At 32.9% G+C, this 57,671-nt stretch carries 42 protein-coding genes (2 of these 42 running past the window's edge); 36 read left to right on the plus strand and 6 right to left on the minus strand.

All coding sequences use genetic code 11. The features are described 5' to 3' along the window. Together CLU83_RS04890 and CLU83_RS04895 are read left to right on the plus strand one after the other, a co-directional pair. Window positions 1-468, plus strand: the 3' end of a protein-coding gene (locus CLU83_RS04890) for an FAD-dependent oxidoreductase (RefSeq protein WP_100430575.1). The gene continues 1,293 nt to the left of window position 1, outside the view; only the last 468 of its 1,761 coding nucleotides appear in the window; its start codon lies off the left edge, out of view; the stop codon is at window positions 466-468. Window positions 469-579: 111 nt separating this feature from the next. After that, a complete protein-coding gene (locus CLU83_RS04895; RefSeq protein ID WP_100430576.1) occupies window positions 580-2,112 on the plus strand; it encodes a peroxidase, FMP-type in 1,533 nt (510 codons plus the stop codon). 872 nt (window positions 2,113-2,984) lie between these two features. On the opposite strand, the gene CLU83_RS04900 is transcribed toward CLU83_RS04895, so the two are convergent. Further along, a complete protein-coding gene (locus tag CLU83_RS04900; RefSeq protein WP_100430577.1) occupies window positions 2,985-3,272 on the minus strand; it encodes a helix-turn-helix domain-containing protein in 288 nt (95 codons plus the stop codon). Between the two features lie 693 nt (window positions 3,273-3,965). Here CLU83_RS04900 and CLU83_RS04905 point away from each other — a divergent pair. The 22 genes from CLU83_RS04905 to CLU83_RS05010 all read left to right on the plus strand — a co-directional run bounded on the left by CLU83_RS04905 (window position 3,966) and on the right by CLU83_RS05010 (window position 43,095). Beyond that, window positions 3,966-6,728: a substrate-binding domain-containing protein gene (locus tag CLU83_RS04905; RefSeq protein WP_232726984.1), complete on the plus strand. Its 2,763-nt coding sequence runs from the start codon at window positions 3,966-3,968 to the stop codon at window positions 6,726-6,728. A 191-nt stretch (window positions 6,729-6,919) separates the two neighbouring features. Next, window positions 6,920-9,457, plus strand: a complete 2,538-nt coding sequence (locus tag CLU83_RS04910) for a GH32 C-terminal domain-containing protein (RefSeq protein WP_198512253.1) — start codon at window positions 6,920-6,922, stop codon at window positions 9,455-9,457. An 879-nt stretch (window positions 9,458-10,336) separates the two neighbouring features. Continuing rightward, window positions 10,337-11,656: a sugar porter family MFS transporter gene (locus CLU83_RS04915; RefSeq protein ID WP_100430579.1), complete on the plus strand. Its 1,320-nt coding sequence runs from the start codon at window positions 10,337-10,339 to the stop codon at window positions 11,654-11,656. 5 nt (window positions 11,657-11,661) lie between these two features. Further along, window positions 11,662-13,260 (plus strand): glycoside hydrolase family 32 protein, encoded by a 1,599-nt coding sequence (locus CLU83_RS04920; protein WP_100430580.1) that lies wholly within the window; start codon window positions 11,662-11,664, stop codon window positions 13,258-13,260. Between the two features lie 80 nt (window positions 13,261-13,340). After that, window positions 13,341-16,424 carry a TonB-dependent receptor gene (locus tag CLU83_RS04925; RefSeq protein WP_100430581.1) on the plus strand — a complete coding sequence of 1,028 codons (3,084 nt, stop codon included), beginning with the start codon at window positions 13,341-13,343 and terminating at the stop codon, window positions 16,422-16,424. A gap of 11 nt (window positions 16,425-16,435) precedes the next feature. Continuing rightward, window positions 16,436-18,139 (plus strand): RagB/SusD family nutrient uptake outer membrane protein, encoded by a 1,704-nt coding sequence (locus CLU83_RS04930; protein ID WP_100430582.1) that lies wholly within the window; start codon window positions 16,436-16,438, stop codon window positions 18,137-18,139. Between the two features lie 35 nt (window positions 18,140-18,174). Further along, entirely contained in the window at window positions 18,175-20,007 is a 1,833-nt protein-coding gene (locus CLU83_RS04935) for a DUF4960 domain-containing protein (RefSeq protein ID WP_100430583.1), read from the plus strand. Window positions 20,008-20,116: 109 nt separating this feature from the next. Further along, on the plus strand, window positions 20,117-21,262 hold the full coding sequence (locus CLU83_RS04940; RefSeq protein WP_157801998.1) for a DUF4960 domain-containing protein: 1,146 nt from the start codon (window positions 20,117-20,119) through the stop codon (window positions 21,260-21,262). Between the two features lie 76 nt (window positions 21,263-21,338). After that, window positions 21,339-22,253, plus strand: a complete 915-nt coding sequence (locus CLU83_RS04945) for a carbohydrate kinase family protein (RefSeq protein WP_100430585.1) — start codon at window positions 21,339-21,341, stop codon at window positions 22,251-22,253. Between the two features lie 81 nt (window positions 22,254-22,334). Further along, entirely contained in the window at window positions 22,335-23,807 is a 1,473-nt protein-coding gene (locus tag CLU83_RS04950) for a glycoside hydrolase family 32 protein (RefSeq protein ID WP_100430586.1), read from the plus strand. Between the two features lie 803 nt (window positions 23,808-24,610). Next, on the plus strand, window positions 24,611-25,636 hold the full coding sequence (locus CLU83_RS04955) for a YncE family protein (RefSeq protein ID WP_100430587.1): 1,026 nt from the start codon (window positions 24,611-24,613) through the stop codon (window positions 25,634-25,636). A 22-nt stretch (window positions 25,637-25,658) separates the two neighbouring features. After that, window positions 25,659-26,897, plus strand: coding sequence for a TolC family protein (locus tag CLU83_RS04960; protein ID WP_100430588.1), 1,239 nt, complete (start codon window positions 25,659-25,661; stop codon window positions 26,895-26,897). 1 nt (window position 26,898) lies between these two features. Then, window positions 26,899-27,816, plus strand: a complete 918-nt coding sequence (locus tag CLU83_RS04965; RefSeq protein WP_157802000.1) for an HlyD family efflux transporter periplasmic adaptor subunit — start codon at window positions 26,899-26,901, stop codon at window positions 27,814-27,816. Between the two features lie 66 nt (window positions 27,817-27,882). Further along, a complete protein-coding gene (locus CLU83_RS04970) occupies window positions 27,883-30,942 on the plus strand; it encodes an efflux RND transporter permease subunit (RefSeq protein ID WP_100430590.1) in 3,060 nt (1,019 codons plus the stop codon). Window positions 30,943-30,995: 53 nt separating this feature from the next. Continuing rightward, window positions 30,996-31,577 carry a PAP2 family protein gene (locus CLU83_RS04975; protein WP_369828751.1) on the plus strand — a complete coding sequence of 194 codons (582 nt, stop codon included), beginning with the start codon at window positions 30,996-30,998 and terminating at the stop codon, window positions 31,575-31,577. 211 nt (window positions 31,578-31,788) lie between these two features. Continuing rightward, on the plus strand, window positions 31,789-32,538 hold the full coding sequence (locus tag CLU83_RS04980) for a phosphatase PAP2 family protein (RefSeq protein ID WP_100430591.1): 750 nt from the start codon (window positions 31,789-31,791) through the stop codon (window positions 32,536-32,538). A gap of 622 nt (window positions 32,539-33,160) precedes the next feature. Next, on the plus strand, window positions 33,161-34,096 hold the full coding sequence (locus CLU83_RS04985) for an FHA domain-containing protein (RefSeq protein WP_100430592.1): 936 nt from the start codon (window positions 33,161-33,163) through the stop codon (window positions 34,094-34,096). 31 nt (window positions 34,097-34,127) lie between these two features. Further along, window positions 34,128-37,205, plus strand: a complete 3,078-nt coding sequence (locus tag CLU83_RS04990; RefSeq protein ID WP_100430593.1) for a TOMM system kinase/cyclase fusion protein — start codon at window positions 34,128-34,130, stop codon at window positions 37,203-37,205. A gap of 59 nt (window positions 37,206-37,264) precedes the next feature. Further along, entirely contained in the window at window positions 37,265-38,803 is a 1,539-nt protein-coding gene (locus CLU83_RS04995) for a VCBS repeat-containing protein (protein WP_100430594.1), read from the plus strand. A 137-nt stretch (window positions 38,804-38,940) separates the two neighbouring features. Further along, on the plus strand, window positions 38,941-40,461 hold the full coding sequence (locus tag CLU83_RS05000; RefSeq protein WP_100430595.1) for a BBE domain-containing protein: 1,521 nt from the start codon (window positions 38,941-38,943) through the stop codon (window positions 40,459-40,461). Between the two features lie 619 nt (window positions 40,462-41,080). Beyond that, window positions 41,081-41,761: a hypothetical protein gene (locus CLU83_RS05005; protein ID WP_100430596.1), complete on the plus strand. Its 681-nt coding sequence runs from the start codon at window positions 41,081-41,083 to the stop codon at window positions 41,759-41,761. 458 nt (window positions 41,762-42,219) lie between these two features. Beyond that, the gene (locus CLU83_RS05010) at window positions 42,220-43,095 is read left to right on the plus strand and encodes a glycosyl hydrolase family 18 protein (RefSeq protein ID WP_100430597.1); all 876 of its coding nucleotides are present in this window, start codon (window positions 42,220-42,222) and stop codon (window positions 43,093-43,095) included. A 399-nt stretch (window positions 43,096-43,494) separates the two neighbouring features. On the opposite strand, the gene CLU83_RS05015 is transcribed toward CLU83_RS05010, so the two are convergent. Then, a complete protein-coding gene (locus CLU83_RS05015; protein WP_100430598.1) occupies window positions 43,495-44,130 on the minus strand; it encodes an ISAs1 family transposase in 636 nt (211 codons plus the stop codon). Here CLU83_RS05015 and CLU83_RS05020 point away from each other — a divergent pair. Next, window positions 44,119-44,319, plus strand: a complete 201-nt coding sequence (locus tag CLU83_RS05020) for a hypothetical protein (RefSeq protein ID WP_157802002.1) — start codon at window positions 44,119-44,121, stop codon at window positions 44,317-44,319. The genes CLU83_RS05015 and CLU83_RS05020 overlap by 12 nt on opposite strands. A 194-nt stretch (window positions 44,320-44,513) precedes the next feature. On the opposite strand, the gene CLU83_RS05025 is transcribed toward CLU83_RS05020, so the two are convergent. Continuing rightward, a complete protein-coding gene (locus CLU83_RS05025) occupies window positions 44,514-45,503 on the minus strand; it encodes a GlxA family transcriptional regulator (protein ID WP_100430600.1) in 990 nt (329 codons plus the stop codon). A gap of 153 nt (window positions 45,504-45,656) precedes the next feature. Here CLU83_RS05025 and CLU83_RS05030 point away from each other — a divergent pair, with 153 nt between their 5' ends. The 6 genes from CLU83_RS05030 (at window position 45,657) to CLU83_RS05055 (ending at window position 48,771) form a co-directional block, all read left to right on the plus strand. Further along, window positions 45,657-45,971, plus strand: a complete 315-nt coding sequence (locus CLU83_RS05030) for an EthD family reductase (RefSeq protein WP_100430601.1) — start codon at window positions 45,657-45,659, stop codon at window positions 45,969-45,971. 57 nt (window positions 45,972-46,028) lie between these two features. Further along, window positions 46,029-46,508 carry a DinB family protein gene (locus tag CLU83_RS05035; protein WP_100430602.1) on the plus strand — a complete coding sequence of 160 codons (480 nt, stop codon included), beginning with the start codon at window positions 46,029-46,031 and terminating at the stop codon, window positions 46,506-46,508. A 7-nt stretch (window positions 46,509-46,515) separates the two neighbouring features. Beyond that, a complete protein-coding gene (locus CLU83_RS05040; RefSeq protein WP_100430603.1) occupies window positions 46,516-46,959 on the plus strand; it encodes an SRPBCC domain-containing protein in 444 nt (147 codons plus the stop codon). A gap of 283 nt (window positions 46,960-47,242) precedes the next feature. Further along, window positions 47,243-47,557: a PH domain-containing protein gene (locus CLU83_RS05045; protein WP_157802004.1), complete on the plus strand. Its 315-nt coding sequence runs from the start codon at window positions 47,243-47,245 to the stop codon at window positions 47,555-47,557. A gap of 227 nt (window positions 47,558-47,784) precedes the next feature. Next, window positions 47,785-48,261: an HIT family protein gene (locus CLU83_RS05050; protein ID WP_100430605.1), complete on the plus strand. Its 477-nt coding sequence runs from the start codon at window positions 47,785-47,787 to the stop codon at window positions 48,259-48,261. A 306-nt stretch (window positions 48,262-48,567) separates the two neighbouring features. After that, window positions 48,568-48,771, plus strand: coding sequence for a hypothetical protein (locus CLU83_RS05055; RefSeq protein ID WP_100430606.1), 204 nt, complete (start codon window positions 48,568-48,570; stop codon window positions 48,769-48,771). A 381-nt stretch (window positions 48,772-49,152) separates the two neighbouring features. Here the strand turns inward: CLU83_RS05055 and mnmE are convergent, their stop codons facing one another. Beyond that, on the minus strand, window positions 49,153-50,565 hold the full coding sequence (mnmE, locus tag CLU83_RS05060; RefSeq protein WP_100430607.1) for a tRNA uridine-5-carboxymethylaminomethyl(34) synthesis GTPase MnmE: 1,413 nt from the start codon (window positions 50,563-50,565) through the stop codon (window positions 49,153-49,155). A 181-nt stretch (window positions 50,566-50,746) separates the two neighbouring features. Here mnmE and CLU83_RS05065 point away from each other — a divergent pair, with 181 nt between their 5' ends. From CLU83_RS05065 to CLU83_RS05085, 5 genes are all read left to right on the plus strand, one after another. Then, complete coding sequence (locus CLU83_RS05065; protein WP_100430608.1) at window positions 50,747-51,574, plus strand: universal stress protein; 828 nt, start codon at window positions 50,747-50,749, stop codon at window positions 51,572-51,574. A gap of 51 nt (window positions 51,575-51,625) precedes the next feature. Next, window positions 51,626-52,459, plus strand: a complete 834-nt coding sequence (locus CLU83_RS05070) for a universal stress protein (RefSeq protein ID WP_100430609.1) — start codon at window positions 51,626-51,628, stop codon at window positions 52,457-52,459. 142 nt (window positions 52,460-52,601) lie between these two features. After that, a complete protein-coding gene (locus CLU83_RS05075) occupies window positions 52,602-54,374 on the plus strand; it encodes a DNA mismatch repair protein (RefSeq protein ID WP_100433622.1) in 1,773 nt (590 codons plus the stop codon). 306 nt (window positions 54,375-54,680) lie between these two features. Beyond that, window positions 54,681-55,457: a membrane metalloprotease gene (locus CLU83_RS05080; RefSeq protein ID WP_100430610.1), complete on the plus strand. Its 777-nt coding sequence runs from the start codon at window positions 54,681-54,683 to the stop codon at window positions 55,455-55,457. 47 nt (window positions 55,458-55,504) lie between these two features. Further along, window positions 55,505-56,086, plus strand: coding sequence for a porin family protein (locus tag CLU83_RS05085; RefSeq protein WP_100430611.1), 582 nt, complete (start codon window positions 55,505-55,507; stop codon window positions 56,084-56,086). 144 nt (window positions 56,087-56,230) lie between these two features. Here the strand turns inward: CLU83_RS05085 and dnaN are convergent, their stop codons facing one another. Together dnaN and gldG are read right to left on the minus strand one after the other, a co-directional pair. Beyond that, a complete protein-coding gene (gene dnaN, locus CLU83_RS05090) occupies window positions 56,231-57,349 on the minus strand; it encodes a DNA polymerase III subunit beta (protein WP_100430612.1) in 1,119 nt (372 codons plus the stop codon). A 106-nt stretch (window positions 57,350-57,455) separates the two neighbouring features. Continuing rightward, window positions 57,456-57,671 carry the end of a gliding motility-associated ABC transporter substrate-binding protein GldG gene (gldG, locus tag CLU83_RS05095; RefSeq protein WP_100430613.1) on the minus strand. The gene runs 1,470 nt beyond the window's last position, so 216 of the gene's 1,686 nt are visible here — the last part of the coding sequence; its start codon lies off the right edge, out of view; it ends in the stop codon at window positions 57,456-57,458.

Raw genomic sequence — 57,671 nt, forward strand, 5'->3', positions numbered from 1 at the left:
GGAAGTTATGGAGATATGGAAACAGAAACCTTTTGGAAAGCACTTTCTGATGATAAAGTACTTTTTGAAGTAAAAGCTGCTAAATCAGCATCATTGAAAGAACTTCATCAACTGAATGATGTTCAGACGACTAAAATGATGGTGAACGAGTTAATGAACCAGCTTCGGGAACTGCACGGACCAGATGTAACGATACCAGAACCTTATGTAACTTATTTTAAAGATTGGACGAATGAACCTTTTGGCGCAGGATATCATGCCTGGAAAGCAGGATTTTCTGTTGAAAATGTAATGCCATACATGAGAAAACCAGTAGCTGATGAGCAAATCCATATTTGCGGAGAAGCCTATTCTGATCAGCAAGGCTGGGTTGAAGGGGCTTTCTGTGAAGCAGAAAAAATGTTACAGGAATATTTTGGTCTCGATCGCCCAATCTGGCTGTCTCCAGATTATTATTTGGGATGGTAAGGCTAACTTTTATAAAAGGGGAATGTATGTTATTTTAACAGGCAAACTGTTGGAGAATGCAAGCCCCAGTCTTTGAATACACAGATTATTAATTTAAAAAAGATATAGATTATGCTACAACGTAAAAACCCTGCAGACGAGATAAATTTATCTCAGGCAGCCGAGAATTTAGATGTAAATAAAAAAGAAATATTATTTGCTACTGCTCAGGACAGCAAAGACATATTACACAATTTGATGTCGGATTATCAAAAAGTTCAAATTGAAACTCCAATGAGAGCATTTCATGAAAATGATCTTCAGAAAATTGTAAACAATGTAGATTATGGTGTTCTAAAAGTATTAGAAGGAACCTGGGTTAGCTATAATAGTAACCAAAATAAAAGTAAAATGATTGGAAGTGGCATACATACGACCATTATGCCTTCGCCGGGTACAAATGCAGGAAGTATTCCGGGAAAATATAGTTTTGAATGTGAAGAGTATATCGAAAAACTAACATTTGATTTAGTGCCGGGAGGAGTTCGTAATCGAGGCGGAGCAAACGAACAATTTTGCGGAGCTGTTAAATACGAGCAAAGTATTAAAAGTGTAAATCGGGTAACAGACCAGGAATCTTTGGTATACACTCCAATTCACGAGGAAAACGGTATGTATTTATGGCTTAGTGATATATTTAATTATGCTGCTAATGACAAAACAATTAAAGAAGATCGCGGTGTGATTCCTGTATCGCCATTAAACAAGAATAAGGATTTATATAAAAGCGGCTATCAGGATGAAACGCTGTTTTTGATTGTAAATGATGAGGGGAACAAAGAATACGTAACTCTTGAAAATTTAAATGGAAGACAATATTCTGAAATTATTGCAGCAAAAGAACTTAAAGCCGGAGCGGGTCAAACAGGACCTTATTTTATACCAGATTACTCTATTTCACGAAGCGGTGTAATTCCGCATGGAAGTACTATAACTTTATTAGGAGACCTGACCCGAGGTAAGAATGGTTATTTAATTGAAAAAGAGCCAAAATTCCCGGAAGGCAATGCTGCCTGGAAATACGATCATCTTTCAATTTCAAGAACTATGGGCGGAGCCGGTGCAAGTGAAGCCGATCCTATAAATCTTGACGAACCTGCGCCTGACTGGGTATTCCAAAAACTGGATTATCTTACTGATCCTGATGAAAATAAAATCTATACACAGCGAATATTGGCTCATCCTTTATATCCTTATTCCGTAAGACCTGATTTACGCCTTCGTGATTCCAACAAAGGAAAAGACATAAAAAATCATGTACTCATTCAGATGTCATCCAAAAATAAAACAGGAGCGCAAGGAGGAATATTAAATGTTCCGTTTGTAAATCGTTTTGTTCCTACTGTTGAAATGAATATGAGAATGTGGGTTGAAACAGTTGTAGAAGAAGGAAAAGAAATTCTTCAGCTGCAATACGAACAAATTATATTCTTCGAATTTGATTTTGGAGATGATGGAGGTACTACAAGCTGGCCGCATATTCAAGTAAATACACTTCGAAAAATTGAAGATGTTTCTGATGATCAGAGACACTTAATTGAAGAGCAGTTTTTTAGCGCTAATAAAAATGGATCTGCTTCAGGATGTCCTTATCATAAAGAGTAAAAATTTTGAAAAAATGATACTGAAGAAGCATAAAGTAAAAAACAAAAATGTTCATATCTAAAAAAAATGACAGGAAAAGGTATTTAAACAGATATGCTTAATAAAGCCCAATTTTTAAGAATTGGGCTTTATAATTAGTGTCTCGGCGAGAACTCAAATGCATTAGTAATTTGTTTAATTAATCTTGTTAAAATTTACGATTAACATTAGAAAACTGGTGTTTATACTTGGATTGTGTGTTGATTAAAAAAAATTAGCTTAGATCCTTGTAATATTGGCTAATAACCTTTAAGAGAATTGTTTTAGAGCGCTTTAAGTTCAATTAATTAAATCATTTTTTGAATTAAAAGTTTAAAAATTCATTCATGATCAGTTCCTGATAATGGAGCTGGCAGCAAGTGTAGCATATAATTAGTACCAAATATACTAATTTGTTTTAATAATTCCGAATTTAAAATTTAATAGGGTTAATAGCTGATTATTATACTAATCGAAATTTTTAAATAATTTTTAAATAATTTTTCGATAGCAGTTTTGAATGTTTTGAAATCTTCATAGTATTTGTTTTTCATTACTTTCCGATGCAGAAAATGACTTCCCTTACTTTAATAGGGTTTTAAACTTTAGTGGTACAATTATGGTACAATTTAAAGCAAACTATCGCAAAACAAAACAAAGTATCCTTATTGAGATAACATAACTCATGGGAGTTGTTTATACAAAAATAGTTATAAACTTTGAATATTGATTATAGCACTGACATAAAAAAATAAGTAATGTATGATTAGAGTATTTAGACATGAAGGTTAAAAAGCAAAAGGTCAAAAATCTAAGTATTAGATTTTTGACCTTTTTTCAATATCATTTTGGATTTATAAATAAGTTTTTATCCGACCGGACTTAATCCATTTCATTAATTCATGTCTGTAAAAATAAATGCGTTTACCTTGCTTATTAAAAGGGATTTCTCTTTTACATACTTTGCTATAGATTGTGGATACCGATAGATTTAAAAGTTTTGATGTTTCTTTAATATTTAGAAGTTCATCTTTATCCTCTCCTGTAACAGAAATTTTTAAAATGAGTTTTTCCAAATGCTCTAATTTTTTATGAAGTTTGTTCATCATTATTGGTATTTGGTCAAAAGTAAATGGCTTCATGGTGATTGGTTATTTAAATCTCATGTAAAAGTATTTATTACCAACTTTGGAGACAAAAGATTTCCTTAAAAGTGGGAGTTTGGCTTTTAATTTCTAATGATTACTGGTTACAGGACTATAAGAAATCTAATCCATAAGGAGAAATGTTGGCTCGAACTGTTCAGTCTATTAGCCCTATCCGAACAAATGTCGAACTATTTTATTGAAGATTTGGGACGCTTACTTAATATTCCTGTAAATATTTAGGATTAAATATCATAAGTATTTATGGTACTTATAACTCGCCAAGTCGTATTAGGAGTTTTAAAAGCAAATAATGATCATGGCTTTTAAAGTCTTCCGATGGAGAATTTGTTCCATGCAGGTACTTATTCCTTAAGTCTAGTCCTTTTTATTAAGGTAGAAATTTAAACATTGCTACTCTTGTTCTGTAAACAGTGTATTTTGAACAGATACTAGGCTTTCATTGATCACTTAATGAATTACTAATTCTCTTGGATAATTAAAGAAAACCATATAGGATTCTTATATTTATTCTAAAAATAATTACTTTTGTTTGAACTTCGATTTAGCTTATTAAATTACCTATTAAAAATAATTTCACAATATTATTGACTGCTTTTTTATTGAGTGAAAAATTTTAAAGAATTTTTTCATGAAAAGATGAGTCATATTTAGCGAAAATGAATTCTTATGGTAATCAAAATTGATTCTGTAAATACCACAAATTTTATGTCAAGAAAATTATATATATTATTAGTCTTAATAACATTGTGTTCCTGTGACTCAAAAGAAGATAATCAAAAAAAAATTATCATCGGATTTTCACAAAGTATCTCTGAAGAAGATAGTTGGAGAAAATCTATGGATAATACAATGATGGTCGAGGCTTCACTTCATCCAGAAATAGACTTAACTATTTCTAATGCAAATGGCAGTACAAAAAAGCAGATTAACGATATTGAAAAAATGATGGAAAATCATTTGGATGTTTTAATAGTAGCTCCATATGGTTCCGATTCTATAGTTCCAGTAATTGAAAAAGCCAGTAAAAATGGAATACCGGTAATCATAATGGATAGAAAAGTTAATACATCCAATTATACAGCATTTTTAGGGGCGGATAATGTTGAAGTTGGTCATATTGCAGGAAAATATATTGTTTCTATGTCTAATGCCCGTGCCAATATTCTTGAAATTAAGGCAACGACAGATATTTCACCTAGCGTTGAGAGAAGTTTAGGGTTTAAACAAATTATCGACCGATATCCGAACATTAAAAAAATAAGTATCAGTGCTCCTAATTTGGAAGCATTAAACAATAATTTAAGTAAGGTATTGGACAGTATGCCAAAAATAGATTTTGTTTTTGCTTTTAATGATAATATTGCACTTCAAGCATGGGAGGTAGCTAAGAAAAAAAGCAGGGAAAAAAATATAAAATTTATTGGAATAGACGGACTGAATGATCCAAATGGAGGAATACAGGCTGTTAAAGATGGTAAGCTAACGGCAACCATATTGTATCCAACAGGAGGCAGCGAGGCAATTAAGCTTGCAGTTAAGCTCGCCAATAAAGAAATAGTTTCTAAAAACAATATACTCAATACGACTTTAATTGATTCTCTGAATGCTGATATCATGAGTAATCAATTTGATAAAATTTCGGTTCAGCAATCCGATATTGAATTGCAGCAAAATAAAATTAAAGAACAAGAAAAAAAATATTCTACTCAAAGAAATCTTCTGATAGTCATTATTTTTTTTAGTTTATTAATTTTTGGGCTAGCTGTCTTTAGTTTATATTCTGGTATAAAACTGCGCAGTAAAAAGAAAGAATTAGAAAAAACGAATATTAAAATTGTAAATCAAAAAGATGAAATTGAATTATATGCTAATAAGTTAAAAATTAGTAATGAAGCTAAAATTAAGTTTTTTACGGGACTTTCTCATGAGTTTAAGACACCGTTAACCTTGATATTGAGTTCAATAGAATCCCTGCATGATGAGTTTAAAAATAAAAGTAATACGGTTAAAAAAGATTTAGATTTAATGTATAATAATTCTAAAAGATTGCTTCGGTTGATTAATCAGCTGCTTGATTTTAGAAAAGGTGAAAATCAAAACTTTGCTATAAAAGTTTCAAAAATAAATTTGTGGAGTTTTTCAAAAAAAATAATTAAAGAGTTTGAAAGAGAAGCCTTGAGAAGAAATATAAAATTTGATTTTACATCAAACAATAAAGGCTTAGAAGTATATATAGATCAAAATTTAATAGACAAGGTATATTATAATTTATTGTCCAATAGTTTTAAGTTTACTCCTGATAATGGTAAAATTGAGGTGACAATTGTAGAGGAGAAAGAGCTTGGGATTGTGAAAATACATTTTAAAGATTCTGGAATTGGAATACCTGAAAAGGATTTGGAAAATGTTTTTATCCCTTTTTTCAAAGGGTCAAATAATTATAAAAACGGTTCAGGTGTGGGACTAAATTTATCTAAAAGCTTTATGGATTTGCATCAAGGTTCAATTGAAGTTAAATCCAATAAAGGAACACATTTTACTTTAACCTTAAAATTAGGCCATAATCATTTTAATGGAGAAGAAATAATTGAAAATTCGAATGACCAAAATTTTGAAAATGATTATGAATATAATTACTTAGATAAAACATTAAATGAAGTAAGCTCCCCCTTGTTTGATGAAAATAAACAAACGATCTTAATCATAGAAGACAATGTAGAAGTTTTGGATTTTATTTCATCAAAGCTAAGTGAAAATTATAATATTTTTAAGTGCAATGGAATAGATTCAATTGAACTCGTATTAGCAACTATTCCAGATGTTATTATATGCGATTTAAATTTGCCTGAAAAAAATGGTTTTGAAATTTGTGAAATCATAAAAGCAAATTTTCTTACTTCGCATATTCCGACAATTATATTAACTGCTTCGGATGATTATGAAACCAATATTAAAGCTTTGGAAGTTGGGGCAGATTTATTTTTGACTAAACCTTTTAATTTACAGGTATTAAGGCAAGCAATAAAAGGTTTGTTATTTAATAGGGAAAAATTAAGATACTTTTATACGAATGTAAAAGTAGAAACTGAACTTAAAGGGTTTGATTTAATTGAAAAAAAATTTCTAGCAAAAATTAACCAGTTTATAGATAAAAATATTGATGATTCTTCATTCTCGGTTGAAGATCTTGCTGCTTTACTCAATATATCCAGGGTCCAATTGTATCGAAAAGTAAAAGCAGTATTGGGTATTGGTATTGGGGATTACATCAATAATTATAGGTTGGAGAAAGCAAAAGTAATGTTGAAAACGACATCTTTGAATATTTCTGAAATTGCTTATTCTTGTGGTTTTGCTTCTCCAAATTATTTTTCTACCAATTTTAAGAGCAAATATTCAATTTCTCCTAAGGACTTTAGGAATATTTAATAAAAATGAGGTGTTACATTTTTAGAATAAATACAATTAAGATGTTTTTTGGGGGATGATTGTATTTGTTTTTTCTTTGTTAAATCTTTGTTTTTCAGTGTTTTTCATTTTTATTTAAATAAAACTTCCAATGTAACATAACTTAACTATAACGTTATATTGCTTTTGTAGTTTTACTGAAAATAATGAAAATGAAAAAGTATATAATTGTATTGTTTGCAAGCTTAGCAGTTTTTAGCTGTAAAACACAAAAAGATCCTGCACCGGACCCTACTCCAGTACCACCACCAAATCCAAATGCAGCTAAAGAAATACTTTCTTTTGGTTTTAATGAGAGTTCGGGACAATCATTAGACGAAAGCATAACTAAATCTAGCTTTGTTATAAACGGTCCCATGAATTCTGCCGAGAGAATTGTTGGCATAGAAGGAAACGCATTAAGAGTAAATGGGTTTTATGGCTGGGCAACCGGCAATGCAAAAATTGCTTATCCCACTAGCCAAGCATGCGTGACAGGTTGGATTGCGCCTTCCGCTTTTCCTGTTCAAAGAAAAGATTTGGATCCAATTACAGAAAATACTAATGCGGCTATTTTTTCAAATGTAAATACGACTAATAGTTCTGGTGTGGCATTAGGAATCAATCATCACGGCAGAGTTATTGGCCAATTTAAAGTTGGAACTGAAGTGGTTCAAATTCTTTCGGATCAAGAGATAGAATTAAAAAAATGGAGCTTTTTGACCTTAAATATAAATGCAGGTCAAGGAATTGCAACTTTATTTCTCAATGGTGTTAAAATAAAAGACATTACATTTAAAGGAGGCAGTCTTGCTTGGGATAATAATGCCACGATATATATTGGCAAGGAGTCAAAAAATAAAACAGTAGCGGGTTTTGATACTAACGGTCTGACAGGAGCTATAGATAAAGTTTCGGTTTGGGATAAAAATCTGACCGCTGCCGAAATTTTAGCGCAATTTAACGCAATGACTCCAGCCGATCCAATTTTAAAAATACCAACAGAACGATTTGCAAATGATATCCATAGGCCAAAGTATCATTTAATGCCTTCGTCTGCTTGGACTAATGAATCTCATGGTTTGATTTATATTGATAATAAATACCATATTTTCAGTCAAAGAAATTTTAATGGACCCTATTTGGAACATATCAATTGGGGACATTATGTAAGTGATGATCTTGTGAGCTGGGATGAGAAAACTCAAGTATTATGGCCACAGCCAGGATTTGATGAAGTAGGGATTTGGTCTGGTCATGCCGTAATTAAAAATGGAGAGCCATTTATTTTTTATACAGGAGTCAATAAATCTAGAGCTGCAATCGGACTTGCTACTTCGACTGCGCCTTACGATGTTTGGAAAAAGAACGCTAGTCCAGTTATAACCAATGCACCAACTTCATTTGCAAATGCAGATTTTAGGGATCCATTTGTATTTCAAAATGGTTCAGAGTGGTATATGATGATTGGGACTGGACTTAGAAACGGTACTTCAAGAGGCGGATTGTTTTTATACAAATCAACAGGCGGAGATTTTACACAATGGTCTTTACAAGGCACTATGCTGGAAGGAAACCCTGCGGTAGACGGAACTGGGGATTTTTGGGAAATGCCTGTTTATTATAATTTTGGCTCCAAATCAATTGTGTTAATCAATAAGCTTCCAAATGCAAATGCTCTATATTGGTCTGGCAGTTTTAATGGTTCTCAATTTGTAAGAGATAATGCAGTTCCAGAGCGACTAGATGTCATAAATCAGCTGTTGTCTCCTTCTATCGGTCAAGATGCCAGCGGTAATTTAACTGCAATTGGCATTATTCCTGATGGTGTAACCTCAGCCAAGCAAAAAGCTCAAGGCTGGGCTCATGTTTTTAGTCTGCCAAGAGTATGGACCCTTGTAAACGGTAAGATTAAACAAGTACCTCATCCTAATTTGCTGAAGTTAAGAGGGGGTGTTACTAATTTTTCTAATGTAAGTTTTAGTCAGGCTACTTCAAATGTATTAAATGGAGCTTCTGGTTCACAATATGAAATTACTGCAACAATGGATCCCGGCACTGCTGCTAAAGTTGGTTTTTCACTTAATAAAAATGCTGGCACAGGCGAGCAGACATTAATCTATTATGATTATTCTACCAGCAGTTTTGTTGTAGACAGAAGCAAATCATCCATACTGACAGATGTTCCGCTTTCCAATCAATCAACAAAATTTGTTTTGCCAGCAGGGAATGTGAATTGGAGGATTTTTGTTGATGCATCTGTAATTGAGGTGTTTGTAAATGAGGAATTGGCTTTTGCAACACGTTCATTTCCATCAACAGCAAATAATACAATAGATTTATATGCACAAGGCGGCACGGCTAATGCAATTGATTTGAAAATTTATAACATAAATGGCGGTGGCACAGCATCAGTCTCGAAGGGTGTAAAAGATAAAACAGAAATTATGCATCCTATTGTTTATCCAAATCCATCTAATGCTAATTTCAATATGAAATTCAATAAAAATGGAGATGCATTAGTTTTTGCTTATGTTTTTGATATAAATGGTTTTCCTTTAAAAAAAATAGAATCAATATTGAATTCTGAAAATCTAGTTATTACTTGGGATGGTTATTCAGAAAACGGTATTAAGGCAAATGAAGGCGTCTATATAATAAAGGGGTTTTATAATGAAGAAATGTTTGATGCCAAATTGATTGTAAATTAGGCGTTGAAACATTTAATTTAAAAATTGATACGTTTCTGAAAATTATTCGGCAATGTTAAAAGGGTAATCCATTTGGATTGCCCTTTTGTCGTTTATATTCAATAGAAAGAGATTTATCTACTTCAAGGCATTTTATTGATCTCCAATACAGTTTAAAACCAGTGATTTGAAATGTTTAAGTCAATTTTTTATGACTATATGTGACTAGTATCCAGCTTAAAAAACTGACTGCAGATTAAAAAGAGTCACGCAGATTTCTTTATGACTTAATAAAAGCTGTGGCAAGAAAATACATGGTACACTTTTCGGATTGTCAGATTATTTTTAATACTTAGAAATTCTTTGGCGACAATTCATCCACTTTTCTAGAACTTAAATGTATTTAATTCTTCATAATAAATGACTGCAAAAAGGTTTAGGTTACTGATGAGGTTGTAAAACCTTTTTTTAATAAGTACTTCTGCATTGGATTGCGTACTATAATGTTTCTTACATGAAAAAAGTTTAAAATATAAATAATTTCTGTCTAAATTATATAATAGCATCATGATATTGGAACGGCTTTTTATGATAAATAAGCTCAAATATTGATATTGTTGCTTTAAATCGATAAAAAAGAATGATTTAAAAACAAGATTAATAATTAAAGTATTAAAAAAATATTGAATATTAATTTTTGTATAATATACTATGATTTCATATTGAAATTTAATGTAACATAATTGAAATAAATGAAAAACTAATGTTAGAATTTAGTTTTTAATTAGTTGTAAATCAATAAGTTGTGGTAGTGTATTTTTTTCAAACGTTATAGTAACATTTTGAAATGTTTAATTTTAGGTTAATATATAGTTTTGGAAGTATTAAAAATTTATAATGATGAATAAAAAAATAATGAGTTGGTCAATCATTGCGGCATTCGCAGGGTTCCTGTTTGGGTTCGATACAGTAGTAATTTCTGGAGCAGATAAAACGTTACAGGCGTTATGGCATTCTACAGATTTTTTTCACGGCTCGGTAGTAATGGCTATGGCTTTATGGGGTACTGTTATTGGTGCTATTTTTGGAGGAATTCCAACAAATAAATTAGGAAGAAAAAAGACTTTGTTACTTATAGGATTACTTTTTGCTACTTCTGCACTAGGGACATCATTGGCTAACAGTCCATGGGTTTTTGCATTTTTTAGATTTGTTGGAGGTTTAGGAATTGGAGCTTCAACAATTGCAGCGCCGGGTTATATCTCTGAAATTGCTCCGGCTAAAGATAGAGGGCGTTTAGTTGGTTTTTACCAATTCAATATTGTACTAGGAATTCTTTGCGCTTTTTTATCTAATTATTTATTAAGTGATATTGGAGAGAACTCTTGGAGATGGATGTTGGGGATACAAGTTTTTCCTTCACTAATTTATTCGTTTTTGGTGTTCGGTATTCCGGAAAGTCCAAGATGGTTATTATCTGAGTCAAAAATAGAAGAAGCTAAAGAAGTTCTACAGAAAGTGTTTTCAAAAGATGAAATTAATCAATTCATTGAAGAGGTAAATAATGATAACATTGCAACTCCAAGTAATGAAAATATTTTCATGAAAAAATACAGAGTGCCTCTAATGTTAGCTTTCTTAATGGCTTCATTTAACCAATTGTCAGGTATAAATGCATTTTTATATTATGCGCCAAGGATTTTTGGAGAAGCAGGTTTAGGGGCTGATGTTGCCTTGTTAAGCAGTATAGGTATTGGGTTCATAAATTTAATTTTCACAATGGTTGGAGTTTTTCTAATAGACAGACTGGGACGCAAAATCTTAATGTATATTGGTTCCATTGGATATATCATTTCGTTGAGCCTTGTTTCTATGGCTTTCTTTTTCCATTGGACAGGAATTTTTGTTCCTATATTCTTGTTTTTATTTATTGCATCGCATGCCATTGGGCAAGGAGCTGTAATCTGGGTGTTTATATCTGAAATTTTTCCAAATCATCTAAGATCATCAGGCCAATCATTTGGCAGTACCACACATTGGGTTTTAGCTGCTATTATTCCTTCTTTAATTCCTTTCCTGTTTTCTACAATTGGTGCAGGAGTTGTGTTTTTGTTTTTTGCTATAATGATGGTTTTTCAACTTGTATTTGTATTTGTCATGATGCCTGAAACCAAAGGAATTTCATTAGAAAAACTAAGTAAGATATTAATTAAAAAATAATAAGGATGAAAAATACATTAATGAAAGGAATTTTTAAAAGCATATTTTTTATCCTAATTATGATTATAATAAATAGCTGTAGTTCTACGATAGCAACTGATGAAAAAACAGTATCCAATGAAGAATTATACAGACCAAATTTTCATTTCACACCAAAAAAAGGCTGGATGAATGACCCTAACGGGATGTTTTTTTATAAAGGTTTATATCATTTATATTTTCAGCATTATCCAAATGATAATATCTGGGGACCTATGCATTGGGGCCATGCAACAAGTACCAACATGATTACTTGGAAGGAACAAAAAATTGCACTTTATCCAGATAACCTGGGTTATATTTTTTCAGGAAGTGCTGTGGTAGATGTTAATAATACTTCGGGATTTGGCAGTCTGAAGAATCCGCCAATAGTAGCCATGTTTACTTATCATGATGCTGTCAAAGAAAAAGCGGGTGCAACAGATTATCAGTCTCAGGCGATTGCATATTCGTTAGATGAAGGAATGACTTGGACAAAGATTAAAGGGAATCCCGTAATAAAAAACCCTGGTATTAAAGATTTTAGGGACCCAAAAATGATGTGGGATGCTATTCATAATCAATGGATCATGATTCTAGCGGCCGATGTGGAAACTAAAATATATCGTTCTTCAAATTTAATTGATTGGGAATTGGCTTCAGCATTTGGAAAGAATTTAGGAGTACATGGAGCTCCTTGGGAATGCCCAGATTTTTTTCCTATCAAAGTTGAAGGGGCAACAGATTTGAAATGGGTGCTTTTACAAAGTATTAATCCCGGTGGTCCAAATGGAGGATCAGCAACGCAATACTTTGTTGGTGACTTTGACGGAAAAACATTCACACTAGATGATTCGTTTGCTCAAGATTTAAAGAATTTTGAAGGATTGTGGGTTGATTATGGCAAGGATAATTATGCTGGAGTTACTTGGTCTAATATTCCCGATGCTGATGGGCGTAAATTATTTATAGGCTGGATGTCAAATTGGGAATATGCAAATAAAGTTCCAACAAAAAATTGGAGAAGCAGTACTACTATTCCCAGAGAATTGAAACTTATAAATACCGATGGTCATTATCGAATTGTTTCGCTTCCAGTAAAGGAATTGGATAAATATATCTCAAAGACTATTAAAAAAGATCTTCTTACTATAGATAAAGAAACTGTGATAGTTGACAAATCTGCTGTAGATATCTCAAGATTAGATATTCGTTTTACGGTGAATAACTTGAAAGAGGATAAGTATGATTTTATCCTGTCTAATAAAGAAAATAATGCTATTCATTTTGGAATAAACAAAAAAGACAAATGTTTTTATATTGACAGAAGGAATGTGAGTCAAACAAAATTTTCAGATGAATTTGCAAAGAAAATTTCAACAGCTCCAATTACTTCAGATTTTAATTCTATTGATGTAAGGGTAATTATTGATAAAACCTCAATCGAAGTGTTTTATGATAACGGAAAAACGGTTATGACTGAAATTTATTTTTCGGATAAACCAATGGATTCGTTTTCAATAGCTAAAGCAGGATCTGATTTTGAACTTAAAAATGTATTTATAAACCAATTAAATATTAAATAATGCAAGTGCAGTGATATTTTAATAATTAAAAAAATAAATATGAATAAAACTAAAACCAAATAACCAAAATAATTGAATGTATGAAAATTAAAAAACTAAAAATGATGAAAAAGAGTATAACGATATGCTTGCTTTTATTTTTATCTGTTATGTCAGCGCAACAGGTTCAAATAAAAGGAGTAGTTAAAGGAGATGATGGTCAAACACTTCCTGGAGCTAATATAAATATAAAAGCTACTGGAAATAATGCATCTACAGATTTTGATGGAAAATTTCAAATAAATGCAAAGGCAGGAGATGAATTGAATGTTTCTTTTATTGGCTATAGATCGAGGGTTGTAAAAGTAACTGATGCTGACAAAGTTTACACTATTGTATTGACAGAAGAAAGCAATACTCTTAAAGAGGTAGTTGTTGTTACGGGATATACAGCAGAGAAAAAATCTGAAATATCGGGTTCAGTTTCAATTGTAAAAATGGCAGATATCACAAAACAACCAACTCCTAATATATTATCAGCTCTTCAAGGCAGAGTAGCTGGTTTGCAAATAAATTCGGGAGGAACTCCAGGAGGAAGTGATACACAAATTGTCATAAGAGGTTTAACAACTGTGAATAGCGGTTCTGCACCACTTTGGGTAATAGATGGGGTTCAAACCAATAATTCCAGCGGATTAAATCCAGATGAAATTGAGTCTATCCAAGTTTTGAAAGATGGAGCTTCGGCAGCTATATATGGTACTTCGGCCGCCAATGGGGTAATTGTTGTGACTACCAAGAAAGGAAAAAAAGGAGTTTCTGAGTTTTCTTTCAAAACAGAAACTATTATTAATCATCTTAGAGATAAAATAAGCTTATTGAATTCTCAGCAATGGGCAGATGTAACTTATCAAGCACAATTGGGAGCAGGAATTACAACACCGACTCATCCTGTTTTAATCAATAATGGATCAGGTTTTACTATACCACAATATCTAGATCCAAATGGAGTACAAACAGCATCAGATACGAATTGGGTTAATGAAATTATTAATGATTCTTATTCTTCTAATACTGATTTCGGATATCGTAAAGGAACTGATAAACTTAGTTTGTACTCACAGATAAGTTATTCTGAAGATAATGGAATTCAAAGATATACTAATTACAAAAGACTGAATGCCAGATTAAATGCTTCATATAAGTTTTTTAATGACAGATTGACGATAGGTGAAAACTTTTTGTTTTCAAAAATTGATGAAGTAAAAAACAATCAATTTGAAAATGCAATTCTTCAAAATCCTTTGATTCCAGTTTATACAAATCTAGGAGATTATGCAGCTCCTATGTCTGGAGGATTACAGGATAAACCTAATCCATTAGCCAATTTATGGAGTAATAGAAAAAATGCTGAAAAGAGTATGCGTTTTCTAGGAAATGTTTATGGCAATTTTAAAATCACTAAGGATTTAACATTTAATAGTATTTTAAACTTTGATAGCGGGATCTACAAGTTTAACACATCAACAGAAGCTTTTTCTGTCAATGGTTCGATTCCTTCTGTTTTTCAAAATATTACTACCAGCGATGTAGATAATGATTATGATGCTACCATTTTTACAAATACGTTAGAATACAATAAGAATTTTGGAAAAAGCAAGATTTCATTATTAGCTGGTATCGAAAATACGGCAAGACAAGATAATTATCATAATAATTTGGTACATGGCGTTGATATTACGAATCCTTCAGGATATGTGGTACGAAACGATGCGCAATTTCAAACTATTGAAGATAAAGTGGAATCGTATAAGATATCTCAATTTGGTTCAGCAAAATATGTATTTGATGATAAGTATGTAGTTTATGGTTCTTTAAGAAGAGATGGTTCTTCCCGATTTGGACCTAATAACAGATATGCTATTTTTCCAGCAGCATCAGCAGCTTGGAATGCCAGTAATGAAGATTTTTTAAAAGACAATAAGACTTTATCTAATTTGAAATTAAGATTTTCATGGGGAGTTAACGGTAATGATTTGATTGGGGATTATTTGTATTTATCTAGTTTTATCAATAATACATCGGCAGGAGTTATTGAAAATTCAGACTATGATATTGATGGTGACGGGACAGGTTCTTCTGGAGGTGTAGTGCAAAAAAGACAGGCAAACCCAGATATAAAATGGGAAACTACTACTCAATATGATGCTGGATTTGATATTGGTTTTTTTAATAATAGAGTTCAGCTTAATACTGATTTTTATATAAAAACGACAGATAATTTGATACTTACTCCTGTTGCATTAGCAGTGTCAGGAGAGTCAACTCCTCCAACTATTAATGCGGGTTCTGTTAGTAACAAAGGAGTTGAAACTGTGTTGAGCTATAAAAGTAATTCATCCAATAGTTTTGTGTATGGTGTTGATTTAAATTTTTCTAAATACGAAAATAATGTAGAAAGTCTTGATTCTGATTCCAACTTTTTACTTAATGGTGTATCTATAACGCAAAAAGATGCTCCAATTGCTTCATTTTACGGTTTAGTTGCAGACGGGATTTTTAGAACTCCAGAAGAGGTAGCTGTTCATGCCGACCAGCCAGGAAAAGCTCTTGGAAGAATTAGATATAGAGATGTCAATAAAGATGGCGTAATTAACCAAAGTGACAGAACTATAATTGGAAATCCTCATCCTGATTTTACTTATGGAATTAATTTGAATGCTGCTTACAAGGGATTTGACATGAGTTTATTTTTTGATGGAAAACAAGGTAATGATATCTATAATGCCCAACGTAACCTTGGTGATTTTGCCTACTTTGGATTCAATTATGGAAAAAATACATCGGATGCTTGGACACCTAGTAATGCAAATTCAAATATTCCTGCCTTATCTACTTTAAACAGTAACAACGAACTTCAGCCTTCTAGCTATTTCGTAGAAGACGGATCTTATTTCAGATTAAAAACCATAACTCTAGGGTATTCATTCAGTCAGGATTTAGTAAAAAAATTCGGAATGGGTAATTTACGACTCTATTTTGTAGGTCAAAATTTATTCTCATTTACTTCTTTCACTGGATTTGATTATGAGGTTCCTGGATTGAGTGCTGGCGGAATTGGTGTTGCCGGTTATGGGATTCCTCACTATAAGTCAGTTGCTTTTGGTATTAATGCGAAATTTTAATTAAACGAATTATGAAAACAAAATTTAAAATAGTATTTGCATTTGTTTTAGGACTGCAAATGACCTCTTGTGTGAATGACAGTGATTTAGATGTAACTGAATATAATGTTCTCTCAGAAAATAATGTTGATCCTGAGCAATTTGTAATTGCAGCATACAGTGCATTGGATTATCGCTATAATACAGGACAGGGTAGAGATAATTGGCCTTTCGATCATGCTCCATCAAATTGGGTAGCTTGCGATATCCGCTGCGGAGATGCTTACAAAGGAGGCGGAGGAACTGGTGACAATCCTGGAGGAGGAATGCACCAATTAGAAACTCAAAATTTATTTCCTTCAAGTGAAAATGTATATAATCTTTGGAGGGCTATTTATTTTGGCATTCAAAGAGTAAATACTGGGTTGAGAGCATTAAATGCTGTAGATGCTACTCAATTTCCTAATAAGGAAGTAAGAATTGGAGAATTAAAAGTATTAAGAGCTCACTTTTATTTTGAAGCAATAAAGAATTTTGGTTCTATAGTTTGGCTGGACGAAAATACTCCTGCCAGCGATATTAATAAAATTCCAAATACATTCGATTTCAATTTTATGTGGTCTAAAATTGAAGGTGATTTGAATGATGCTATTTTAAAATTGCCAGATACTCAAACAGAATCCGGAAGAATTAATAAAGTGGCTGCCTATGCTTTTTTATGCAAAGCTCAAATTTTTCAAAAGAAATGGCCTGAAGCTATTGTAAGTTCAAATTATGTAATTAATTCAGGAAAATATGGATTGGTATCAAATATTGAAAAATTATATTCTGAACCTGGCTATGGAAATCTAGAAAATGTGTTTGCAGTTCAATATTCAATAAACGATGGGTCAAGTTTAGGGAACCTTAATTTTGGTAATCTATTAAATGCACCTGATAGTCCTGGAGATGATGTTAATAATCCATATCTAAATGGAGATGATTTTGATAAACCTTCTCAAAATTTAGTGAATGCGTACAAAGTTGGTGCAGATGGTTTACCATTATTTGATTCTTTCAATAATGCGAATGTTACTCCAACGGATTTAGTTGATCCAAGATTGGATCACGCTATAGGTAGGGATGGCATTACTTGGAAAGATTGGGGAGCAAGAGCGCAACAGGGAAATTGGAATAGAGATGCATCAACTTATGGTAATTTTTTAGTAAAGAAAAATGTAATTTCTCCAAATTCAAGCGGTTTAGCATCAAATCCAACAGGTTTTCCGTGGGCACTTGGAAATTTAGATTTTCCTATTATTAAATATAGTGATGTTTTATTATGGAAAGCGGAAGCATCAATTGAAACTGGAAATACTGCTGGAGGTATTGCATTAATCAATATGATTAGAAATAGAGCGAAAAACTCTGCGTATGTTAAAGATTTTGCTAATCCATCCATAAATGCTGCCAATTATCTGATAAATATCTATCCTTCAAATTTATCCAAAGATCAAGCTACTAAGGCTCTAAGAATGGAAAGAAGATTAGAATTAGCCAATGAGGGGCATACTTACTATGATTTAGTTCGGTGGGGAATTGCTGAGCAATATGTTAACAATTATATCGAAGTGGAAAAGACCAGACGAGGCTATTTGCAAGGAGCTTCTTTACAGCCACATGAATTATATCTTCCTATTCCTCAAATAGAAATAGATGCAAGTTCAGGTGTTTACAAGCAAAGAGCTGGATATTAATAAAATAACTAACCAAAACCAAATTTTTTAATATTATGAAAACAATAAAAAAACAACTTTCGTTTTTTAAAATAGCAGCAGCATTTTTTGCAATAGCTATTACCCTATTTGCGTGCAGCAAAGATGACAACTTTAATGATAATGTTCCAGATTACACGGAGTCTATTGTCCAATCCTTCAAAGTGGGTAATAAATATGCCGATATTAATCATACGATTGGAACGATAACTATGACATTGCCATCCGGCAGCGATTTGAAACATGTAGCTGCAGAAATAAAAATTCCAGATTCTGCGACAATTTTGCCAGCTTCAGGAACTACTTTAGATTTTAGTTCGGGACCAATAACATTTGAAGTAAAATCAACAAATGGCGCTCATAGAACCTATACAGCAAGTATTGCAGCTTATGGTAATCCTAAAATGTTATCCTTTTCTATTGGTGATAAAAAAGGAGTTATAGATGAAACAAAAGCAACCATCGATGTAGAAATTGGAAGTCAAGACGGAAGCTTAAGTAATTTAGCTCCAACATTTGTAATAGCTGAGGGTACAACAGTTGATGTTGCTTCTGGTGTAGCTAGAGATTTCACAGCACCGAAAATGTATACTATTTTATCTAATAATGGTTATACTGCAAAACAATATACTGTAGCTGTCAAACAAATTAAAGCACCATCTATTGACTCATTTGTAATAAATGGCACTGTTGGAATTATTGATAATACTGCTGGTTCAATTGTTGTGGTAATGTCTCCAGGAACTAACCTGTCGAGTTTATCTCCTGTAATTACATTGCCTGCTGATCAAACTGTAAGTCCAAGTTCTGGAGTTAATCAAGATTTTTCAAAAGGAGCTGTACAATATGTTGTTACCAATAAAGAAAAACTAACTAAATCATATAGTGTTACTGTGCAGTCAATAGCAGCTACTAAATATGCCTTTTTAGGACTTGAGGATAATATTAGTTCATTGAAAGATGATGATGCTAAAGCTGCTGCCACTTGGATGCAAGCTACCTACGGTACTGATTTTAAATATATAAAAATTGCTGATATTTCTGCTCAAAACATTGGAGACGTAAAAGTAGCGATGCTGTATTATTTAACTCCAAAAGAAGATTTAGGTTTTTCTGCAACAGCAACTGATGTGTCTACGATGCTGCCTGCTGCTTTGAGAACAGGAAGTTCTCAAGCACAAGTGCTTAAATCTTGGGTAAAAGGCGGTGGAGATATGCTTATTGCCGGCGATCCAAATCCTTTCATATTTTCTCTAGGAAGAGTTCCTGCTAATTTCGGTGCTGCTAGAGCTCCAGGGAATTATGTTTATTCTGAGTTTGGCTGCGCTGGCTCAAATGGATGTTATGATACAGGAAAAGCAGCTGATGATATTTGGGGATTAGGAATGAGGGATGCAAACAACTCTGGCAACAGAAGAGGTCATGCTATTTTCAAAAATTTAACTTTTGAAAATGGGGAGTATCTGCCACTACAAAATAGTGCCAATAGAGAAGTTAGATTGATATGGTGGCAGCATTTTGATGGTATTTTGAACCCAAGCTGTTGTGGGTCTGATGCTGCTGCACAATTTGAGAAAACAATGACTGCGGTTAAGTTCGGTACATTAAGACATATTGGTGATGCATTCGGTTATGGAGCCGTAGAATTTAAAAGAACTGATTTAACAAATGATGCAGTTTTTGATTCTCAAATCCCAAAAGACTTCAAGGGACACGTATTTGTTATCTCCAATACCATTGTTGGATATGAATGGGGTTCAAATGGATCTACAAACACTTACCAAAATAACATAGAAGTTTTTACAAAAAATATTTTGGATTATTTGTACGGCCTTGATAATGACAAATAAACTTATCAATTAATAAAAATAGTATAGATGAAGCGGCATATCATAATTGGTCATAAGTGCCAGTTATGATATGCTAATTCAAATAGCAAATAAAAATAAATTTCTACAAATGAAAAATAAAAAATCAATCATTAAGTATGTTTTGTTGCTTGCAATAGCAATAATAACATATTCTTGCGAAGAACGTCTCAATTATGATGATGAACTTCCAACTTCACTTAACATTATTCAATCTATCAAAATAGGCGAAACTCCAGCAACTATTGATGATTTATCAGGTATAGTAAATTTTGTTCTACCTTCTGATACGAACTTATCGGCAGTTGAATTAGATATAAAAAGTCCTAAAGGAGTTGCCATATCTCCAGCTTCAGGTACAATAGTCGATTTAACTAGTCCTTTTTCAGTTACGGCAACATCAGGGGGTAAAACAAGGAAATATATTATAAATGCCCGTTTGCTTCCAAGTCAAATTGCGTTTGTAAATGATGCACCTTCAATTGATCTGATTGCAGATGAAGATGTAAAGGCGGCTGCACAATGGACAAAAGATACTTACGGCAGCAGATTTGTTTATATTCCATTCTCACAATTAACAACTGATGCTTTAAAATCGGTAAATGTGGTTTTCTTTTTCTACGATACTCAAGGAACATCGAATTTGCCACAAGAAAGTTTAGATAAAAAAAGTGTGTTAATCCAATATGTTGTTGAAGGAGGTAAAATGCTTTTAGGTGGTATGGCGACTAGCTACGCAGAAGTAATAGGTAGAGATAAAAGCGGTTTATTGACTATAAAAGGAAACGGAATTGGTTTTGTTGATGGAGGTACTTGGTCTATTGACGGAGGCGTGAATTTTCAAAATGACCAAAGGAATAACCCTATTTACAATTTCACTCAAGTAGTTTCAACTGATGCTAATGGTTATTTTCCAGTTATTAATGCTGGCTATAAAGAAGATCATAATAATTTATGGGATTTAGGCCCATTATTGGGACCAGGCCATCAAAAAGGTCAATTTGCAGAATTTGAAAATCTTTATGGAGGTAAAGTTTTAGCTGTATGGAGTGGAGTAGCTGATGAATGCTGTCCTGGTATTATAGAGTTTAAATCGAATTCAGTTTATGCAGGAACTATTATAGCAATTGGTATTGGTGGTATGGAATGGGCTATGAATGATGGCAGAGTAAATGCATATGAAAATAATGTCAAAGGAATTTATCGTAATTCCATTGATTATTTAAGTACAAAATAAACTTTAGGTTAAGTTAATTAGGTAATTATAGGGTAGGACATTGTTTTTACCCTTTAGTTTATTAAAATTAGAAAAAATGAATAAATTATTAAAAGTTAAAGCGGTAACATTTGGCGAAGTTTTATGGGATGTATTTCCAACCCATAAGAAAATAGGAGGGGCACCATTGAATGTTGCACTTAGGATGAAATCGTTTGGAGCTGAATCAACTGTTATCAGTAAAGTTGGTTCCGATGCAGATGGTGAAGAGATTGTTTCTTTTTTATCTGAAAAAAGAATTGAGACCAATACAATTCAAATAAGTGAAGAGTATAAGACGGGCGTTGTTAATGTAATGGTGAATGAAAAAGGGAATGCTTCATATGATATTTTATACCCTTCAGCATGGGATAAAATAGTTCTTAATGACGATATTAAAGAAAAAGTTTCCGATTCGGATGTTTTTATTTTTGGAAGCTTAATCTGCAGAGATGAAGAATCCAGATCAACTTTAAATGCTTTATTAGAAGAAGCAAAATATAAAGTTTTTGATGCTAATTTAAGAGCTCCGTATTATACAACTGATGTTTTAATTGAGCTAATGATGAAGGCAGATTTTATAAAGCTTAATGATGAAGAATTGTTTGAAATAAGCAGAAAAATGGATTCCCCTTATAATTCCTTTGAGCAGAATATTAAATTCATTGCAGAGAAAACAAATACAAAACAAGTATGCGTTACTAAAGGTGCATTTGGAGCCGTTTTGTACTATAATGAGAAGTTTTATTATAATAGCGGTTACTTTATAAAAGTAGTTGATACTGTTGGTGCCGGAGATTCTTTTTTAGCTTCATTAATCGTAAGATTATTAAGAGGGAAGTCACCTCAAAAGTCATTGAATTACGCATGCGCAATTGGGGCTTTAGTAGCTGGAGAAGAAGGAGCAAATCCAAAGATTTCTGAAAAAACAATTAGTGATTATATGATGATTGAGAAAAAAGTTAAAAAGTAGTTTTTTTATTTTAAACGAAAAATATACTTTTTGAAAAGGAGTATTAATTTGACTGTTTTTTGTTTGCAAAAATATGATAATATGAAAAATATAAATTTATTATCTGCATTAATTTTTATAATGCTGGCAAGTCCAATTGCAGCCCAAACAGTTGCGAAAGTTATTCGTCAAGAGCCTTATAGACCACAGTACCATTACAGTCCTATTGATGGATGGATTGGTGATCCTTGCGGATTAATTTACTATCAGGATCAGTATCATTTGTATACCTTTGGACGAGGAAAAGCAGTATCAAAAGATCTAGTTCACTATCAACAAACTGCTGATAATGTGTTGACAGGGGATGATGGCACTATTAGCTATTTTACTGGTTCAGTAGCCATTGACAAAATCAATTCGACAGGTTTTGGCAAAAATGCTTGGATAGCCGTTTATACAATATTTACGAAAATTTCAGAAAATCAATCTCAAGGGATATCATATAGTACTGATGGGAATTCATTTCAATATTACAAAGATAACCCTGTTATAGACCTTCAAAGTAAAGAGTTTCGTGATCCGACTATATTTTGGTATAAACCTACTTCAAAATGGATTATGGTTGTCGCCAAAGCAAAAGAGAAAAAAGTTAAATTTTACGAATCGACTAATCTCAAAGAATGGGTATGGTTAAGTGACTTTGGTCCAGCAGGTGCTCAAGATAAAGTATGGGAGTGTCCCGATTTGTTTCAATTAAATATTGATGGCAATCCCAACAATACAAAGTGGGTAATGGTTGTTTCAATTGATTGGGCTCGAGAGCAATATTTTATCGGAGATTTTGACGGGAAAAGCTTTAAGGTTGATGATGAAAAATATCCCTTGTATGTAGATAAAGGTTTGGATTATTATGCCTCTCGCGTTTTTAGGGACTATGATAATACATTAAAAAAAACACCATCTTTGGGATGGATAGCAACTTGGGACTATGCATTATCGGTTCCTTCAAGTTGGGGAAAGGGTTTTTGGTCTATTCCTCGTGATTTGGAATTAAAAACATATCCGGAGGGACTTCGGATGATACAAAAACCTGAAGAAAATTTAAAAGATCTTCGAGTGTCTCCCGTTATTTTTAGTCAGAAACTACAAAAGGGTACACATAAATTACCTCAATTTATGCCGAAAGAGAATGTATATGAATTAGATGTTGTTTTCTCAACAAAGAAACCAAACGTGTTTGGTTTTAACCTTTGTGTTGGAGAGGGCAGAAAAGTTTCAATTAGCTATAATACACAAAATGATTTATTAGAGATTGACCGTACCAATTGCTCTAACGTTTTTATAGAGAAGTTTGCCCGTAAAACCAGTGCAAAAGTTTCTTCTGAAAACGGAAAATTGAGAATGCATATTTTTGTTGATAAATCGAGTGTAGAACTGTTTATAAATCAAGGAAAAGATGTCTTTACATTATTAACCTATCCAAGTGAAACACAAACTGGTATTGAGGTGTTTTCGAAAGAAAATGGAACAAGAATGAATTTTTCAGCCTGGACTCTTAAATCTGTTTGGAGATAAATTCGTTTTTGAATTTATTGTGCTTATCAACAGAATAGTATGTAAAAAGTGCGTTTATTACTATTATTTGAATATATTATTTCATAGCATTTGTCCCTTTGTTCTTCTTTGCCAGCGGAACAAGCAAATGCAAATTTCATTTTTTCTTTTTATTTATTGTTTTACATGCTATTTGGCAAGGAGCAGTAATCTAGTACATTAATATCTTACGCTTTCGCAAATTAACTAATGGTGTCTGAACAGGTCTTTGAAGTTCAGTACATTGTATTCTTAGCACAATTATTTCTGACTTGGTTCCAATTTCTCTTTTGATTTTGGGGCTAGATAAATATTGCATTTTTTGCACAAATAATAGTTTTTCAATTGCTCTTCGTATTGTTTCTGATGCAGGAAAAAAAGTAGTGTTATTGGAAAATATTGAATTTAATATTAATTAACCAACCAATAAATTTTAATAACCATGATGAAAATGAAACGATTACATGCAAATTATAGCTTTGCAACCTTTTGTTTTTTCTTCTTTTTTCTCTTTGTCAATGCGCAGCAGAAGGAAATTCGAAGAATAGTAACTGATGTGAATAAAAATTCACTTTCCGTAGACAGTATCCATATAAAAGGAATGAAAAACGACACTAACTCAGATTTTTTAATTATTAATTTCAAAGATAATCTCCACATTTTTGTGATCCATTTCTAAAAATTCAATATTTCTTCAAAATCGATTTGCAACTTTGGCTATAATAAATTCTTAAATAATAATAGTGAAAAAATCAGCAATGGTTTTTTGCTTTAAGTATTTTACCATGAAGAGAACTATCCTATCGCTTTTTCTTATTTTTTGTATTTCAAATAGTTATTGTCAAACTTATAAATTAGCAAAGAAAATAAATATTACCGGTAACGAAGGCTGGGATTATCTTACTGTTGATGATGTTAATCAACATTTATTCGTTTCTCACGGGAACGTTGTAAATGTTGTCGATTTAAAATCCAATAAAACCATAGCTACAATTCCTGATACCAAAGGAGTTCACGGCATTGCGATTGCTAACGATTTAAGCAAAGCATTTATAACTGACGGCAAAGACAATGCGGTTACTATTGTTAATTTAAAAACATTTGAATTAATTGAAAAAGTTGCCATAGAAGGTCAAAAGCCAGATGCCGTTTTATATGATCAATTTTCTCAAAAAGTATTTACGTATAATGCCAATACAAATGATGCAACCGTTATGGATGCAATTACGAATAAAGTTGTAAAAACGATTCCATTAGGCGGTAAACCTGAATTTTCGGTTACCAATACTAAAGGTTTGATTTATGTTAATATTGAAGATAAAAACGAAATCAAAACGATTGACGCAGCTAAATTAGAAGTAATTGCAACTTGGAGTATTGCGCCTGGCGATGAACCTTCTGGTTTGGCCATTGATTTAGAATCCAATAGATTATTTTCGGTTTGTGGCAATAAATTGATGATTGTTGTTGATGCTTCAAGCGGAAAAGTCATCAAAACACTGCCTATTGGTGATGGTTGTGATGGCGTTGCTTTTGATGCCAAAAAGAAACTTGTTTTTAGTTCTAATGGTGAAGGAACAATCACGGTTGTAAAAGAACAAAATGCAAATAAATTTTCGGTTCTTGAAACGGTAAAAACTCAAAAAGGAGCAAGAACTATTGCCGTAAACAAAACTAGTGGCGATTTATATTTGACCACAGCTGATTTTGGTGAAAAACCAAAGCCTACTACCGAAAATCCTAATCCAAGAGCTTCTATTGTTCCCGATTCTTCAGTGGTTTTGGTTGTAGCGAGTAATAGTAAAAAATAATTTTATTTTATAAATTCAGTTAATGAGAATCATCTTTTTTTACATTCTTAGCTTAATTTGTCTAGAGTCTTTTTCGCAAGAAAAAGACTTGCGGTTTTATATGGAAAAGGCACAAAATAATTCGCCTCTGTTAAAAGATTTATCCAATCAAATTCAATCCAATACTATAGATAGTTTGCTTAATAGAGCAACTTATAAAGCACAGATTACAGGAAATCTGAATGCAAATTATGCTCCAGTTATCAATGGAGTTGGTTATGATGCCGCTATAACTAATGGACAATCCGTTTCGGGTTTGGTTGGTATTAATCAAAAAATAATTGGCAAGAATATTGCAAATTCACAAGCAGAAAGTTTCAAAATTCTAAAAGAGAGTTTGGTTTTAAATAAAAAAATCGCTCTCAAAGATTTGAATAAAGTAATTATTGACCAATATATCACAGCTTTTGGAAGTGCTGAGCAAATAGTGTATAATCAAAAAATGATAGCATTATTGAATAACGGCGCCAATACGCTGAAAAAGTTAACCCAAAATTCCATTTATAAACAAACCGATTATTTAATTTTTCTTTCATCGGTAAAGCAACAAGAATTACAGGTTTTACAACTGAAGCAACAATATCAAAACGATTTGGGAATGCTGAATTATTTATCAGGCGAAACTGATACTACTTTTGTTAGTTTGACAAGACCAGATATTGGCTTAAAAACCATTTCAAGTCCCGAAAAAACTATTTTCTTTAAGCAATTTGAAGTTGATAGTTTGAAAATAGTCAATCAGAGTAAACTAATTGACAATGCTTATAAACCAACATTGGCCTTGCTTGGTGATGCGGGTTATTTGTCCAGTTTTGAGTATCAACCGTATAAAAATTTCGGATTTAGTGTTGGACTAGGAATGTCAATTCCTATTTATGACGGAAACCAAAGATCATTGCAACATCAAAAAAATGAGCAAGCCGTAGCTACTAATTTGGCTTATAAAAAACATTTCAATAAGCAATACCAACAGCAATTACTGATGCTTAATCAGAAATTGAAGCAAGCAGTTGAAACTGGAAATCAATTGCAATCTCAGCTTCAGATAACCGATGCGCTTATTGAAGTGGATAAAAAATTATTGCTGTCCGGTGATGCACAGATCACAGATTTTGTAATTGCGATTGGCAATGTTATCGCGCTAAATAATTCAATTTCTCAGAATAAAATCAACAAATTGCTACTTATCAACGAAATCAATTATTGGATTTCTAATGACTAATATGATGAAGAAATCATTTACTATTTATATACTAATTTCAGTTTTTATTATCTCCTGCAAAGAGACTCCCACAGCCGAAGAGCCAACAGATGTTCGCGTTCCAGTTACTTTAACTTCAATTGATACCACAGGTCTGCAAAGTTATATTGACTTAAATGCAACGGCTTCTTATTTGGTAAAAAACGTCATTAAAGCCAACGCAACGGGTTATTTGAATTCTGTAAATGTGGCAACAAACGATTTTGTTAGCAATGGACAGGAATTGTTTTCGATCAAAACACGTGAGGCAAAAGTGTTAGGGAATTCCGTTAATAAAATAGATCCGACTTTGAGTTTTGGCGGAGCAATTAAGGTACTTTCTAATACCAATGGAACAGTAACTATGGTCAATGTGCAACAAGGCGATTATGTGCAGGACGGAGATGCTTTGGTTACTATCAATGATGCCAAGAGTTTTGCAATTGTTTTGAGTTTACCCTATGAATTGAAAAAATATATTTATGTTGGTCAGCAGCTAAGCGTTGTCTTACCTGATAATTCTACGAGAATAGCGACAGTTCAAAAATTTTCGCCAACGGTTGATGCCAGTTCACAAACGCAAAATATAGTTTTGAAAATAAACGGCAAACAAGATATTCCAGAGAATTTAATCGTGAAAGTGAGAATAACCAAGACATCAAGCAACAAATCTATTTCATTGCCCAAATTGGCTGTTTTAAGCGATGAAACCGAAACCAATTTTTGGATAATGAAAATGATAAACTTCGATACAGCAATAAAAGTTCCGATACGAAAAGGAATTCAAACGGAAGATCAAGTTGAAATTCTTTCGCCTGTTTTAAAACCAATGGATAAAATTTTGCTTACCGGAAATTACGGAGTGGGTGATACGATTAAGGTTAAAGTGATTAAAAATTAAAAAATTTTTTCACAGATTTTTAAAATCCTTTTAATCTTTTAAATCTGTGGCTTAAAAAAATAAAGAATGAATAATTTTTTTGTAAAGCATAGAAACGGATTAAGCACAATTATTTTCCTGATTATTTTGGGTGGCTTTTTCGCGTATTCCAAAATGCAAACCAGTTTGTTTCCTGAGATTACTTTTCCGAAAATAAAAATCATTGCCGATGCGGGACAGCAACCCATTGATAAAATGATGATAACGGTTACCAAACCACTTGAAAACGCCATTAAGAAAGTTCAAGATTTGAAATCGGTTCGCACTACCACCAGTCGTGGGAGTTGTGAAATTTCGGCTTTTATGGATTGGAATGCCGATATAGATTTGAGCAAAACCCGCATTGAAGAGCAGATTAGCCAAATCCAAAATAATCTACCGCCAGATACTCAAATTACGGTTGAAAAAATGAATCCTTCAATTCTTCCCGTAATTGGTTACGCCATTGAAGGCAAAGGAATGTCTCCCATTGAGTTAAAAAAGATTGCAAATTTTACTATCAAACCCTTTCTATCGCAAATAGATGGTGTTTCTGAAATTAGAATCATTGGAGGAAAAGAAAAAGAGTATTGGTTGTCATTGGATTTTGAAAAAATGACTTCTCTTGGCATTTCGCCAAATACGATTTCACAAGTTTTAAGCCAAACCAATTTTATAAAATCGAATGGCTATTTATCGGATTATCGTTATTTGTATTTAACCATTACCGATGCGCAAGTCGATAAAAAAGAGGAGCTGGAAAACCTTGTAATTGTCAATAACGGCAAAGGAATTATTACATTAAAAGATATAGCTACTGTTGAAATTAAAGAGGCCAAAGAATACATTAAAGTCAATGCCAATGGTAAAGAAAGCATTTTGGTTGCCGTAATCAAACAACCCAATGCCAATTTGATTACGCTTACTACTGATATGAATGCAAAGCTAGAATCTTTAAAAAAGATACTGCCTAACGGAATTACAATAAAACCCTTTTATGAACAGGCAACTTTTGTAAACGATGCTGTAAAAAGTGTTACCGATAGTTTGTTATTAGGGTTGTTGTTGGCTATAATTGTAGCCGTTTTATTTCTGAAATCGGCTAAAGCCAGTGCCACTATTTTAATCATTATTCCGGTTACTTTAGGCTTAACCCTAATTGTTTTGTATCTCACGGGAAATAGCTTCAATATTATGACTTTGGGAGCTATTGCCGCAGCTTTGGGATTGATAATTGACGATGCAATTGTTGTTGTTGAACAAATTCACAGAACACACGAAGAACATCCCGAAGAACCCACGGTGACTCTTTTACAAAAAGCAATTCATTATTTATTTCCTGCAATGGTGGGTTCATCGATTAGTACTATTGTGATTTTTATCCCTTTTGTATTAATGAGTGGAGTTGCCGGTTCTTATTTTAAAGTACTGACAGATACCATGATTATTACTTTGATTTGCTCTTTTTTTGTTACTTGGCTATTGCTTCCAGTGGTTTATTTGTTGCTTACCAAAAATGAAAGCACAGCAAATGGAACTCAAAAAGGAATCCAGACTCACGAGGTAAAAACACAAAAGTGGGTTGCTTATTTTATTTCAAAACCTATTATCAGTATTGTATTTTGTATTGTTTTGGTGCTTTCTATTTTTATTATTTTGCCCAATTTAGAGACTGGTTTTTTACCCGAAATGGATGAAGGAAGTATCATTTTGGATTATGAAAGTCCTCCAGGAACTTCACTTGAAGAAACGGATAGAATGCTTAATGAAGTGGAGAAAATCATCATAAAAGTTCCGGAAGTGGAAGCCTATAGTCGCAGAACCGGAACACAGATGGGTTTTTTTATCACAGAACCCAATCGAGGGGATTATTTAATTCAATTAAAGAAAGAAAGAAGTAAAACCAGTAATGATGTTATTGATGAAATTCGAGCCAAAGTAGAAGAGACACAGCCTGCATTGCGTATTGATTTTGGCCAGGTTATTGGTGATATGTTGGGTGATTTGATGAGTTCGGTTTCTCCAATTGAAGTAAAAATATATGGAAGAAACCAAACTGAATTGCAAAGAATTACTAAAGAAATAGCTGGAATTGTCGAAAAAGTAAAAGGAACCGCAGATGTTTTTGATGGAATTGTTTTAGCAGGACCTGAAATTACGATTCAGCCCAACTACGCACAATTGGCTCAATATGGAATTACACCTACTGATTTGCAATTTCAAATGCAAACCGCTTTGGAGGGTAATGTAGTGGGCAGTTTATTAGAAAATGAAAAGCAAACCCCAATCCGAATGATTTATGCCAATGGACAAAAACGAAGTTTGGAAGATATCAAACAACTTAAAATATTTTTGCCCAATGGACAATCTATTCCAATTACAAGTTTGGTTACTATTTCTGTTCAAAAAGGAGTAGCCGAAATTGAACGCGAAAATCTACAAATGATGAGTGTGGTTACAGGACGATTGGACAACAGAGATTTAGGAAGTGTGATGCAAGAAATTCAAGCTAAAGTTACTTCTACTATTCATTTGCCAAATGGCTATTATATCGAATATGGTGGAGCTTATAAAGATCAGCGGCAGTCATTCAAGGAATTATTGATGATTTTAATTACCTCTTCATTATTGGTTTTTGGTGTTATTTTATTTCTCTTTAGAGATTTTAGAATTGCATTAGTTATTCTTTTGATTTCTGTTTTGGGAATTGCAGGAAGTTATATTTTACTTTTTATAACCGCTACACCTTTGAATGTTGGAAGTTACACAGGAATCATTATGATAGTGGGTATTATCGCCGAAAATGCGATTTTCACCTTTCTTCAATTTCGAGAAACTTTCAAATTAACTCAAAATGTAAACGGATCAATAATTTATTCAATTTCAACTCGATTGCGTCCCAAATTAATGACCGCTTTAGGAGCCATAATTGCACTTTTGCCTTTGGCAATTGGTATTGGAACTGGTTCAGAATTGCATCAACCCTTGGCGATAGCGGTAATTGGAGGATTTATTATTGCAATGCCTTTGCTGCTGGTGGTACTACCGAGTTTATTGTGTTTTGTTTTTAAAAATGAAAGAAGACCTAAGATGTTTGACATGGTTTAATCTCCAAAAAAATAAAGGAATTAAGAATCAATCTATAATTATAAAAAAATCTAATGTTAAAAATAATTCTATTCTCATTGTTTAGTATTGCAACTATAAATGCACAAGAAGTAAAAACAGATATAGTCTCGAAAACAGATACTCCTGGAAACTTAAAATTTAATTACAAACAGCTTATTATTCCAACTGTATTAATTGGATATGGTTTTATAGGTCTTGCAAGTGATCAGATAAAAAATTTTAATTCTGAAATTAAAGAAGAAGTAAATGAACATATTGATGAGACAATTATTATTGATGATTTCTCACAATATGCGCCTGCGGTTTCGGTTTATGCACTGAATGCAGCTGGGATAAAAGGAAAAAATAATCTGAAGGATCGCTCAATAATATTGGCTACTTCCTATATTATTATGTCAACCGTCGTTTTAGGCCTTAAATCAATTACGAAAGTTCCAAGACCAGACGGTTATGGAAATAATTCTTTTCCGTCAGGACATACAGCAACCGCTTTTGCCGGAGCTGAATTTTTATGGCAGGAATACAAAGACAAATCTATTTGGAACGGGATTTCAGGTTATGTTGTTGCCACGGAACAGGGCTTTTCAGAATATAGAATGACAGGCATTGGTTAACAGATGTTGCTGCGGGTGCCGGAATAGGTATTTTAAGCACGAAAATCGCTTATTTGATTAATCTTATATCAAGAAAAAAATATTTAACAATAAAGAGAAAAACAGCACAACATTACTAACGCCTTTTTATAATGGGAAGCAATTAGGTTGTGGTCTGGTAATAAATTATTAAGTGCTGAATCAATGAAGTAGTTCACCCTAAATTAAAATTATGAGAATTAGAGAACTTTTTTTGGCTACTATTTTATTGTCCTTTACAATATCGGCTATCGCACAAACAGATACTATAATTTCTAAATCAAGACAAAAAAAAGATTTTTTAAAAATATGTATTTTACCGGTTTCTTTAATCGCAGGAGGCATTTTGATTAGTAACAGTAACTTCGAAAAGTCTTTTCAAGAAGATGTTGGAAATGTCGTTGGGAATGATTTTAGTACCACGGTTGATAATTATACCAGATATGTGCCGATTGTAGAACTTTATGCTGCAGATGTAATGGGAGTAAAGGCAAAAAATCATTGGTTTGACCAGGCAAAAAATCTGACCTTATCCATTGTTATAACCGATTTTATTACTTTTAAATTAAAAAATCATATTTATAAAACTCGACCGAATGGTTCATCTGATGGTCAGTCTTTTCCCTCTGCACATACTTCTTCTGCTTTTACTAATGCGACTATCTTGTTTGAGGAGTTTAAAGGAACAAGCCCATTGTTGGCCTATAGCGGTTATGTTTTTGCAACTACTACTGGAGGGTTAAGGATAATGAATAATGCACATTGGCTTTCAGATGTTTTAGTGGGTGCCGGAATAGGTATTTTGGTAACAGAAGTTATCTATTTTTTTGATCCTATTATTAAATGGAACCCTTTTGAAAAAACAAAGAATGTTACTCTTATACCTGAAGTGGACAACGATCAATATGGATTCTATTTGTGTATAAGACTTAAGAGCTTTTAATTATTTTTTGTAACCCTAAAAACATAAGCATTTATAAAAAAATCATGTCGATATTAAAATGATTTATGCAATTTGGATATCATTTTATTCTTAACTATATCTCCACACTAAGTCAGTATATCCAGTTAGTTCAAACTAAAATAAATGAATGGAAAAAAGCAAGAACTATTTTAGACGGAGAACTTCCTTTAAGAGGTGTTTTTAAATCTTTCTTATCGTTATTGCGGGATTGTTTTTAAGTATTTCTTGAATATTTTTATAATTTTCATAAATTATTAAGTAATTTTTTATAATTTTAAGGTATTAGTCCGAATAATTGGATGTTTAGAAGTGTTTTGGATATACCTTAAATATTAAAGTGTCTAGATTTTAAAACAAATTAATTAAAAGACATTTCTGTTTTTAATTAAATCGGGAACTTTTTTTTCTATCCTTGATCGCGTTATTTGATATTTTAGAGTATAAAAACGAAATAGGGAGGCTTTTTTGATTTTCTTTTTTTGTTAGTGTTTTTGCTGGTAAAAGTTGCAATTGTTACTCGAATCCTGCAATGATTATTAGATATGAATTCGGATTATTTAATAATTTTTATAAACCAATACTAAACTAATTACTTTTAAAAATGGCAATAGTTAGAAATGAGTTAAATGGAGAAGAATTAATTCTTCATAGCCAACATACAATAGGAAGAGACAAAAATAATATAAGTTGTTTCGAAGAAAACACTGTTTCCCGCAAACATGCTATCATCTATTGGGAGAATAATCATTGGCAATTGACGGATTTTAGCAGTAATGGCACAAAAGTAAATAACTCCCATTTACATCATTCAACAAAAAAATTAGAAATAAATGATTTTATACAGTTTGCAAATAATGAAACGGGAATATGGAAAATTATTAATTTGGATAGACCCAATAGTTATTTAAAAGATATTCAATGTAATCATAAATTCATTGATTTAGGAAAAGGATTAATGCTTCCGGATAAAGATAACCCGAAATGGACTTTATTTCATAACAAACATAGAAACTGGTTGATCGATGATGGAGAAACTGAGACTATTCTTGTTCATGGAAAACTATATTGCTTAGATGGAAAAGAATATGAGTTTATAGAGAATGAATGTTTAGCTGATACCAATATGAATATTGATATTACTGAAAATGCTTATTTCCATTTTTTTTTAAGCATGGATCAAGAAACCATTTCCTCAAGAATAAAAATAAATGATTTGATACTAGATTTGGGAGTTCGTGTTTATAACCATTTGTTGCTTCATTTGGTTCAGGCAAAACAACAGGATTTAGATAGCGGCCTGATTGAATCAATATGTGGGTGGGTTCAATTAGAAAATTTAAGAAAAGCTTTGAGTAAAGAATTACTAATGGATGTAGATGATTATTATATCAATACCTTAATCTGTCGTTTACGCAAGAACTTGATGAAATTAACACCTTATGGTTATTTGTTTTCGGATATTATAGAAAGGAAAAAAGGAAAATTACGTTTTGGAATGCCCAATTTTAAAATTGAAAACGAATTAGAATGCTCATAATGTATTATTTTATAATAAATTTTGTTGATAAATGGAAAACACATCTTTGGCTGTGATTAAACTAGAAGTAATTGATAACTTCAGATATATTGAAAAAATCGGAGAGGGTGGTTGCGGATTGGTTTTTAAGGCGGAACAAATTAGTACAGGTAAATTTGTTGCAATAAAAACATTAAAGATTCACGGAGGTATAACAGAACATAAGAAAAAGCAACAATTGGCTCGTTTTGAGCGAGAAACCCAATTGTGTTCTGAAATATATCACCCCAACATTGTACAGCTTCTTGACAAAGGATGCTCAGATAGTGGAGAACCTTATGCTGTATTTGAATATGTACATGGAGAAACCTTAAATTCGTATATTCTACGTAACAAGTATCTTTCGGCTTCCGATATGGCAAACATAATGGGACAAGTGCTTGATGGTTTGGTTTGCGCCCATAATAAAGGAATCGTTCACAGGGATTTGAAGCCTCATAATATTATGGTTTCAAAATGGGGTTCTAAAAATCATGTAAAGATTTTAGATTTTGGTATTGGAGCTTTTTTCCAAGATTTCCGTTCTATAGATTATCAGGATTTAACTGTTGAACAAGACGTATTAGGGACTCCTACATATAGTGCGCCTGAGCAATTGAGGGGAGAACCGTCTACTGTAAAATCAGATTTGTATTCGTGGGGACTTATCGTTATTGAGTGTTTAACCGGTAAACCGGTGATGGGTGGAGCCTCTATTGCCGAAGTGTTCCAGAAACAGTTAATGGCTTCGAGTGTACCGTTACCTCCTTCGATTGTTGGTCATCCCTTGGCGAGTTTACTAAGAAGGGTTTTGGAGAAAAACCCTAGGAATAGGGCAGAAAACGCGCAAACTGTTTTGGAAGAGTTTGACCAAATTAATTTCAATACCTTGATAGGGGACATTGATAGGCAAAAGAATGTTATTGCCGATTATCAGGATTTTACTGTTGCCGATGAGATAGTTTGGAGTGGTGTGACTGCAGCTCGAAAACAAATGACAATACTTTGTCTCAAGCTCAATTTAATAGTTTCTCGAGGAATGCATTTGGATTTGGAGACTTTGGATACTATTCAAAAGGATCAGTTGAACTTGTGCAAAGATATTGCGATTCGATATGGTGGATATGTTTCGGAAACCTTTATGAATAATTTGGCAGTTTATTTTGGTTATCCTGAATCAAGTGACACTGATGCAAGAAGGGCTGGAAGAACGGCATTAGAAATAGCTACGGCAGTAAAAAAAAGGAATGCTCTATTGATGGAGCAGCAGGGTATTAGCATAGATATTCGAGTGGGCTTGCACACAGGAACAGTTTTAGTCCAACGGAATAATTTACCAGAGGGAAGTGTACCCAATATGGCCTTTGATTTGGTGTACATGGCTGCTTCGGGATCTGTACTGGTTAGTGCGCCTGCCAAAAAATTATTGGAACCCTATTTGGAGTTTGAGAGCGTTGATGAAATTCGGTTTTCGAATGGCTGTGAAACGATAGAAACGTATCAGTTAGTTGGAGAGCGGCAAACAGAAGCTTTATCTTCTTTGCGACCATGGAGTGCTGATAAGGAAATGATTGGTAGGGATGCCGAAAAAAAAACGATACTCCAATTATGGCTGAATAGTATGGAAAGCTATAGTTCTGTACTTATAAGTGGACAGGCAGGAATAGGGAAGTCAAAATTGGTTTATGAAGTAAAAAAGGAAATACGTTCTGTTGATGGAAGGGTCAGTGAATGTCGTTGTTTCCCAGAACATCAGAATAATGCGTTATATCCTTTCCTACATATGCTTCGAAATCATTGTGGAATCTCAGGAATTGAGGATAAAGACATAGCGATTTCTCGCTTGAAAGTAGTATTAGAGAAAACAGGATGTTCGGTAGATAAAACCTTGGCTCTTTTGTGTTCATGGTTGTCAATTCCGATACCTAAAGAATGTGCTGTAAGTCAAGCATCACCTGAAAAACAAAAACAACTTTTATTTCAAACTTTAAAGCAATGTTTACTCTTTTTGGATAATGAAAAATCCTTCCTCTTAGTAGTCGAAGATTTGCATTGGTTGGATCAAACTAGTGCAGACTTCATTGAATATATTTTATCAGACACAAATGAAGGTCATTATTTATTATTAATGACAGCAAGACCTGAATTTGTGAACCCTTGGAACTTGGATTGCCTTTCTCAGATAAATATTGAAATTCTTTCGGAAGATTCTGTTAAGCTTTTAGTAGAAGGAAGTCTGGACGGAAAATCTGTTAGTGAAAAAGCGTTGCTATACATTTTCGAAAGAGCAGACGGCATTCCTCTTTATGTAGAAGAATTGACCCGTATGTTGGTTGACCAAAATTACGTTGTGTTGGACAATGGGGGATATGATTTGGTGGAAGATATTGATACCAAGTTAATACCTTCGACTCTTCAAGATTTATTGAATGCAAGATTAGATCGATTGAGCTTAGCGAAAGAAACAGCACAATTAGCAGCTGTTATTGGAAGAGAATTTAGTTATGAGTTACTTATTAAGGCTTCAGCAAAAGACGAAGCAACAGTGCAAAGTGATTTAAATTTGTTACTGAATTCGGATTTAGTCTATCGTCAGCGAAGAGTTAAAGGGGAAAATTACATTTTTCGTCACGCTTTAATTCGTGATGCTACTTATGATGGAATGGTAAGTACCAATCGAAAAGTGGTTCATAAAAATATAGCCGAAACTTTAGAGAAAAATTGTAATATACAAAAAGACATCTCTTTACAAATTATAGCATTTCATTACGAACAAGCTACGGATTTTGAAAAATCTCAGAAATATTGGTTCGATTCAGCATTAGTAAGTCGTCAAAAAACGGGTGCGTATTTGGATACAGTCTTCTATTTGTCTAAGGCTCTGAATTATGTTGAATCCATTCAAAATGAAAATGAAAAAGTGGAATCAAAAATAAGGATCTATAATTTGCTTGGAGAAACTCAGCTGTATACCAGTGGATTTACATCTGCCGATGTTGCACTCTCTTTATATTGTTTTCTTTTTTTCTATTTTCTTGTCAAAATCAAAACAATAAATCAGAAATCATTGGTCGCTCTGGTCAACTCGTAGAAGAAGTTACCCCGGAATTATATGATTCTTTACCGTCATTTGTTTTTAAACAAAATGGAATGTATGCTACAGGCCTGTTCTGTGTAGATCTGGATAATAATGGTTATATGGATGTTGTTAATGCTAATGGAAATGATATGTGTCCGCAACCATTAACTATTTATAACAATTGGGGTAAAGAAACCGGAGAGCCTTATTATTTACCAAATTATGCAGATGATAAAGGTTTTAATACTAGAATTAAAATTGGAGATTTGAATAAAGATGGTTGGCAAGATATAGTTATGATTTCTGTGTTTAAAAGGGCGCAGTTTAATCCAGAATCTTTTACTTCCCAAAGTGATTTAAATGGATCAGATCTTTATAAATCCGGCAGCGTAAAAGTATATATGAATAATAGGGGGATTATTCCGAGTACAGCTACCTATGAAATCGAACTAGGTACATTTCCGTTCGATATTGATTTAGGGGACTTTGATGCTGATGGAGATTTAGACTTAGCTGTTGCAAACATTGGACAACTTAATGAAAATGGTGTGTTTGTCCCTGCGAAATCTGTAATTTGTCTAAATGAAAATGGAATACTAAAAAGCAAAAAAATCTGGGAGACCGATTACTCCTTTAATGCGATGTCAATAAAATTTGCTGATCTTAATCTTGATGGATTATTAGATCTCACAATTGGTCATTCTCCTGGTCATCCGGGAGAAAAAAGAATTAAAACCAATGAGGCAATAAGTGTGTTTTATGGAAAATTAGATAGTAATAATGAAATTGGGATTGACACCAATGTGGGGTGGTCTTTTGGGTTTGGCAGCTCTTTAGCAGCGGTAACATTAAATATTGGTCTGTTAAGAGAAGGAGAGAATAGTGTTCCTAATAAAAAGGATGTTATTTTTTTAGTAGGGATACAAGGAGTTAAAGAGGATGAAGAGGCTTTTAAATTAGTGAATAGTCATAGAATGTTAAATTCAAGTAATTGTTTTGGGGAGGATTTTTATGTGATTGGATGCCAAGAAAAAAAGATCTATTGGAAAACTGATGTAACTGATATGAATGTAAACAAACCGTCGTTTTCTTCTATGGGAGATCTCAATAATGATGGTTATGCAGATCTAGTATTGGGATTCTTCAAAATGGAAGAAGGGAATTTGAATGATGGAGCACCATTTTTTATATTCGAAGGAAAGCCTGGGGATGCCAATGGATCAAGATTCAAACAAATATATCGTTCCAAGGCACATGGAGTTAATCAGGAAATATTCTTGGGGTATGCACGTAAATACACTAAAGTGAAATCGAATAAAATAGAACAAAGGAGGTTTACTCAGGTATTTTCTCCTAATAGGCCTGTGGTAACATTACCATGCAATGTTGTATTATCAATAGATAGTGTAAAAGTCGATAAAGTGATGCAAAATTATGGAGCTTATAGCTGGAGTTATGCCACCAATGTGTTGACACTAAATAATAGTTTCAAGCATGCTGTTGAGGTGGAAGTTGTTTATAAAACGCCTTTGAAAAAGGATATTTATATTGCTTATTGGAATGCCAATATAGGAAATGCAATTTATTACAGCCAATATTCTAAGCCTTGAAAAAGGTAACAAGCTTTTTAAGCAACAATAATAGAAATTAATAAAAATCAGTAAGAAATGAGCATGGCTCAAAATTGGTCGTAAACATCAATGATAATATGCAAATTACATAAAACCATTAAAAAAATAAAACAAATATGAAAAAAGTATCAGTAGAAGAAAATGATTCTCGTTTCCCAAGTTTTAAGCAAGGTTTTAATCAACGTTGGTATGCTAATAATTGCAATGTGGTTTACCTGTGCGAAAATGCGGATGGCACTGCTGCTGCATTAGAGGAAGCAATAAGTCGTTTTGATAAGGATGTGAAAGTAAAATGCGGAGGGCATTGTTATGAAAATTTTGTTTTCAACGAAGTCACCAAAGCTATTTTGGATGTAACCTCCCTAGACGACGCAGGGTATGATGAAGATCGCGGATATTACTTAGGTGCAGGAGGAAACAATTGGGAAGCATTTAAAAGTTTATTCCGAGATTTTGGTAAAGTTTTACCCGCTGGATCTTGCTATTCAGTAGGATTGGGAGGTCATATTTGCGGAGGCGGATATGGACTTTTATCACGTCTGAATGGACTTACGGTTGATTGGTTAACAGGGGTTGAATTGGTGGTAAAAGACAAGAATGATCAACCGGCACGTACAATATATGTTTCAAAAGAGTCCATAGGTGATGAACAAGATTTGTTTTGGGCGCATTGTGGTGGTGGTGGCGGTAATTTTGGCGTGATCACGAAATACTATTTTAAAAATCTTCCAGACTCGCCTGAATGTGCTTTTCTGACCACTTACGCTTTTCAGTGGAAACATTTATCCGCGAAAACACTTTACAAACTCCTCGAATGGTACGAGGGATTTTCATTAAAAAAAGACAACTGGAATCAATTTGGTTTATTTAAACTCAACCATAAAGCAAATGGGGAGATTCATCTGGTGATTCAAACGGCAACGGAGAATAGCGATGAAGCATTAAAAAGAAATAAAGCCCTCATTGAAAAGCAGTCCAAAGAGTTAACTGAAATTTGTGAGCACCAAATTGCTAGAAGACCCATTTTTGGACATGGAGCGTACTTCCCTTCCGAGATGTCTACAAATACAATTTTATATACTTATTATGAAGCAACTCAAACCTTGAATGGCTCCGGAGTGAACCAACGAGGAAAATACAAGTCGGCCTATATGCGTAAGAAGTTTAGTAAGCGGGATGCCAAAGTGATTTTTAAGCAACTGCAAAAAGTACCAGAAGGACTCACCAAAACAGACATGACGCAAAGTTTGTTGCAAGTTGATTCCTATAGCGGAAAAATAAATAATGTAGATTCAAATGCCACAGCCATTGCACAGCGGGATTCAATATTCAAACTTCAGTTTCAAACCTATTGGACATCTGAAAAAGATGATCCAAAATATTTAAGTTGGATTCGCGAGTTCTATGGTGCCGTGTACAAAAAGACAGGAGGTACTCCTAACCCAAAATTAGACCCCACAAATAATGTAGACGGCTGCTATTACAATTATCCCGACGCCGATTTAAATGAACTTGTAGGCAAACAAGGAGCTATGGAATTGTATTTCCTTGAAAATCTTGATCGTTTGAAAGCAGTGAAGCGCAGATGGGATCCGAATAATTACTTTAATAGTGAACAATCAATCCCTTTGATTTAATTGAAGCGAATTTTGTAGCAACTACTTTTTTTGCGATTCTATGAAAGAGCAAAAGTGGCGAGTTTCTCCTTGAATTCGATTTAATTGACAGAAGTTTAAAAAGTTCCAATTTGGAGGCCCAAGAGTTTTTGTAAAGCCTATTAGAAAAACAATCTTTAATTTTTAATCACAAAAAGCATCTCTTTTTTAAGGAGGTGCTTTTTGCTTTTTAAAATAGACCAATATCTCATGGTATAAGGTCTTATCACTTGATTTCAACTGCGTGAAATACCGTGATATATTTTTATCGATTTCTTCTCTCTACATTTATAATGTCAAACTAAAGGGTGTAAGATGTAGCGTATCAATCCGATATTCTGTAAATTATAAAATGGATTTGATAGTCTGACTTTGGCCAAAGTAGGAATGATAAATTGTCAATAAATAAATGGAATCAACACCAAGAGTATCTGAAATAAGCGTATTCCAAAAAGTAAAAATAAGAATAGATTTATGGATTTGGAATGAATGCGTTTATTGGCATAAAATAATAAAATAGTGGAGCCAGAAACCACTTAAATAAACGACTTGATCTGCACAGGAAAATTGCAGGGAGTATTAAATTTTAAAAATAAATATTATGGAAATCAAAGATTATGTAAAAAGTGAAGTGTTAAGTAGCTTCATATCAAATCCGACGTTGGTACAGAGAACTAGCATAGGTAATGTTATGCCTATGCTTGATCGTGTTATTTTTAGTATTGAAAGACCAGATTCAGGCACTAATCAAGGTGGTATTGCGTATATTAAGGAAATCACCACGGGTAAACTGATAAAGATGATTAGTATCCCAGGGATGAATACTCCGGTAACCGGATTGTCTATACAAAGTGATGAGTTGAATTTTGAAACTAAATCATATGTACTAGAGTATGGACCCGACCATATCGATAAGGGAGTAAAATCTATTGCGGCAACAGTGGATATCATTCAAGCTACTCCGATGAATTATCAACCATCAACATGTAATGCATTTAACAACTCTGATACCCATATACAGAGTAGATATCATCTTCCGAAAGAAATATTACAAGATGGAAACGTCGTGATGATATATGCAGTCGAAGGTGATAAATTATTATCTAGCGACAAAGCAATAGCAAATAAGATTTTTACGCTTTCAAAAGTTTCTCCTAACCATGGCACCGCGCTTTTGGAAAACTACCCAGAAGGTACATTTAAGAGGGGGAAAACATACTCGGTTTGCTTAAATGTTTATAGTTGGGCACGTCAAATTGCGGGATACCAATTCGTGTATTAATTTTTTTAGCAAGTTCAAGCACTTGTAGCTTCTAACTTGTACCTGTAAATAGAATAAAAAAAGCAACCCGTAAAAAGGTTGCTTTTTCCTGTCATTCCCACCCATTGAAATAGGATGAAATATTTTTCCTGATTTTTTTTCTTTTTCTAGATTTATCGTGTCAAATAAAGGATGCAATACATGGACAATCAATACGCTATTCTGTAATATGCAAAAAGAGTTTGAAAATCTGACTTCGGCCGAAGAAAGAAAAAATAAGTTGTTGATTAACGAATTATTACAACACCAAGCGTACTTGGAATAAGATATTCTGAAAAGTAAAATTAAGTACGAATTTATGGATTGGGATATATCGTTGCTAGTTTTCTAAATTTTATGCAGTGGAGCAGAACCCACTTAAATAAACGGGGCAGATTCCTAAAAGCCTTATTTTTTTTAGGAGAACAAATAAATTACTTATGGATAATTCACTCGTAGTAGGTTACCTTGAAAGTTGGTCGCCTAATCAGATTACTTTTACACAAGCCGCAAAAAGTGGTTATAACACTATTGTAATGGCTTTTGGAACCATTAATGGGACGACAATCGGGATTTCGGATGGAAATTTTAATCCCTCTCCAACTCCCCAAAAATTAAAAGAGGATATCAAAAATGCCAAAGCAAATGGAGCGAAACACATACTTTTCTCTGTTGGAGGCGAAAGCAATACGTATAATCCAAAAGGGTCGGCAGACGATGTTGCACAGGCATTGGTAGCGTATCTCCAAGAGTATGGGTTTACAGGAGTTGATTTCGATTTAGAAATAAACACCGATGGAAATTACTTAGATCAATTATGTGCCGGTATTCAAAAAAGAGACCCTTCATTAATTATTACGGCAGCTCCTCAACTCAACCAAGCTGATCATGCATCTGATCTGTTCCTTGTCTCCACAGGAAACTATCGCATTTACGACAAAGCGATTCAAAATAATCGTTTTAATTACCTCTTTATCCAAGCGTACAACAATGGATGGCCATCCATTAATGGCTATTCAGAAATGAATGTCCCTTTTATTTCTGCCGCCTTCAACAACTTGAAGAAAAGCATTCCTGCTCAAACAAAAATTGTCATAGGTGAACCTGCCACTAAAGATGCCGCGGGTAGTTACAGCGTATTTAATGGACCTAATGCAGGACCTAATATTTATTCGTTAATGGCAGATCAGTACAAAGCAATTTCTAATGACCCCCAGTTTGGTGGAGTTATGACTTGGGATATCAATTGGGATGCAAAAAATAATTACCAATTTGTAAAAGCAATGAATCATGTGATTGTGCCGAATTTGGTATAAAAGCATAACGAAGCAAGTAAAATTGACACTATGAATGCCTGATTTCGGGTAAAAAACAAGTAGCTGCGCATGGCTTGATTGCTATAAAACACGACCATGTTTATTACAAAAGCAATCTGTAAAGGGTTGCTTTTTTTGCTTTTTCATCCCTATTGAAATAGGATGAAATATTTTTTCTGATTGCTTATTTCTAAATTTACACTATCAAGTAAGGGATGTAATTTATGGTCTATAAATTTGGTATGCTGTAAGTTGTAAAATAAATTGAAAATATAACTTCGGTCGTAGGAACAAATAAGTAAATAGTTTGTCAATAAATAACCAATGCCAATTATTAACAATTTAATTAAAAAAAATAATGGAACACAATCATTCTGATCACGACCAGGGCATTCGCTTTTAAACTTTCAATATTAATTCTCTGTAAGTGCTGTCAGTAAAGGCTTTGAGACGTTTTCTGTTTTTTGATTTTGGAAAGGTTTTTTCTTGATCCAACATCGTGTTTGCTAATTTTGCAATTAGATTGGCATTTTCGATAGCTGTTTGGTTTCGTTTGGCTTGATTGTCTTCTCTGAAAATGACATCTAAATTCCAATGTAAATTATTTTCAATTGTCCAATGTGATCGTATGGATTCGTTTAGAAGTCCAGCATCAGCGGGCAATGAACTAATGTAATACCTTGTACTTGTGGTTTCTTTTTCTGTTTTTTTGAAGTAGATTTTTGACTCAATTTTCACGATGATTCTCAAATCTTTCCATTTATGAGCATTATCTATGAATTCTAAATCGCTAATAACGATACACTTACGAACTTCAACTCGACCATGTCCACAATCTTCAGTTGTGTCTATTTCTACTGCTTTTTTAACAGCAAATGAATCCTCAATGTTTTCTAATAGTGTTTTTTGATTGTTTTTAACTTGTAAAATATAATCCGCTTCTTGCTCTCTAATTTTCTTTGCAATTTCTCTCTGACAACCCATTGCATCAATCATATAACCCAGCTCAAAGAAATGATTTTTATGATTTCTCATAAAGTAAGACTGCCCATTGCAAATATTATAGGCCTATCGGATGCTCTTGATGAGTCAATAAATAACCCAACGGAATTAAAAAAAATAGTCGATTATATGAAAGAATCCGCAATTGATCTTGAAGAGTTTACGCAAGAGTTGAATCATTTTATTCAAAACTCAAAAGATAAAGCAGAAAATGAAATTTAGACAGGATAAGTGAAATTAGCGTTTTTAATCGTAATTTCGTTTAGCTGAAAACACTCTGCTTCAAAGTCCGCAAACCGCTTGAAGTGTGGGAATGTCAGACTGTCTGATAGAAGTCCAAATAAGAAAAGATTAAACAAGGTTTTTTGACAAACTGACGTTAGCAGAAATCCTAGAACAACCACGCTTAATGAATTTTATACAATAAAAACTGCATCTTTATAATATTTTCTTTTATATTCCAACGGAGACATTCCAGTAATTTTCCTAAACACTTCTCGAAATGCTTTTACATCGGCATAACCAACTTCATACATTACTTCATTAATTGTTTTGCGGTTTGTTTCAAATGCTTTTTTTGCAGTTTCTATTTTAACCCTTTGGGAATATTCGATTGGAGTATTTCCAGTAGCTTTTATAAATCTTCTATCAAAATTTCTTCTGCCAACATTAAACTTTGAGGATAACTCTTCAACGGATATTTTTTCTTCTACATTCATTTCTATGTATGCTTGTGCTTGTTGCACTATTTCATCATCGTGTTTTTTTTGTCCTGTGAAAATTGCAAATTCAGACTGTGTATTCCTATCGATTTCTATCTGAAAAACTTTGGCACAAAAAATGGAAGTCTGTCTGTCAAAATATTTTTCTACCAAATAAATCATCAGATTAAGAAATGAATAAGCACCTCCGTTGGTATAAATTCCGTTCTCATCAGTAATTAATTTATCTGTTTTTAAATTTACTTTCGGAAACATTGTTCTAAAATTATCCGCAGCCGACCAGTGTGTAGAACAACTTTTTCCATCTAACAAACCTGTTGAAGCAAGCAAAAATGCACCTGTACAAATACTGGCTATTTCTGCACCATTTTTATATTGCATATCGATCCAATCTATCAGTAACTTATTTGCCTGAACTGTTTTTTGATAATTATGATTTAATGACGGAATGATGATGAGATTTGTTTTCGGAACATCAGAAATATTGATATGTGGCTTCACAGCAAACAAACCGTCATAAAACTCCACTGTTTTTGAAACTCCAACCAACTGAATATTGAAGATCTGTTCATTTCCCTTTTGCTTCCAATAAGCGCTGGCTCTCATAAATATTTTGTAAGTACCAATAATGCTACTTAGGTTGTTTCCTTCTCCATTTGGAACAATTATAGTAAGATGTTTCATAGCTTAAAATTTTCATAAAAATACAAAACAATATTGTCTAAATCAACCTATTAGAATGTCTGTTTTACACCCTGTAGAAGTAAGTTTATGACGATATATTTGTAATGTAAAATCTAAAAAAGATATTCACAACAATTCAAAATAATAAATCAAATGGCAAAAATGACTGTGATTTACAAAACACCAAAAGATAAAGAATTTTTTGAACGACATTATTTTGAGATACACATTCCATTAGCAAAACAATTACCCGGTTTAATAAAGTATGAAATAAATGACGGCCCAATTGTTTCACTTACTGGGCATGAAGAAACGTATCGCATTGCCAACCTATATTTTGATTCACTTGAAGCAATGATGAACGCTTTTCAATCAGAAATAGGACAAAAATGTGCTGTTGACAGAAATATTTTTGCACCAAATAATGAAGAGGTTCAGATTTATTTATATGATTCAAAAAACACTTAATACACTAGTAAACAAAAAATAATGATAATAAATTTACACTAATTAAAAATCAAAAAAATGAAAACAACAGAAACAATCATTAAAATGATATTCGACAGATGGAATGCATCTATAGCAAGTTGCGATACATTACTTAATTCTTTGACTGACGAAACCTTGCAAAAAGAAATTGCACCGGGCAAGAACAGAGGAATTTATCTATTGGGACATCTTATTGCGGTGCACGATGATATGCTGATACTATTAGATATGGGTGAAAAACTGTATCCAGAATTGAATGAACCGTTTCTAAAATCGCCTGACAAAACAACAACTCTAATTCAATCGGCAAGTGAATTAAGAACTTTTTGGTCTAACCAATGTGAGGTATTAAAACAAAAATTCGACAATCTGAAACCAGAAGGGTGGTTTGAAAAACATACTGCTGTTTCAACCGAAGACTTTGCTAAAGAGCCCCATCGCAATAAATTAAACATTATCATAACAAGAACATCACATTTACAATACCATTTGGGGCAATTGCAATTACTTAAATAATAAAAAAATGACAGCATCAAATTATAGTACAACCCTTTTAGTTGACAATCCGGTAAAAGAAGTTTTCAACGCCATCAATAATGTTCGTGGTTGGTGGCAAGGGGAAATTGAAGGCAGCACAGACAAACTCAATGATGAGTTTACCTATCGTATGGAAGATATTCATTTTTCAAAACAAAAAGTAGTTGAAATTGTCCCAAACGAAAAAGTAGTATGGCTTGTTACTGACAGTAAACTGAATTTCATTAAAACTAAAAGCGAATGGACAGGAACAAAAATTATTTTTGAAATATCTGAAATAAATAACAAAACACAAATCCGTTTCACTCATTTGGGTTTAGTTCCTGAAGTTGAATGTTTCGGTGACTGTTCAAATGCTTGGAGCCAACTTATACAAGAAAGTTTATTTAGTTTGATAACCAGAGGAAAGGGGATAAAAGTTTTTGGATAGAAAAATGGGTACTAACAGCGAGGGTTTTGCGATATTGAAGCAAATGTGCTAAATTTGAATGGAGTAATTTTATTGTTAATAAAAATATTTTGCTCTTTGTCATAAAAGATAAAACATTTTATAATATGCTTAAATAAAAAATGAAAACTTACAAATCAAAAATTGGTATTGAATTAGTTATTCCTCTTACAATTTTATTTGGTTGGGGATTTATAAATCTATTATCGATAAAAAGCGGATTACTACTATTGTTATTTTAATGGTAATTATATTTCTATGTTTTTTGTTTTTTAACATAAAATACATAATAGAGAATGAAAGTCTGAAAATAGGTCGTGGATCCAATATTGACATAAAAACGATTCGAAAAATTTCAGAAACGTATAATCCTCTAAGTTCTCCAGCAGCTTCTATAGACCAATTAGAAATTATGTATAATAAATATGATACAGTATTAGTTTCCGCAAAGGACAAAAAAGGTTTTATTAATAGTCTAACAGAAATAAACCCTAATATTGAAGTAGTATACAGAAAAAAACTCGTCAAAAAACGTATAAACCAAAAAATACTCAACCAAAGAATGAAGTACTACCGCTAAAAGTCATTTTGAATAATTGATTTTTACTTCAAATTTGGTAATTAGAAAAAACGCAGTTTTAAAAGCCATAAAAATATGTTTTTAAACAAACTTGAACTAATAGGCTTTTTCTGTATAAAGATTTTAATTATAGTTTAAATCATATATATTTAAACAAATATAAAGTTCATTTGAAGGTTATTTGACAAACTGACGTTACTTAATAACTAAAAAAAGATGAATTGAATATGAATACATGTAGATTTTGTCAAATAATTTCAAGTCAAAGAGAAAATGAAGAAATAATATTTGAAAGTAATGAATTCATAGTTATAACTGACCAATACAGGAGAACAAGTGCAGGAGCAATTTGTCTGATAATTCCTAAAAAACATAAACAGAATATTTTAGAATTAGAAGAAAGCAATGGAAATGAACTTATTAAAACTTTAAAATTAATAGGTATGTCAATGCAAAAAGCATATTCGTGTAATGGAATAAGAATTTGGACAGCAGTAAATAAAGAAGCTGGACAATCTATATTTCATTGCCATATTCACTTATTAGCTTGTAAATCCTTAAAAGATCGAATCATTGCATCTTTTCCAGGTGTTTATGACCTGAAAAGAAGAATTTTTAATTTTAGAAATAGAAAATTAAATAGGAAATTGAATTTTGAATTAGCCGAAAAAATTAGAACTGTAATAAAAGTAAAAGGTAACTAGAACTTTTTTCAAAATTTAAATTAGAAGATATACTCTTTTTTTCTAATATAAACAATTCTCTAATTTATGTTTGCTTACTTGGTCAAGAAAAAGGAAAAATTCGTTTAATGTTTTTGACAGATTGCATTGCAATTTCATCATTTAAATCAAATTTCAAAAGGCGATGGTCAAAAATGGTAGTAAAAAGCCTATAATAACCTATTTAAGTCACTTAAAAACGAAGTAATTTTCTTAAATTTGTTCACTTCGGGAGAAAGGCGCTCAAAGCCCTATCCTAAGTATGGATAATGTATTAAAAGTAGTAGTGTGATTGCATCAAATGTCAGGGTATGTATTTATCCAAAAGATGTACAGCGTATTACCGGTAAAACATACAGACAGGCACGGTTGTATTTAATTAAAATTAAAGACAGCTTGAACAAAGAACCGCATCAGTTAATTTCGATAGAGGAATTTTGTTCGTATTCAGGCCTTCAGTTGGAGCATGTTTTGCGCTGTATAATCGGATAGGAATCTAAGACTTTAAAAGTCTGCCACTCATCCATATCACAGCAATACTAGTTCAATAAGCAGTTTAAACACTAGTGTAATCAGTTGCTCCTGAAAAAGCTCAGAAAATGTTAAAAGAAGAGGATATGGAAGTGATCTTAGAAGAAGCTAAACTATTTTTCCGATGCATGAAAGCCTGAGACCTTCAGTTCTCTATGTGCCATAAGATGGCCAAAAAAAACATTTTTTAGACCTCGTTTTTTGAAGCGCAAACAAGATACAAATTTAATCAAAACATCTACTAATATTCAAAAGAAAAAGGAAATAAAAAATGAGTTAAAATATTGTTTGTCAATATTACAACTCATTTTTTTTGCTGTTATTTTGTGATGTTTTGTCCTGCTACTTTCCAATGCAGAAATTAGCAAAAATATTTCCTAACAGCTCATCATTTGTAACCTGCCCCGTAATCATCCCAAACTGATACAAAGCTTCTTTAATATCAAGAGCCATAAGATCACTGGATAAATTTGTTTCAAGACCAAATTTAACTTTTTGGATTTCGTCCAGTGCTTTGAGCAATGAGTCGTAATGTCTGGTATTGGTAACTATTGTTTCGTTATTACGTAAAGCGCCAGTGTTTACGAAAGAAAGGAGTTTGTTTTTAAGTTCATCTACTCCGACCTTTTCTTTGGCTGAAATATAAATGGTTGTTGGTTGTTGGTTGTTGGTTGCTAGTTTTGCATTTATTGCATCTATCACTTCTTTAGAAAGTAAGTCTTTTTTATTAATGATTACCAAAATAGGTTTTTGCGGGTATTGATTTTGTGTTTTGTTAACTTCAACAAGTAAGTTATCCAGTTTTCCATCAACTGTCAGCTTACAGCCATCAACTAAATATAAAACCACCTGAGCCTGCTCAATTTTTTCAAAGGTCTTTTTAATTCCAATACTTTCAACCACATCAGCTGTTTCGCGGATTCCCGCTGTATCAATGAATCTAAAGCCAATTCCGCCAATTACTAATTCATCTTCAATCGTATCGCGGGTAGTTCCTGCAATTTCCGAAACAATGGCGCGTTCTTCGTTTAACAAAGCATTTAGTAAAGTCGATTTCCCCACATTCGGTTCACCAACAATAGCTACTGGAATTCCATTTTTAATCACATTCCCAACAGCAAATGAATCGATTAAACGCTTTAGGACAAATTCAATTCGGTTCAATAATTCATGAAATTGCGTTCTGTCGGCAAATTCTACATCTTCTTCGGCGAAGTCTAATTCCAATTCGATTAAGGAAGCAAAATTCAATAATTCCTCACGGAGTTTAGCAATCTCGTTAGAGAAACCGCCGCGCATTTGCTGCATCGCAATTTGGTGCGAAGCTTCATTATCAGATGAAATCAAATCGGCTACAGCTTCTGCTTGCGAAAGGTCTAGTTTGCCGTTCAAAAATGCTCTTAAGGTAAATTCTCCGGCATCGGCCATTCGACAGCCTTTTCGAAGTAATAATTGAATAATCTGCTGTTGAATATAAGTCGAACCATGACAGGAAATTTCGATTGTATTTTCGCCTGTATAAGAATTTGGGTTTTTGAAAATGGAAACCAAAACCTGGTCTAATGTTTTTTCGCCATCTGCAATATGTCCCAAATGCAGAGTATGCGTTTTTTGTGTGGTTAAATCCTTGTTTTTTATTGATTTAAAAACGGAATTTGCAATAGTAATGGCATCTTCTCCAGAAACCCGAATTACAGCGATAGCTCCTGCTCCCGAAGCAGTCGCTAAAGCAACTATAGAATCGTTTTTAATCATAACTTAAAATTTATGCAAAAGTAAACAATTTTTTTGGCTGAGGACTGTTTACAGTTCAGTTCGCAATTCATCATTCACAACCGGACCAGCTAAAAAGCTGTAAATGACAATTATCATGCTTTTTTTCTATTAAGTTTTTGTAACTTTATATTTATTATTAATTGTTGCCTAAATAAATATTATGAAAAAAATACTGTTTCCAACTGATTTTTCAGATGTTTCAAAAAACGCTTTTATTTATGCATTAAAACTAGCCGATGCGGTAAATGCCGAGATTGTAACTCTGCATGTTTACGAAGCAGATTCACCTGCATATTTAGACGCTTCCATTTATTTACAGGAAATTTATGAATATGAAGAATTGAGCGAATTCGAAAATTATAAAGATGCTGTACCTCTGTTGCGAAACATAGCCCAAGCCAATGATTTAGGGCATATTCAAATTAGTAACGTTCTTATACAAGGCAGTCTGGTAGCCGAAGTTCTCCAGATTTCCAAAAAAGAGAAGATCGATTTTATTGTTATGGGAACCAAGGGAGCAACCCATCTTAGACAAATATTTTTGGGAACTACACTAACCAAAATAATGGACGAATCCAAAATAACCGTTTTGGGTATTCCAGAAAATTGTGAATACAAACCTATCAATAGAATATTGTTTACAACAAAGTATCATTTTGACGATATTGATGCCTTGCAAAAAACACAAAATTTAGCTAAAGTATTAAATGCTCACATCGACTGCTTGAATATAAAACCGCCTCACAAGGTGCATAATGACGATTTTGCTGCCGATTTTAAAAATGTTTTCAATAATTCCGATGTTACTTTTCATTCCGTTTTAAGCGATGATACCGAAGGGGCAATTTTAGATTTCATACAGCGAAACAGCATAAATATGATCGCAGTTCATATAAAACACAAGGGATTTTTTGAAAAACTTTTTCAAGTAAGCCTTTCCAAAAAACTAGCTGTTAATATCAATATTCCATTTTTATCTGTTAAGTAAAAATATACAAACAGAACATTCTGTATTAATTAAACTTTTAATTCACATACAATGAAAAAGATTTTATTTCCAACCGATTTTTCTGAAGTCGCCAATAATGCTTTTATTCACGCTTTAGAATTTGCAAAGATTGTCAATGGAGAACTCGTGTTGTTGCATACTTTCGAATTGCCCATTATTGACAATCAATTTATTCCAGAGAACTATTATAACATTTTAGATTCTTTGCAGTTAGCACAGTATGATATGTTTAAAGACCAAATCCCAAAGCTTCGTGAATTAGCTCAAAAACAGCATTTGGAGAACATTAAGCTAAATCATAAAATCATGGAAGGCGATTTGATTTACAGTATTAAAAGAGCCATAAAAGAAGAAAAAATCGATTTTGTTATCATGGGAACTTCAGGAGCCACAGGCTGGGAATCCTTTTTTATTGGTTCCAATACAGGTGCAGTAGTAACAGCAGTAGATGTTCCAGTGCTTAGCGTACCTGTTGAATCCGAATTCGCTAAAATCAAAACAATTGGTTTTACCACTCGTTTTAGAGACAAAGACAAATCTGCTTTGCGTCAAGTTCTTAAAATTGCCAAAAAAGCTCATGCAGAAGTTAAGTGTCTGTATGTAAAAACGAGTAAATCAGACGTTTCGGAAGAAACAATTAATCAATGGAAAAATGAGTTTGGGAACGAAGCCGTTGATTTTATAGTTATGAATACTGATTTGGTTAAAGAAACTATTTTGGATTTTGTATCTCATAAAAACATCGATATTTTGGCAATGATAACCCACAAAAGAAATTTTTTCTCCGAGCTGTTCAACCCAAGCCTGACCCAAAAAATGTCTAATGTTTCAATTGTGCCAATATTAGCGATGCATGAAGAATAAATTGTAGAAGTCAGGAAAAAGATTTTAGATTTTTCAATTGCCATTGATATTGCCATTGAAATTAAAATTGATTTTTGTTATTGAAATTGCCATTGCCATTGAAATTCTGATTCCCTACATTTGTATATCATTAAATCAAAAGATGGAAATATATAAAAGCAATAGTCAAAGCTATTCTCAGGAGTTAAAAGCAATCAATGCCAAATACAATACTATTAGCTTTCTAAGGTTCATTAGTGTTTTGCTTCTTTTAGGGAGCCTATTTTATTACATAAAAACCAGCGAATCAGTATTTGTCATAACGGCAATTGTATTGTTCGCTGGTTTTGTTGTTTTGATGAGAATTCATTCTAAATTATCCTTTCAGAAAAAGATAAAAACGGCTCTCATAGCTATTAACGAAAATGAAGCTACATATTTGGAACGAAAATCAATCCCGTTTGAAAATGGCGCCGAATTCAATGATTTTCATCATCCGTATGCCTACGATTTAGATATTTTTGGAGACCATTCTTTGTTTCAAAATTTAAACAGAACAGCCACTTTTATTGGTAAAAAGACTTTAGCAAAGCAATTATTGACACTTTTGCCAAATGATGAAATACTAAAAAATCACAAAGCTGTACAGGAATTAAAAGAAAAGTTAAATTGGCGTCAGGAGTTTTTAGCTTTCGCCAAAGTGGGGCAGGACAATGAAGCATTTTATAAAACCCTGCTGCAGTGGAGAGTTTATAATAGTAAGCCTTTATCTAAAGCATCGGTGGTAATTTCGTATTTATTTCCAGCGTTGTTTGCAAGTTGTCTTATCGCTTATTTGGTGACTTCAAATATGGTTTTCCTGACATATTCCTCTTTTGTGTTTGTAATTAATTTAGGTGTTTTGGGTAATTTCACAAAGCGGATTCAAATGGAAATTGCACAATCCGAAAATATCAATACAATAATCAGTCAATACAGCTTATTGGTTCAAAAAATTGAAAAAGAAAATTTTAAATCGGAAAAGTTGAAAGATTTGCAGCAAAAATTAAACTTTAAAAACCAAAAGGCCAGTGCACATCTTCAAAAACTAGCAGAGTTGTTTTCTAATATGGAAACTATTGGGAATTTTGTGACTGCTTTATTATTTAACGGAACATTTCTTTTTAATCTTCACGTTTTAAAGTCGATGATTGCTTGGAAAAAAGAACATGCTGAAGTTTTAGAAGAATGGCTGGAAGTTATTGGCGAGTTTGAAATGCTCAATAGTTTGGCAAATTTTGCATATAATAACCCAGATTTTGTGTACCCTGAATTGAATGCTGATTATGAAATTTCTTTTTCTAATCTAAGCCATCCTTTATTAAATCCAGCGACTAGAGTAGGGAATGAGGTACAGTTTCAGCCGCAATCTTTTATGATTTTGACAGGTTCTAATATGTCAGGCAAAAGTACTTTTTTGCGTAGTTTAGGAATTAATATGGTGCTTTCAGGAATGGGTTCTCCAGTTTGCGCGAGCCAGGCAAGTGTACATCCGTTACCAGTTTTAGTATCTATGCGACTCTCGGATTCGTTATCTGACAGTGAATCTTATTTCTTCGCTGAAATAAAACGCTTGAAGCAAATCATGGATGAACTGGAAGCAAATCCAGCCTTTGTTCTTTTGGACGAAATTCTGCGTGGCACCAACTCCGATGATAAACGAAATGGAACCATTGAAGTGGTTAAGAAAGTAATTGCCAAAAAAGCAATCGGTGCCATTGCCACACACGATATTGAAGTTTGCTTGACAACAAATGAATTCCCAAATATTCTTACCAACAAATGCTTTGAAGTCGAAATCAACAGCAATGAACTGCATTTTGATTATACTCTTCGTGACGGCATTTGTAAAAACAAAAGCGCTACTTTCTTGATGAAAAAGATGGGGGTTATTTAAAAAAATAATTTATTTCAAACTTTTATCATTGGTAGAAATCACTCTTTAAAAACTGTATTTAAAATATTAAAATTCAGTATTTTAAATAGAAAACAAATTGGTGTTTTGTTTTTCTATTGGCATTTTTATTGTCAAAAACCAGATTTCCTGCCACAATTTTAATATCTAATTTGAGTTTATTAGAAATAGTAAGTGTTGTAATTTATATCCAACATCTCTTAGATACGTTTAACCAATATTGATTTGAAGTTTTTTAGCAATTATTATTGATTTTGGAGACTGCTGTTTTTAATTAATAATGAAAAGATGAAAGGAAAAATTATTGCTTTGATACTGTTTTTTGTCTTAGTCATTTCTTGTTCCAAAGAAGATGATGAAGGCGGAATGACTGTAGATGGGAATCCGGTTGCCAATAATCAAAAAACATTAGGGGCCTCTTCCCATGATTTACTGGCCGATGATACTTTCAAAAGTATGGTTATTGAAGTGGCTTATGTTCAGGGATATGAACCGTCAGTTGCAGCAATCAATAATTTTGTTGCTTTTTTGAGTGAACGGGTGAATAAACCTCTTGGAATAAATGTTGTAAAAAAACCTATTGCCTCACAAGGAAAAGCGACGTTTACTAATCAGGAAATTGTTGCGATAGAAGATGCCAACAGAACGGAATATAATTCTTCAAATCAAATTGCTGTTTGGACTTTTTTTGTCGATGGAGCTTCGTCCAGTAATACAAGCACTTCCTATATTTTGGGAACGGCTTACAGAAATACTTCTTTTGTTATTTTTGAAAAAACTATTCAGGGATTAAGTAGCAGCCCGTTTCAACCAAGTAGAAGTTTACTAGAAACGACAGTCATTGAGCATGAATTTGGACACTTATTTGGGTTGGTTAATTTGGGAGCAAAAATGCAAACTAATCATGAAGATACTGCTCATTCAAAACATTGCAATGTGCAAAGCTGTTTGATGTATTGGGATTCAGAGTCCGGAAGCAGTATTGGTAATATGGTCTCAGGCGGAACGGTACCAAAATTAGATGCCCAATGTATCGCCGATCTCAGAGCAAATGGAGGAAAGTAAAATTTAGAATATAGAAATTAGAAAATTAAAACAGAAAACAAAAAAGCATGAAAAAAGCAACCTACTTAGCAATAGCTCTATTTTTTGGGGGAATAACAGTATCCCAATCGCAAAATTATGATCATAAAATGAGTGGAGGAATAAAAGGGGGATATAATTTGGCCTCAGTAAGTTTTGATGGGAATGGAGAAACAGATCAGCGCCATGGATTTCATATTGGGGTTTACGGTGAATCTTTTATCAGTGAAAACTTTTCTATTCAGCCTGAATTATTGTATTCACAACAAGGATATGAGATAAAAGATGCCAGTGGAACATTTAAACAAAAATTAGATTATATCAATTTTCCGGTAATGCTTAAAGCTTATCCTTCAAGGAATTTCTTTTTAGAAGTTGGTCCCCAAATTGGGTTAGCTATTAAGCATAAAGAAGAATATAATGGATTTTTCAGTAGTTCCCAAGAGTATGACCCGGATAGTTTTGATTGGGGAATGAATTTTGGGGTAGGATTTAAATCAAATTCTAATATAAGTTTTGGAGTACGTTATCATTTAGGTTTGGGAGATTTGTACGATAGTAGTAAAGCATATAATCGGGTTTGGCAGTTTTATGTTGGATTTGATTTGTAATTAAACAAGAAAAGGATTTGACTTAAATTCATAAGTCAAATCCTTTTTGATTTTGGTGAAAACAAAAAAACCAAAACTCTGGTTAGGAATTTCGGTCTTTTCAAATATAAAAATGGTTTTGGTTAGTTTAGTATTTTGAGGTAATTAGCTGTTTAGCATTACTGGCATCACAAGCATTGTTACGGTTTCGCCTTCTTCCAGTCCATCTATTGGAGTCAGGATTCCGGCTCTGTTTGGTAATGACATTTCGAGCATAATCATGTCCGATTGCAGGTTGTTCAGCATTTCGGTTAAGAAACGGGAATTGAATCCTATCTGCATATCGTCTCCTTGGTAATCACATGTCAGTCTTTCTTCGGCTTTGTTGGAGTAGTCTATATCTTCTGCAGAAATGTTTAATTCGGCTCCAGCAACTTTCAAACGAATCTGGTGTGTTGTTTTGTTAGAGAAAATAGCGACACGACGTACAGAACTCAATAATTGAGAACGATCCATCATCAATTTATTTGGATTCTCTTTTGGGATAACCGCTTCGTAATTTGGGTATTTTCCATCGATTAAACGACATAACAAAATGTAGTTGTCGAAAGAGAAAGTAGCATTCGAATCGTTGTATTCTATTTTTACTTCAGCATCTGAGGTGCTAAGGATACTTTTTAGAATGTTCAAAGGTTTCTTTGGCATAATAAACTCTGCCACTTGAGATGCTTTTACATCGGTACGGGTATATTTTACCAATTTATGGGCATCTGTTGCTACAAAAATTAAACCTTCTGGAGAAAATTGGAAGAAAACCCCTGACATTACCGGACGCAAATCGTCATTTCCTGCTGCGAAAATGGTTTTGCTTACAGCAGTTGCCAAAACATCTGCAGGTACAAGCGTTACTGATGGCTCTTCTAAGTTTACAGATTTTGGAAATTCTTCTCCCGGAGCATACGCCAAGGCATATTTTCCAGAGTTTGAACTGATTTCTATAGTGCTGTTTTCTTCAACAGTGAAAGTTAAGGGCTGCTCTGGAAAGGTTTTAAGGATTTCCAATAATAATTTTGCAGGTACTGCAACACTTCCTTTACTTTTGGAGTCAATAGCCAATGTTGCAGACATAGTAGTCTCCAAATCGGATGCCGAAACAGTTAATTCGTTATTATTTAATTCAAATAAGAAGTTATCCAAGATTGGCAAAGTATTGTTACTGTTGATAACGCTACCTAAAACTTGTAATTGTTTTAATAAGTACGAACTCGATACTATAAATTTCATCTGTATTGTTTTGTTTTTAATGGTGTACTTTTTTTAAATAAAATTTGTGATACACTTTACAAATATATTGTAAACTATTCTAGTATTGCAAATTTTTTATTAACATCTACTTACTGTATTTTCTTTTTCTAAGGAATGTAAATCCTAGACCAAATAGCCCTAAAAATAGGATTGGAATCCCGATAGTTAGGAACTGAGTGAAAGTATAGTTTTCATAAACTTTTTCTTTATCCAATAGAGGCAAATCAAGATCTTTGCTTCTAATGTTAATAAGTCCTGTGTCGTCCAATAGGTAATTGACGCAATTCATCATAAAATCTTT

Origin of the sequence: Flavobacterium sp. 1, from assembly GCF_002797935.1 — a bacterium.
Classification (GTDB): domain Bacteria; phylum Bacteroidota; class Bacteroidia; order Flavobacteriales; family Flavobacteriaceae; genus Flavobacterium.

Coding starts and splice junctions, on each gene's coding strand:
- CLU83_RS04900 (WP_100430577.1), bottom strand. CDS start 3,272: ATGAAGCCATTTACTTTTGACCAAATACCAATAATGATGAACAAACTT.
- CLU83_RS04940 (WP_157801998.1), top strand. CDS start 20,117: ATGAAAAATAAAAAATCAATCATTAAGTATGTTTTGTTGCTTGCAATA.
- CLU83_RS04960 (WP_100430588.1), top strand. CDS start 25,659: ATGAGAATCATCTTTTTTTACATTCTTAGCTTAATTTGTCTAGAGTCT.
- CLU83_RS05030 (WP_100430601.1), top strand. CDS start 45,657: ATGGCAAAAATGACTGTGATTTACAAAACACCAAAAGATAAAGAATTT.
- CLU83_RS04955 (WP_100430587.1), top strand. CDS start 24,611: ATGAAGAGAACTATCCTATCGCTTTTTCTTATTTTTTGTATTTCAAAT.
- CLU83_RS05085 (WP_100430611.1), top strand. CDS start 55,505: ATGAAAAAAGCAACCTACTTAGCAATAGCTCTATTTTTTGGGGGAATA.
- CLU83_RS04935 (WP_100430583.1), top strand. CDS start 18,175: ATGAAAACAATAAAAAAACAACTTTCGTTTTTTAAAATAGCAGCAGCA.
- CLU83_RS04975 (WP_369828751.1), top strand. CDS start 30,996: ATGTTAAAAATAATTCTATTCTCATTGTTTAGTATTGCAACTATAAAT.
- CLU83_RS05050 (WP_100430605.1), top strand. CDS start 47,785: ATGAATACATGTAGATTTTGTCAAATAATTTCAAGTCAAAGAGAAAAT.
- CLU83_RS04985 (WP_100430592.1), top strand. CDS start 33,161: ATGGCAATAGTTAGAAATGAGTTAAATGGAGAAGAATTAATTCTTCAT.
- CLU83_RS05010 (WP_100430597.1), top strand. CDS start 42,220: ATGGATAATTCACTCGTAGTAGGTTACCTTGAAAGTTGGTCGCCTAAT.
- CLU83_RS04930 (WP_100430582.1), top strand. CDS start 16,436: ATGAAAACAAAATTTAAAATAGTATTTGCATTTGTTTTAGGACTGCAA.
- CLU83_RS05000 (WP_100430595.1), top strand. CDS start 38,941: ATGAAAAAAGTATCAGTAGAAGAAAATGATTCTCGTTTCCCAAGTTTT.
- mnmE (WP_100430607.1), bottom strand. CDS start 50,565: ATGATTAAAAACGATTCTATAGTTGCTTTAGCGACTGCTTCGGGAGCA.
- CLU83_RS04950 (WP_100430586.1), top strand. CDS start 22,335: ATGAAAAATATAAATTTATTATCTGCATTAATTTTTATAATGCTGGCA.
- CLU83_RS04915 (WP_100430579.1), top strand. CDS start 10,337: ATGAATAAAAAAATAATGAGTTGGTCAATCATTGCGGCATTCGCAGGG.
- CLU83_RS04990 (WP_100430593.1), top strand. CDS start 34,128: ATGGAAAACACATCTTTGGCTGTGATTAAACTAGAAGTAATTGATAAC.
- CLU83_RS05005 (WP_100430596.1), top strand. CDS start 41,081: ATGGAAATCAAAGATTATGTAAAAAGTGAAGTGTTAAGTAGCTTCATA.
- CLU83_RS05070 (WP_100430609.1), top strand. CDS start 51,626: ATGAAAAAGATTTTATTTCCAACCGATTTTTCTGAAGTCGCCAATAAT.
- CLU83_RS05025 (WP_100430600.1), bottom strand. CDS start 45,503: ATGAAACATCTTACTATAATTGTTCCAAATGGAGAAGGAAACAACCTA.
- CLU83_RS04895 (WP_100430576.1), top strand. CDS start 580: ATGCTACAACGTAAAAACCCTGCAGACGAGATAAATTTATCTCAGGCA.
- CLU83_RS04965 (WP_157802000.1), top strand. CDS start 26,899: ATGATGAAGAAATCATTTACTATTTATATACTAATTTCAGTTTTTATT.
- CLU83_RS05015 (WP_100430598.1), bottom strand. CDS start 44,130: ATGAGAAATCATAAAAATCATTTCTTTGAGCTGGGTTATATGATTGAT.
- CLU83_RS05075 (WP_100433622.1), top strand. CDS start 52,602: ATGGAAATATATAAAAGCAATAGTCAAAGCTATTCTCAGGAGTTAAAA.
- CLU83_RS05040 (WP_100430603.1), top strand. CDS start 46,516: ATGACAGCATCAAATTATAGTACAACCCTTTTAGTTGACAATCCGGTA.
- CLU83_RS05065 (WP_100430608.1), top strand. CDS start 50,747: ATGAAAAAAATACTGTTTCCAACTGATTTTTCAGATGTTTCAAAAAAC.
- CLU83_RS05020 (WP_157802002.1), top strand. CDS start 44,119: ATGATTTCTCATAAAGTAAGACTGCCCATTGCAAATATTATAGGCCTA.
- CLU83_RS04925 (WP_100430581.1), top strand. CDS start 13,341: ATGAAAATTAAAAAACTAAAAATGATGAAAAAGAGTATAACGATATGC.
- dnaN (WP_100430612.1), bottom strand. CDS start 57,349: ATGAAATTTATAGTATCGAGTTCGTACTTATTAAAACAATTACAAGTT.
- CLU83_RS04995 (WP_100430594.1), top strand. CDS start 37,265: ATGTATGCTACAGGCCTGTTCTGTGTAGATCTGGATAATAATGGTTAT.
- CLU83_RS04980 (WP_100430591.1), top strand. CDS start 31,789: ATGAGAATTAGAGAACTTTTTTTGGCTACTATTTTATTGTCCTTTACA.
- CLU83_RS05080 (WP_100430610.1), top strand. CDS start 54,681: ATGAAAGGAAAAATTATTGCTTTGATACTGTTTTTTGTCTTAGTCATT.
- CLU83_RS04945 (WP_100430585.1), top strand. CDS start 21,339: ATGAATAAATTATTAAAAGTTAAAGCGGTAACATTTGGCGAAGTTTTA.
- CLU83_RS04910 (WP_198512253.1), top strand. CDS start 6,920: ATGAAAAAGTATATAATTGTATTGTTTGCAAGCTTAGCAGTTTTTAGC.
- CLU83_RS04920 (WP_100430580.1), top strand. CDS start 11,662: ATGAAAAATACATTAATGAAAGGAATTTTTAAAAGCATATTTTTTATC.
- CLU83_RS04905 (WP_232726984.1), top strand. CDS start 3,966: ATGGTAATCAAAATTGATTCTGTAAATACCACAAATTTTATGTCAAGA.
- CLU83_RS05035 (WP_100430602.1), top strand. CDS start 46,029: ATGAAAACAACAGAAACAATCATTAAAATGATATTCGACAGATGGAAT.
- CLU83_RS04970 (WP_100430590.1), top strand. CDS start 27,883: ATGAATAATTTTTTTGTAAAGCATAGAAACGGATTAAGCACAATTATT.